Annotated in this window: 20 protein-coding genes (1 of these 20 running past the window's edge); 14 read left to right on the plus strand and 6 right to left on the minus strand. The window is 68.6% G+C overall.

The genetic code is table 11. The features are described 5' to 3' along the window. The 5 genes from ACFSXZ_RS29850 to ACFSXZ_RS29870 all read left to right on the plus strand — a co-directional run. Positions 1-18,748: the 3' portion of a non-ribosomal peptide synthase/polyketide synthase gene (locus ACFSXZ_RS29850; RefSeq protein ID WP_378268645.1), read on the plus strand. It extends 2,948 nt beyond the left edge of the window; 18,748 of the gene's 21,696 nt are visible here — the last part of the coding sequence; its start codon lies off the left edge, out of view; the stop codon is at positions 18,746-18,748. 52 nt (positions 18,749-18,800) lie between these two features. After that, positions 18,801-19,757: a TauD/TfdA family dioxygenase gene (locus tag ACFSXZ_RS29855; RefSeq protein WP_378268647.1), complete on the plus strand. Its 957-nt coding sequence runs from the start codon at positions 18,801-18,803 to the stop codon at positions 19,755-19,757. A gap of 51 nt (positions 19,758-19,808) precedes the next feature. Next, entirely contained in the window at positions 19,809-21,134 is a 1,326-nt protein-coding gene (locus ACFSXZ_RS29860) for a serine hydrolase domain-containing protein (RefSeq protein WP_378268649.1), read from the plus strand. Continuing rightward, positions 21,131-21,376: an MbtH family protein gene (locus ACFSXZ_RS29865; protein ID WP_378268651.1), complete on the plus strand. Its 246-nt coding sequence runs from the start codon at positions 21,131-21,133 to the stop codon at positions 21,374-21,376. The genes ACFSXZ_RS29860 and ACFSXZ_RS29865 overlap by 4 nt, the downstream gene beginning before the upstream one ends. Positions 21,377-21,652: 276 nt before the next feature. Then, complete coding sequence (locus tag ACFSXZ_RS29870) at positions 21,653-22,390, plus strand: AAA family ATPase (RefSeq protein WP_378268652.1); 738 nt, start codon at positions 21,653-21,655, stop codon at positions 22,388-22,390. Here ACFSXZ_RS29870 and ACFSXZ_RS29875 read toward each other — a convergent pair. Both ACFSXZ_RS29875 and ACFSXZ_RS29880 read right to left on the minus strand, forming a co-directional pair. Further along, positions 22,329-23,765 carry a sialidase family protein gene (locus ACFSXZ_RS29875; RefSeq protein ID WP_378268653.1) on the minus strand — a complete coding sequence of 479 codons (1,437 nt, stop codon included), beginning with the start codon at positions 23,763-23,765 and terminating at the stop codon, positions 22,329-22,331. The two genes, ACFSXZ_RS29870 and ACFSXZ_RS29875, sit on opposite strands and share 62 nt — an antisense overlap. A 136-nt stretch (positions 23,766-23,901) precedes the next feature. Beyond that, on the minus strand, positions 23,902-24,576 hold the full coding sequence (locus ACFSXZ_RS29880) for an IclR family transcriptional regulator (RefSeq protein ID WP_378268654.1): 675 nt from the start codon (positions 24,574-24,576) through the stop codon (positions 23,902-23,904). Positions 24,577-24,807: 231 nt separating this feature from the next. On the opposite strand from ACFSXZ_RS29880, the gene ACFSXZ_RS29885 reads away from it, so the two are divergent. The 4 genes from ACFSXZ_RS29885 (at position 24,808) to ACFSXZ_RS29900 (ending at position 28,907) form a co-directional block, all read left to right on the plus strand. Further along, complete coding sequence (locus ACFSXZ_RS29885; protein ID WP_378268656.1) at positions 24,808-25,071, plus strand: hypothetical protein; 264 nt, start codon at positions 24,808-24,810, stop codon at positions 25,069-25,071. 30 nt (positions 25,072-25,101) lie between these two features. Next, positions 25,102-26,061, plus strand: a complete 960-nt coding sequence (locus tag ACFSXZ_RS29890; protein WP_378268658.1) for an MBL fold metallo-hydrolase — start codon at positions 25,102-25,104, stop codon at positions 26,059-26,061. A 29-nt stretch (positions 26,062-26,090) separates the two neighbouring features. Then, positions 26,091-27,815: an FAD-dependent monooxygenase gene (locus ACFSXZ_RS29895; protein ID WP_378268660.1), complete on the plus strand. Its 1,725-nt coding sequence runs from the start codon at positions 26,091-26,093 to the stop codon at positions 27,813-27,815. Between the two features lie 69 nt (positions 27,816-27,884). Continuing rightward, positions 27,885-28,907: an LLM class flavin-dependent oxidoreductase gene (locus ACFSXZ_RS29900; protein ID WP_378268661.1), complete on the plus strand. Its 1,023-nt coding sequence runs from the start codon at positions 27,885-27,887 to the stop codon at positions 28,905-28,907. A gap of 3 nt (positions 28,908-28,910) precedes the next feature. Here the strand turns inward: ACFSXZ_RS29900 and ACFSXZ_RS29905 are convergent, their stop codons facing one another. Genes ACFSXZ_RS29905 through ACFSXZ_RS29915 form a run of 3 tightly spaced genes read right to left on the minus strand, consistent with a single transcriptional unit; the run spans position 28,911 to position 31,308 of the window. Further along, complete coding sequence (locus tag ACFSXZ_RS29905; protein ID WP_378268663.1) at positions 28,911-29,234, minus strand: DUF4387 domain-containing protein; 324 nt, start codon at positions 29,232-29,234, stop codon at positions 28,911-28,913. After that, positions 29,227-30,603 carry an acyclic terpene utilization AtuA family protein gene (locus tag ACFSXZ_RS29910; protein ID WP_378268664.1) on the minus strand — a complete coding sequence of 459 codons (1,377 nt, stop codon included), beginning with the start codon at positions 30,601-30,603 and terminating at the stop codon, positions 29,227-29,229. The genes ACFSXZ_RS29905 and ACFSXZ_RS29910 overlap by 8 nt, the downstream gene beginning before the upstream one ends. Positions 30,604-30,630: 27 nt before the next feature. Beyond that, entirely contained in the window at positions 30,631-31,308 is a 678-nt protein-coding gene (locus tag ACFSXZ_RS29915; protein WP_378268665.1) for a GntR family transcriptional regulator, read from the minus strand. Positions 31,309-31,396: 88 nt separating this feature from the next. On the opposite strand from ACFSXZ_RS29915, the gene ACFSXZ_RS29920 reads away from it, so the two are divergent. The 4 genes from ACFSXZ_RS29920 to ACFSXZ_RS29935 all read left to right on the plus strand — a co-directional run bounded on the left by ACFSXZ_RS29920 (position 31,397) and on the right by ACFSXZ_RS29935 (position 36,985). Beyond that, positions 31,397-32,758: an MFS transporter gene (locus ACFSXZ_RS29920; RefSeq protein ID WP_378268666.1), complete on the plus strand. Its 1,362-nt coding sequence runs from the start codon at positions 31,397-31,399 to the stop codon at positions 32,756-32,758. 161 nt (positions 32,759-32,919) lie between these two features. Then, positions 32,920-33,543 carry a helix-turn-helix transcriptional regulator gene (locus tag ACFSXZ_RS29925; protein ID WP_378268668.1) on the plus strand — a complete coding sequence of 208 codons (624 nt, stop codon included), beginning with the start codon at positions 32,920-32,922 and terminating at the stop codon, positions 33,541-33,543. A 162-nt stretch (positions 33,544-33,705) separates the two neighbouring features. After that, entirely contained in the window at positions 33,706-36,312 is a 2,607-nt protein-coding gene (locus tag ACFSXZ_RS29930; RefSeq protein WP_378268670.1) for a helix-turn-helix transcriptional regulator, read from the plus strand. Between the two features lie 103 nt (positions 36,313-36,415). Beyond that, positions 36,416-36,985: a hypothetical protein gene (locus ACFSXZ_RS29935; RefSeq protein WP_378268672.1), complete on the plus strand. Its 570-nt coding sequence runs from the start codon at positions 36,416-36,418 to the stop codon at positions 36,983-36,985. A gap of 66 nt (positions 36,986-37,051) precedes the next feature. Here ACFSXZ_RS29935 and ACFSXZ_RS29940 read toward each other — a convergent pair whose 3' ends face one another. Then, positions 37,052-40,288 (minus strand): TIM-barrel domain-containing protein, encoded by a 3,237-nt coding sequence (locus tag ACFSXZ_RS29940; protein WP_378268673.1) that lies wholly within the window; start codon positions 40,286-40,288, stop codon positions 37,052-37,054. Positions 40,289-40,745: 457 nt separating this feature from the next. On the opposite strand from ACFSXZ_RS29940, the gene ACFSXZ_RS29945 reads away from it, so the two are divergent. Then, positions 40,746-41,275: WXG100-like domain-containing protein (locus ACFSXZ_RS29945; protein ID WP_378268675.1), on the plus strand; the 530-nt coding region annotated here is incomplete at its 3' end.

Below are 41,275 nucleotides of genomic sequence, written 5' to 3' on the forward strand. Positions count from 1 at the left end.
CACCACCGTTCACCCGTTGCGCACCCGCTCGGTGATGTTCGACCTGGTGATCGAGTTCGCCGAGGACGAGGACGGGCTCCACGGCGTCCTCAGGTACAGCACGGATCTGTTCGGTTCCGCCACGGTCGAGCGGATGGCGGCCTTGCTGGGCCAGGTGCTGACGTCGGTGGCCGCCGAACCCACGACACCGATCACGCGGCTGGATCCGCTGCCCGAGAAGGAGGGAACTCGCCTGGAGACGCGGCCGGCGGTACCGACTCTCGCGCGATTGTTCGAGGCCCAGGCACGAACGCACGGAGACCGGATCGCGGTGGGGCGCGGCGTGGACGAGCTTTCCTATGCCGAACTCAACGCGGCGGCGAACCGGTTCGCGCGCGTGCTCGTGCGCGCCGGTGTCGGGCCGGAAGACCTCGTGGCCCTGCTGTTGCCGCGGACGCCGGAGATGGTCGTCGCGATCCTGGGGGTGCTCAAGGCAGGCGCCGCGTTCGTCCCCATCGATCCGGCCTATCCGGACGCCCGCATCGATCTGATCCTGCGGGATACTCAGCCTGCGACAGTGGTCCGGGAAGGTGACGCGACACGGGCAGCCGACGCGTTGCGGCGTGAGGGAAACGCGGCCTCCGCCGACCTGACGGACGCCGAGCGGGTGGCACCGCATTCCGAGGACAACGCGGCGTACGTCATCTACACATCGGGTTCGACCGGCGGCCCCAAGGGGGTTGTCGTCTCGCATCGGAACGTCGTTCGGCTGTTCGCAGAAACCCGGCAGCTCTTCGGTTTCGGTCCGGCCGACGTCTGGACGCTGTTCCACTCCTACGCGTTCGACTTTTCCGTCTGGGAGATGTGGGGCGCACTGCTGCACGGCGGCCGCCTCGTCATGGTGCCGACGGAGGTGGCACGGTCACCGGAGGACCTCCTCCGGCTGCTGTACCGGCAACGGGTGACCGTGCTCAACCAGACCCCGTCCGCCTTCAACCAGCTCGCCCGCGTCAGCGACGACCTCGAACCGGAAGGCGAGTTCGCTCTGCGCGTGGTGATTTTCGGCGGCGAGAAACTGGACTTTTCCCGGTTGACCGGATGGCTGAGCCGGCACCCGGCCGGAGCGCCACGGTTGGTGAACATGTACGGCATCACCGAGACCACCGTGCACGTCACCCACCAGGAACTGGACAGCGGCCTCGTAGGTTCGGCCACGGCCAGTGTGATCGGGACCGCGATTCCCGGTACACACGTTCACCTGCTGGACTCCCTGTTGCGCCCGGTTCCGGACGGCACCGAGGGCGAGATGTACGTGGCGGGCCCGGGAGTCGCCCGTGGGTATCTCGGCCGGACCGGGACCACGGCGAGCCGCTTCGTCGCGAACCCGTTCGGTCCGCCGGGTTCGCGGATGTACCGAACCGGCGATCTGGCCCGGCGGATCGACAGCAGGCTGGAATACCTCGGCCGTGCCGACGACCAGGTCAAGATTCGCGGGTACCGGGTCGAGCCCGGTGAGGTGGCGGCCGCCATGCTGGACCACCCGGCCGTGTCCGATGCCGTCGTGCTGCCGCGGGGCGAGGGCGAACACACCTCACTGGTGGCCTACGTCGTCGTCACCGGCGTGGGAGGGCTGCCTGCACACGAACTGCATGCCTTCGCTTCGGCGAGACTCCCGGGATACCTGGTGCCCTCCGCATTCGTCGTCGTGGACCAGATTCCGCTCACCCCGAACGGCAAGGTGGACCGGGCCGCGCTCCCGGCGCCCGACCGGTCTCGTGAGGCCCGTCCCGGCCACGTCGCACCAGGCACCGCGGTGGAGAAGGCCCTGGCACGCATCTGGGGCGAGGTGCTCGGTGTCGACGAGGTGGGCACCACCGACAACTTCTTCGAACTGGGCGGCGACTCGATCGTCTCGTTGCAGGTGGTTTCCCGTGCCAGGCAGGTGGGCCTTCCGCTCACCGCGCAGCACATGCTCCGGGCGCAGACCATCGCCGAGGTGGCGGCAGTCATGACCGAGGGCGCCGGGACCGCGGCGACCGCGCAGCAGGGCACGGTCAGCGGACCGGTCCTCCTGACGCCGATCCAGCACTGGTTCTTCGACCACCAGAGAACCGCCCCGGAACACCACAACCAGTTCGTCGTCATGGACGTGCCCGACCCGATCCACCGCGAGGAGTTCGGCGCGGCGCTGCGTGCGCTGGTGACCCATCACGACGCACTGCGGATGCGCTACGACCAGGTCGATGGGCAGTGGGAGCAGTACGACGCCGCCACCGAGCGGGGTGAACTGGTCGCCTACCACGATGTCCGGACCCGGGATGAGGCCGCCGAGGACAAGGTCGCCGAAGCCGCGCGGATGGCGTTCAACCTGTCCACCGGCCCATTGCTGCGGGCCCTGGTCATCGAACGCGGCCCCGGCAGGCCCACCCGGCTCGTGCTGGTCGCCCACCATCTCGTCGTCGACGCCGTGTCCTGGCGCGTCATCCTGGCGGATTTGGACACGGCCTACCGGAGCCTGCTGGACGGCGCGCCGGTCGACCTGGGTGTGAAGACCACCTCGTATCAGGAGTGGGCATCCCGGCTGGCGGTCCACACGCTCGCCGGCGGGTTCGACGGCGAGGTCGACTACTGGGCCGAGGTGTGTGGGGAAAGGGCGTTCACCCTCCCGCGGGACGGGACAGGACCCAACGACGCTGCCTCGGAGCGGGCCGTCACGGTCCGGTTGGGCCGGGCGGATACGGAACGCCTCCTGTCCGTGGCACCAAGTGCGTACCGGACCCGGATCAACGACCTGTTGCTCACGGCCCTGTCCCGGGTGCTGGCCGGTTGGTGCGGCTCGGAAAGCGTGCTGGTCGATCTGGAGGGGCACGGCAGGGAGGAAATCCTCGACTCGGTTCACCTGGATCGAACGGTGGGCTGGTTCACCACGATCTTCCCGGTCTGCCTGGACGTCGCGGTGGGCGGCGAATGGGAAGAGGCGATCACGTCGGTCCAGCGGCGACTGGGCGAGATACCCAGCCGTGGCGTCGGATACGGCGCCCTGCGCTACCTCGCGGGACACGACCGGCTGAGCGGGGCGGCAGCGCCGCCGGTCTCGTTCAACTATCTCGGGCGTTGGGACACCGATGCGGCGGGCACTTCCCGGTTGGGCGGCCGTGGCTTCCGGATCGGCCTGTCGGGACATCCCGGCCGGCTCCGAACCCACGAGGTGGAGGTCGTGGGGGGCGTCTATGCCGGGGAACTGGAACTGACCTGGACATACTCCGCGCATCTCCACCACGAGGCGACCATCAGCCGCCTCGCCGAGGACTTCAGGACCGCGTTGCTCGACGTGGTGGCGCACTGTGCCGAGGCTGTGGCCAGCGAGCGCGTCGTCCCCGACAGCCACGGTGAGACCGCCCCGGTGGTCGTCGACACCTGCCCGCTGGGCCCCACCCAGCAGGGAATGCTGTTCCACAGCCTCTTCCAGGAGGACGAGAACGTCTACCAGGCTCAGATCACCTTCGTTCTCGACGGCGTCACCGATCCTCACCTGCTGGCTCAGGCTTGGCAGCAGGTGGCCGACGCGGTGCCCGCACTCCGCACGGCACTGCGATGGAAGGACACGGCCGAGCCCGTCCAGGTCGTCTACGACGCCGTTCCGATACCGGTTCGCCACGATGACTGGACCGGCCTCTCCGCCACCGAGCAGGATGAGCGGCTGAAGGACCTGCTGGCCAGTGACCGGATCACGGGATTCGATCTGGCCGTACCGCCGCTGACGCGGCTCGTGCTGGCGCGGATCTCCCCGGCCGCGGTGCGTGTCGTGTGGACCTCCCACATGGCTCTGCTGGACGGCTGGAGCACGTGGCAGGTGCTGTCCGAGGTCTGCGCGGCCTATGCCCGGCTCACCGGGACACACCCGGTGGCCGCGCCGGTCAGGAGGCGTCCGTACGCCGACTACCTGCGCTGGCTGGACCGCCAGGATCTCGAGGCCGTGGCTCGCCACTGGCGGGAAACACTGACCGGTCTGAACACCACGGCGATGCTTCCCTACGACCGGTCGCCTGGGGACTCGCGGCACACACTCGCGACGGAGAAGATCCGCTTCGAACTGCCGCACGACTCGACCCGCCGGCTCGAGGCGGTGGCCAGAGCCAACAGGCTCACTCTCAACACCGTCGTCCAGGGCATGTGGGCGCTGATGCTGGCCAGGTACAGCGGCGGGGCGGAGGTCGTGTTCGGCGCCACGGTTTCCGGTCGCTCGGCCGATCTCGACGGGATCGAGTCCATGCTCGGTGTGTTCGTCAACACCTTGCCGGTGCGCGTGACGGTCGAGCCCGGCATGCCGGTTGCCGAATGGTTGCGGCGTCTCCAGGACGAGCAGGCGGAGGCACGCCGTTTCGAGCACCTGTCGCTGGCGCGGATCCAAGCGGAAAGCGGACTGCCCGCCGGGACCAGCCTGTTCGACAGCGCGGTGGTGTTCGAGAACTATCCGACCGACGAACGGACCGTGGCGCGTCATGGTCTCGCCATCCGTGACGTCTCGGCCGACGAAACCACGAACACCCCGGTCGACCTCACGGTGTACCACCAGTTGTGCTTGTCGTTCGTGTTGTCCTACGACCCCACCCTGTTCGACGAGAGCACGGTGCGCTCGATCGCCGGACATCTCACGGCGCTGCTCGAGCAGGTCGCCACCGACTTGGACCGGAAGGTGGGAGAACTGCCGATGCTGACCGTCGCCGAGCGGCAGCGGGTGCTCGTGGAATGGAACGACACCGACGTACCGCCTCCGGCGTGGCGATCGGTGGTCGAACTGTTCGCCGAGCAGGTCGCGGCTCATCCCCACGCGACCGCGGTGACCTTCGAGGACGAGCGGTTGTCCTACACGGAGCTGAACTCGCGCGCCAACCAGGTGGCGAACCTGTTGAGGGAGCGGGGGACCGGACCGGAGGACCCGATCGGTATCTGTGTGGATCGCGGGTTGGCGATGGTGACCGGGATTCTCGGCATCCTCAAGGCGGGGGCCACCTATGTCCCGCTGGACCCGGAGTACCCGCCGAACCGGCTGGCGTTCATGGCCTCCGACAGTGGCACGCGGATCGTTCTCACGCGATCCCACCTGGTCGACCGGCTGCCGGACGGTGTGGCGTTCGTGTGCCTCGACGACGACCCGGACCTGGCCAGGCAACCGGTTCGGGACGTGAGCGTGGAAATCCCTCCCGAGCGGCTGGCGTACATCATCTACACCTCCGGCTCCACCGGCGAACCCAAGGGCGTGGAAATCGAGCACGGCAATCTGTTCCACATCTGGCATTCCTGGGACGTGCGGTACGGACTGACCGAACTGCGGCCGAAGATCGTGTCGGTGGCCGGCATTTCGGTGGACATGTTCTTCACCGACATCGTCCGGTCACTGCTGTTCGGTGGTGAACTCTTCGTGTGCCCGACGAGGACCAGAAACGATCCCGCGGGACTGCTCGACCTCATCGACAGCACCGGTGCGACGGCGATCGAACTGGTGCCGACACTGGCCACCTTGGTGGCGCGCGAGGCGAGCCGCCGCGGCCACGGCCTGGAATCGTTGCGGCTGTTCACCCTCGGCTCGGAGGGCTGGCGGGTACCGGACTGCCGTGCGCTGCTCGCCGTGACGGGCCGGAATACCTTGGTGGCGAACGCCTACGGCGCCACTGAGTGCACAGTGGACGCAACGGTCTTCTGTCCCGCCGAGCACGAACTCGCGGACTTCACGTTCGTGCCCATCGGAGCACCGATGGCCAACACCCGGGTGTACGTGCTGGACCAGTGGGGTCAGCCGTTGCCGCCCGGTGTTCCTGGAGAGCTGTACATCGGCGGAAACGGGGTGGCCCGGGGCTATCACAACCGCGCCGAGTTGACCGCGCGGCGATTCGTGGTCGCGTCCTTCGGCACGGGCGAACGGCTTTACCGCACCGGTGACCGGGTCCGGTGGTTGCCCACCGGTGATCTGGAGTTCCTCGGCCGGGTCGATGACCAGGTGAAGGTCCGTGGCTTCCGGATCGAGCTGGGAGAGGTGGAGGCGGCCCTGCTGCGGCACCCCGGGGTCGCCGAGACGGTGGTGGTACGGAAGGACGACGGCAACGGCTCGGCCCGGCTGGTCGCCTATGTCACGGCGGCGGACCAAGCGGCACCGGACACGTCGGACCTCCGCGAGTTCCTGGGCAAGTCCCTGCCCGACTACATGGTTCCCTCGGCCTTCTTCGTACTGGCGGAGTTGCCCCGCACACCCAACGGGAAGGTCGACAAGCAAGCGCTACCGGTGCGGCCGGACCGGCCGGACCTACGCAACCAGTTCGTCCCCGCCCGCACGCGTACCGAGGCGGCACTGGCCGACGTGGTGGCCGAGGTCCTCGGCATCGACCGGGTCGGCGTCACCGACAACTTCTTCGACCTCGGTGGCGATTCGATCCTCAGCATCCGTGTCGTGTCCCGGATCCTGGCCGAGCACGGGGTCGAACTGACCCCGCGGGCGCTGTTCGACTGCCCGACCGTGGGCGAACTCGCCGCGCTGGTCGAAGGGAAGGACACGTCCACCGACGAGACCGGCATCCCGAAGGCGCCCCGTGACGGAAGTCCGCCGCCGATGTCGTTCGCCCAGCAGCGACTGTGGTTCTTCGACGAGTTCGAACCGAACCACATCGACCACAACAGCTACCTCGTCTTCCGGCTCCAGGGCGATCTGGATCTCGGCGCCCTCCGGGCCGCGCTGACCGGCGTGGTCGCCCGGCACGAGACCCTGCGCACGCGCTTCGACGCGGTCGACGGCCGGGGCGTCCAACTGGTGATGGCGGCGCAAGGGGTCGATGTCCCGGTCGCGGATCTGTCCGACGTGCCGGTGGACCAGCGCGACGACCGGCTGAGCGAGGTTCTCCTCGATGAGCTTCGCACGCCGTTCGACCTGCGAGAGGGTCCGCCGATGCGTGTCCTGCTGGTGCGGACGGCGCCTGGCGAACACGTGCTGGTGATTTCGGCGCACCACATCGTGACCGACGGCTGGTCGATGAGCCTGCTCGCCTCGGAAACAGGGACGTTGTACGATGCCGCGCTGTCCGAGGGGACCGGGTCCGCATCGGCTTCGCCCGCGTTGCCGCCGCTGCCGGTGCAGTACGTGGATTTCGCCGTGTGGCAAAGAAACCGGCTGTCCGACGCTGTGCTGGCGGGGCAGTTGTCGTTCTGGCGACGGCAACTCGACGGCATCTCGCCGCTGGAACTGCCGACCGACCGGCCGCGGCCCGCGGTACGGACCTCGGCGGGCGCCGTGCACCGGTTCACCATCGCGTCGCGGCTGGCCGGCCGGCTGGAGGAGCTTGGCCGCGGGCACGGGGCAAGCCTTTTCATGGTCCTCACCGCGGCGGTCGAGGTCCTGCTCGCCCGGTGGTCGCGGCAGCGCGACATCGCGGTCGGCACGGTCACCTCGGGCCGTGACCGAACGGACATCGAGCGGCTCATCGGCTGTTTCGTCAACACGGTGGTCCTCCGGTCCGATGTGGACATCGCGGCACCGTTCACGGACTTCCTCGCGTCCGTCCGTGACACCACCCTGGATGCCTTCGCCAACGCCGAGGTGCCGTTCGAGCGGGTGGTCGAAGCGCTCCAGCCGGCTCGTGACCCGAGCAGGCACCCGCTGGTCCAGGCGATGGTGGTCCTGCAGAACGCGCCGGCCACCGAGCTGAGCATGACCGGGATGCGCGTCGAGGAACTCGATGTCACGACCGGCGTCACCGACCACGAACTGATCGTCGAGTTCGAGCCGAGGCCGAGCGGACTCGTCACCTCGATCACCTACAACCGGGACCTGTTCGATCCGGACACCATCGAGCGGCTGGCCGCGCACCTGATCCGCCTCCTGGACGCCATCGTCGAGGATCCGTCCCGGCCGTCGGCCCTGCTGCCGTGGATGTCGGACGACGAGCGGGATCAGGTGCTGGTGCGGTGGAACGAAACCAGCCGGCCGGTCCCGTCCGGGTCGGTGCTCACGATCTTGGCCGGGCACGTCGGCCGGGCACCGGACGCGGTCGCCGTCGTGGCCGGTGACGAGGAGCTGACCTACGCCGGATTGGACGCGTGGGCCAACGCGCTGGCCCACCGGCTGGCCGATCTCGGCGTACGGCCGGACCAGCCGGTCGGCGTGTTGCTGGAACGTTCGGCCGAACTCGTGGTCGCCGTGGTGGCGATCGCCAAGGCAGGCGGCGCCTGCCTTCCGCTGGACGTGCGAGCACCGGCCGGGCGGATGCGGACGCAGCTGGCGGCGGCCGGTGTCACGATCCTGGTCACCGACCGCGCGTACCAGGGCATGGCCCGAGAAATCCACAGTGGACACACGCTGGAGGTGGTCCCCGGTACCGCCTCCGTGCCGCCCGGGCCGCCACCGCATCCGGAGAGCCTTCTCTCCGTGCTGTACACGTCCGGCTCGACGGGAACACCGAAGGGCGTCGCACTGCGGCATCGGGACGTGGTGGCACTGGCATCCGACCAGCGGCTCAGTGGCCACGACCGGATACTGCTGCATTCCCCGCCTGCCTTCGACGCGGTTACCTACGAGGTATGGGTGCCTTTGCTCATCGGGGGTACGACCGTCGTGGCGCCGCCCGGGGACACGGACGCCGACCTGTTGCGCAAGGTGATCGGCGAGCACCGGGTGAGTGCCATGTGGCTCACCGCCGGCTTGTTCCGGCTGATCGCCCAGGAGGCGCCGGGCAGTTTCACCGGACTGCGAGAGATATGGACCGGTGGCGACGTGGTGCCTTCCGCGGCGGTGCGGCGAGTGCTCGAGGCATGCCCGGGATTGTGTGTGGTCGACGGCTACGGCCCCACGGAGACCACCACCTTCGCGACCTCTTATCCGATGCGGGCGCCCGGCGAGGTTCCCGACGTGGTGCCGATCGGCACGCCGATCGACAACGTGCGGACCTACGTGCTGGACACCGCGCTGAGGCCGGTGCCGATCGGGGTCGCCGGTGAGCTGTTCATCGCCGGCGAAGGTGTGGCCAGGGGATATCTGAACCAGCCGGGACAGACCGCGGGCCGGTTCGTCGCGAACCCGTTCGGCGGGCCCGGCGACCGCATGTACCGGACCGGGGATGTGGTGCGGTGGAAGGCATCCGGTGTCCTCGAGTTCATCGGGCGGGACGACGGCCAGGTGAAGATCCGCGGGTTCCGCGTCGAACTCGGCGAGATCGAGGCGGCACTGGCCGCTCACCCGGCGGTCGCGTCCGTCGTCACGCTCGTCAAAGAGATCGGCGGGCAAAACCGTCTGGTCGGTTATGTCGTCCCGGGGGACGGCGCCCGGCCGGACCCGGCGGAGCTTCGCACCTTCCTGGCGGAACGGCTGGCGTCCTACATGATTCCGGCGGCGTTCGTGGTACTCGACGAACTGCCCGTCACCGCCAACGGAAAGGTCGATCGCCGGGCGTTGCCGGATCCTCGGACGGCCCCGCAACCGGCGGCGGACCGCGTCCAGCCTCGCAACGCGACGGAACACGCCCTTGCCACGGTGTGGTCGGAAGTGCTCCAGGTGAGTCCGGTCGGTGTCACGGACAACTTTTTCGAACTCGGTGGCGACTCGATCCTGAGCATTCAGGTGGCTTCCCGGGCTCGCGCGGCCGGACTGGGCATTACCACGAAGGACATCTTTCTCCGGCAGACGATCGCCGAACTCGCCGAGGTGGCCGGGTCCGGGGTGAGCGCGACGGCACCGGGCCTGCCGCCCGCGACCGGTCCGATGGCGCTGACTCCGATCCAGCGATGGTTCTTCGCGAACCATCCGACCGAGCCCCAGCACTTCACCATGTCATTGCTGTACGAACTGGATGAGGACGTCTCAACCGAGTCGCTGCGGCGTGCCGTGGACGCGGTGGTGCGGCACCACGACGGCCTCCGGGCCCGCTTCCACCAGGTGCACGGCGAATGGCGGCAGCGCGTCGCCGAGCACGAAGAGGGCACGGTGTTCGAGGTCGTGCACCTCTGGGACGTGGCAGGCCCGGCGATCGAGGATTTCGTGCGCGACAGGGTGCGGGCGACGCAGAGTGGCTTCGATCTGTCGAGCGGCCCGCTGATCCGGTGCACCCTGTTCGAGTCCGGCTCGGAAAACCGGCCGCTGCTGTCCCTCGTCGCGCACCATCTGGTGGTCGACGGGGTGTCGTGGCGGATCCTGCTCGCGGACCTGGATCGTGCCTACCGCCGGATCCACCGGGGGGAGACGGCCGATCTCGGCACCAAGACCACCTCGGTCCGGCAGTGGGCCTCCCGGCTGGTCGAGCATGCCGTCACCGGCGGGTTCGACGCTGACCTGGACTACTGGCGCGCGGCACGGCCGGAGGGCGTCGCCGCTGTGCCGGCCGACGCCGCCGGGGCCAACACCGTCGCCCTGGAACAGTCGGTGACCATGAGCCTGGACGCGGAAAGTACGGGGCTCCTGCTTCGTGCCGTGCCCCGCGCTTACCGGACGCAGATCAACGATGTGCTTCTCGCCGCGCTGGCGAGGGCGTTGTGCCGCTGGACCGGTGGGCACCGGGTGTGCGTTCGCATGGAGGGCCACGGCCGCGAAGACCTCTTCGACGACATCGACCTGTCCGGAACGGTCGGCTGGTTCACCACCAACTTCCCGATCACCGTGGACATTCCCGAGTCCGGGACCTGGGCGGCCACGATCAAGTCGGTGAAGGAGCGCCTGCGTTCGGTCCCCGGCAAGGGCCTCGGCTACGACGCCTTGCGCTACCTCGGCCCACCGGACTGGCTCGGTGAGGGGCCGCAACCCGAAATCTCCTTCAACTACCTCGGCAGATTCGACGCGCCCGCCCCTGCCGACGGGATCTTCCGGCGGCGGCGCGAAGTCGCCGCCCAGGACCAGCATCCCGGCCACGGCCGCATGTCGCTGATCGACGTGGTGGCCATGGTCGAGAACGACCGGCTCGGTCTCGAACTGTTCTACTCGTCCGGTCTGCACCGGGCGGAGACGATCCGCAAGCTGGGCGAGGACATCGTCGCCGGGCTCCGCGAGATCATCCGGCACTGCACCAGCCCGGACGCGGGTGGCCGGACCCCCGCCGACTTCCCGCTGGCCCGGCTGGATCAGGCCGCGGTGGACCGGCTGGCCGGCGATGGGAGCCTGGTCGAGGACATCTACCCGCTCTCGCCGATGCAGGCGGGCATGCTGTTCCACAGCGTGCTCGACACCGACGGCGGCGCGTACTTCGACCAGACCACGTCCGTGCTGTCCGGGGTGAGCGACCCGCGGCTGTTCGGACAGGCGTGGCAGCGGGTAGTGGATCGTCACCCGATCCTCCGCAGCGGGATAGTCCACGAAGGACTCGACGAGCCGATGCAGGTCGTCTGGCGCGCCGCGACCGTCCCGGTCACCTATCACGACTGGTCGACAATGGCGGACGGGGAGTATCCCGCCGCACTGGCCCGGCTGCTCGCCGCCGACTACGCGCTCGGACTCGACCTGGCCACCCCGCCACTCCTGCGGTTGACCGTCATGCGGCTGTCCGCCGACCGGGTCGGCATGGTGCTCACGACCAACCATCTGCTGCTGGACGGCTGGAGTTTCTATCAGGTGTTCGCCGACGTGTTCGCGTGCTACCGCGCGCTGGCGGACGGCGCCGAACCGGATATCCCCGGCCGGCCACCGTTCCGGAACTATCTGGAATGGTTGTCCCGCCAGGACATGACCGCGGCCGCGGCGTACTGGCGGCGCACCCTGGCCGGGATCACCGCACCCACGAGGCTGCCCCACGACCGGCCGGGGGCACGGGCGCATCAGGCCAGGGCAGAGTCCTGGCTGAACACTCGGCTCACCGCCGAGCTGACCGATGAGCTGCTCGCCGTGGCGAAGCACCACCGGCTGACTATGAACACCCTGGTGCAGGGAGCCTGGGCGCTGCTGCTTTCGCGTTACAGCAACGACGAAGAGGTGGTCTTCGGGGCGACGGTGTCCGGGCGGCCCGCTGACGTGTCCGATGTGGACTCCATGCTCGGCATGATGCTCAACACCCTGCCGGTCCGGGTACGGGTCGACGGCAGCCGCCGGGCGGTCGACTGGCTGCGGGAACTACAGGCGGCACAGGCCGAGGCGCGCCAGTTCGGCTATGTCCCCCTGAACCAGATCCAGTCCTATGCCGACCTGCCACCGGGGGTGCCGCTCTTCGAAAGTCTGGTGGTGTTCGAAAACTACCCGGTGGACGAGGCCGGCATGGCCGGACAGGGTGTGCTGTTCCATGACCTCGAACTGAGGAACAGCTCCAACTTCCCGCTCAACATCGTCGTCGAGACGCGAGAAACCCTGTCGCTGTCGGTGCTGCACGACAGCGACCTCATCGATGCGCGCACCGCCGCCCGTGTCGCCGACCAGTTGACCGCGTCGCTGGCCCAGTTCGCGTACGGAATCGAGCGGCCCTTGGCAGCGCTGCGGGCGACGAACGAGATGGCGCGGCAGAGCACAGTGGACCGCCGCCGTACGGCGGCCGAGTCCACGGCCACCCGGTACGTGCATGAGTGTTTGGCCGAGCACGCGGTTACCCGGGGCGATGCCGTGGCGCTGGTGTTCGGTGACGACCGGATGACCTACGCGGAACTCGACGCCCGGGCGAACCAACTCGCCAGGCACCTCGCTTCGCTCGGTGTCGGCCGGGGCACCCGAGTCGGTCTGTGCGTCGAACGCGGCTTTCCCCTCGTGGTGGGTGTGCTGGGCATCCTCAAGGCCGGCGGCGCCTACGTGCCGCTCGATCCGGACTATCCGGTGGAACGGCTGGCGGCGATCATCGCGGAAGTCGCGGCGCCGGTAGTGGTGACCCGAGGAGAGATTTGGCGGCCGGTGAGCGCCGGACTGACCGGCGCCGATCCCCGGCCGGTGTGCCTGGACGACGACTGGCCGGTGATAAGTTCGTTGCCGGCCACCGAATTCCGGGCGCCCGTGACGCCCGACGACGTGGCGTGCGTACTGTTCACCTCCGGATCGAGTGGCCGTCCGAAGGGCGCGGAATCCACCCATCGCGCCGTCAGCCGGGTCTTTTTCGGTGACAGTGACCTCCGCTTCGGACCGGACGAGGTCTGGCTGCAGAGCGCACCGGTGTCCTGGGACGGCTTCCTGCTGGAACTGTTCAGCGCGCTGGCGCACGGCGGCGTCTGCGTGCTGGCGCCCGGGCAGGTTCCGGATCCCGACGTGATCAGCGAACTCGTGCCCCGGCACGGGATCACCAGCGTGTGGTTGTCCTCCAGCCTCTTCAACTTCATGGTCGAGGACAATCCCGGGTTCTTCGCGTTCCCCCGTCAGGTGCTGACCGGAGGCGAGATCGTATCGGGCCCGCATGCGCTGAAGGTGCTCGAACAGTTTCCGGATCTCCGCCTGGTCAACGTGTACGGACCGGTGGAAAACACGGTGTTCGCCACCACGCACCGCATCACCGCGGCGAGTTGCGCCGACGGTTCGCATTCGCCGCCGGTCGGCCGGCCGGTCGGCGGCACCCGCGTGTTCCTTCTGGACCGGTGGCTGACCGAGGTACCCACCGGGGTGGCCGGCGAGGTCTACCTCGCCGGAGACGGACTGGCCAGGGGATACGCCAACAGTCCGGATCTGACCGCGCAACGGTTCGTGGCCAACCCGTTCGAGCCCGGCAAACGGTTGTACCGCACCGGTGATCTGGTGCGAAGGCGTCCCGACGGGGAACTGGAGTTCGTCGGCCGTACCGACGACCAGGTGAAGATCCGGGGATATCGCGTCGAACCCCGTGAAGTCGAGGCGGCGTTGGTCCGCCATCCGGGCGTCGCCCAGGCGGCCGTGGTGGCGCGGGCGGCCGGCGGACATCAACGGCTCGTCGCGTATGTGGTCCTCTCTCCGGCCGAGCCGGGACCGGACCCGGCCGCCCTTCGGGACTACCTGGGGACACGACTACCGGAGTATCTGATCCCTCCGGCGTTCGTGACGCTGGACCGGTTACCACTGACGGCGAACGGCAAGCTCGACAGCGACGCCTTGCCGGCATGGAACACTCAGTTGCCCGAGCGGGTGGATTCCGGCGCACCGCGCAACGCCACGGAGGAACGGCTCGTCCGCATCTGGGCCGACGTGCTCGGGACCGAACACGCCGGCGTGCGGGACAACTTCTTCGAACTCGGCGGCGATTCCATCCTGGCGATGCGGGTGACGTCGCGGATCCACGCGGAGTACGGGGTCAAGCTCTCACCCCGTGCGCTGTTCGACACGCCGACCATAGCCGGCATCGCCGGTCTGCTCCCTGACGGTGGGACGCCCAGGGGGCACGCTCTTCTCGAGGCGGCACCGCGAGACGAACCCGTGCCGTTGTCCTTCGCCCAGCAGCGTCTGTGGTTCCTGCACCAGGTCGACCCGGCGAGCACCGAGTACAACAGCTACGTCGCGCTGCGGATCGAAGGCGATCTCGAAGTCGCGGCACTGCGCACCGCCGTCGGCCGGCTGGTCACCCGGCACGAGTCCATGCGGACCAGCTTCATGACCGTCGGCGGGGAAGGGGTTCAGGTCGTCGGTCCTCCCCAGGAACTTCCCGTCCCCGTCACCGACCTCAGCGGGCTGACCGGTGCGGACCAGGAAGCGGAACTGGGGCGGCTGTTGCGGGCCGAAGCCGAGCGCCCGTTCGACCTGAGCGTGGCTCCACTGGTCCGCGCGTCGTTGGTACGGCTCGGGGCGGCAGAGCACATCTTCATGCTCTGCATGCATCACATCGTCACCGACGGCTGGTCCATGGAAATCCTCACGGCCGAGCTCGGCGCCTACTACCGGTCCGCCACGGAGGGAACACCGGTGGCGTTGCCGGAGCCGGCGGTGCGGTACGCGGATTACGCCGTGTGGCAGCGGGCCTCATCGGGCTCGGATTCGACCATCGAGCAGTCGGCTTACTGGCGGGAACAACTCGCGGGGCTGACGCCGCTCGAACTGCCGACCGACCGCCCGAGGCCGCCGGTGCGGACCACTGCCGGGGCGGTGTGCGAGTTCGAGGTACCGGCTCCGGTGCGCGACCGGCTCAGGGGACTGGGACTGGCCAACGACGCGACCCTGTTCATGGTCCTGATGGCCGCCGCCCAGGTTCTCTTCGCCCGCTACAGCCGGCAGCGTGACGTCGCGGTCGGCACGGTCACGTCGGGCCGCGAACGGGCCGAACTGGAGCGCGTCGTGGGGTTCTTCGTCAACACGTTGGTCATCCGATCCGATGTGGACCCCGACCGCACGTTCGCCGACTTTCTCGCTGACGTTCGCGACACTCTGCTGAACGCCTTCGCCAACGCAGAGTTGCCTTTCGACCGTCTGGTCGAGCAACTGCAGCCGGACCGCGACGCCAGTCGCACGCCGTTGATCCAGGCCATGGTCATGCTCAACCCCGCGCACGATCGGGCGACGCTGCCCGGACTACGGGTCGCACCCGCGCGGGTGCCCGTCACACCGGCGCTGTTCGATTTGGCACTGTCCTTCACCGATTTCGACGACCGTTTGGTCGGCGAGGCCATGTACAACACGGACCTGTTCGACGCGGACACGATCGAACGGCTGGTCGGACACCTCGGCGTGCTACTCGCGGCGGTCGCCGACGACCCGGAGCGGCCGGTCTCTCTGCTGCCGCTGCTCACCGAGCCGGAACTGCGGCTGTTCGATGAGTGGAACGACACCGCGGTCGAGCGGCCCGGGCGAGTCATCGTGCACGAACGCGTCGCGGCACACGCGGTGAGCGCCCCCGACCGGGTCGCCGTGACGTGCCAGGGTTCGGCGATCACGTACGCCGAACTCGACGCCCGGGCCAACCAGCTGGCGAACTACCTCATCGACCACGGGGTGGGATCGGACGCCGTGGTCGGTGTCTGCCTCGAGCGGAGTCCGGAGATGATCGTCGGCATGCTGGCCGTGGTCAAGACGGGCGCGGCCTACCTCCCGCTTGATCCCGACTATCCGCCGGACCGGATCGCGTTCATCCTCGGCGACGCCGCGGCACCGTTCGTCCTCATCCAGCACCGGTTGGCCGACCGGATCCGGGCACCCCATACGGCGACTCTGTGCCTGGACACCGAATGGCCGTCGATCGAGCGCTTCCCGGCCGCCCCGCCGGAGGTGGAGGTCGACCCCCGCGACGTGGCGTATGTGGTCTACACCTCTGGCTCCACGGGGCAGCCCAAGGGCGTGCTCATCGAGCACCGCTCGTTGACCGAACTGTGCTTGCGGCACAACGAGGTGTACCGGATAGGGCCGGACGACCGGGCCGGTCAGGTCGCCGCGCTCGGCTTCGACGCGACGGTGCTGGAACTGTGGCCATACCTGGTCGCCGGGGCGCGCATCGACCTGCCGGGTCCACGGGACCTGCTCGACGCCCGCGCGCTGGTCGACTGGTTCGTCACCGCCGGAACCACGGCCTGCGTGCTGCCCACTCCGCGGGTGGACACCGTGCTGGACGAACCGGCGTTGGCGCGGACGAGTCTGCGATTGATCCTGATCGGTGGTGACGTCCTGCGCAGACGGCCTTCCGCGGACATGAGGTTCCGGGTCATCAACAACTACGGACCGAGTGAGGCGACCGTGCTGGCCACCTCGGGGGAGGTGGAACCGGCGGGCGGGCCGGAGGACCAGCGGTTGCCGTCGATCGGCAGGCCCGTGGACAACATGCGCTGCCACGTCCTCGACGCGCACCGCAATCCGGTACCGATCGGTGTGCCGGGCGAGTTGTACCTCAGCGGAACCGGACTTGCCCGTGGTTACCTCGGCCGGCCGGATCTCACCGAAGAGCGGTTCGTCCGGTTGCCCTTCGGCGGTGGCGAACGCGCTTACCGCACCGGTGACCTCGGGCGCTGGCGGTCGGACGGCACGCTGGAATTCGTCGGCCGTGCCGACGACCAGGTGAAGATCCGGGGTTTCCGGATCGAACTCGGCGAAATCGAAGCCGCGTTGCTGCGCCACGAGTCGGTGGCGGAGGCGGTCGTCGTCGCGCCGGAACGGGTCGGCGGCGGTCGGCGGCTCGTCGGCTACGTCGTGTTCGCGGACGGCGTGACCGGGGACATCGCGGCGGTGCGCACGCACCTCGCCGCGTGCCTTCCCGCCTACATGGTCCCGCCGACGCTGGTGGCACTGCCCGAGTTGCCGCTCGATCCCAACGGCAAGATCGCACGCTCGGTGCTCGCCGCCCGCGAGCCGGACGCGCCGGATCGTGCGGCGTATGTGGCGCCACGAAGCCCGGTCGAGTCCACGCTGGTCCGGATTTGGACCGAGGTCCTCGGTGTGGACCGCGTCGGCGTCGAGGACAACTTCTTCGAACTCGGCGGTGACTCCATCCTGAGTATCCAGGTCGTGTCGCGCGCTCGGGAAAACGGCATCGCGCTGTCGGCGGGGGACATGCTCGCCTGCCAGACGATCGCCGAGCAGGCACAGCTGCCGGAGGTCCGCTCGATCGCCGAGGCCGAGCAAGGCCGGGTCACCGGTGCCGTACCGCTGACACCGATCCAACGCTGGTTCTTCGCCGCCCACGGCGAACGGCCGGACCACTTCACCATGTCCGTCCAGTACGAGATCGCCCGAGACGTCGACGAGCCGGTGTTGCGAAAGGCCCTGGCCGCGGTGACGGACCACCACGACGGGTTGCGGACCAGGTTCGCGTTCTCCGAAGGAGAGTGGCGCCAGTACGTGGCGCCTGCCGAGCCGCACGATGTCCTGACCGTCGAAGATCTTTCCGCCGCGTCACCCGGAGAGATCACGCACAGGATCGACCGCATCGCTCTTGCCGCGCAGTCGAGTCTCGACCTGCGTCACGGGCCGCTGATTCGTGCCGTGCTGGTCCGGATGCCGGACGGCCACCGGCCGCGTTTGTTCGTCACCATCCACCACCTGGTGGTCGACGTCGTGTCCTGGTCGATCCTCGTGGAGGACCTCGACACCGCGTACCGGCGGATCCGCGCCGGCGAGCCGATCGATCTCGGCCGGAAGACGACCTCCTTCCAACAGTGGGCCAGTAAGCTGCACGCGCACACCGAGGCAGGCGGACTCGACGACCACGTCGGCCACTGGCGCGAAGTGGCCGGCAGCCCGGCCACGCCGTTGCCGGTCGACCGTGCCGGCGCCAACACGGTCGCCTCCATCCGCACGGTGACCGTGGCGTTGGACAACGAGGCCACGGAAGCGTTCGTGCGCGGGGTGCCGGGTCGCTATCGCGCCCGGGTCAACCACGTGCTCCTCGCGGCACTGGGCCGAGTGTTGCAACAGTGGACCGGTGGCGAGCGCGTCCTCGTCAACCTCGAGGGTCACGGCAGGGAGGACCTGTTCGACGACGTGGACCTCTCGCGCACGGTGGGGTGGTTCACCACGATATTCCCCGTCGCCCTGAATGTGCCGGAAGGCGACTGGCGGGGCGCGGTCAGAACGGTGAGCACACAGTTGCGAGCCGTTCCGGCGCATGGGCTGAGCTACGGCGCACTACGGTATCTCCGTGGCTTGGACGGGCCCGCGAGCACCTTCGCCGAACATCCGGTACCGGGTATTTCGTTCAACTACCTCGGCCGGCGGGGGGCGGCCACGAAGAATGACGGATTGTTCGGCCGGCTTCTCGACGGCGCCGGCCGGGAAAGCGCCGGCGAACACCGGCGTGTGCACCTCATCGACGTGACCGGCGGGGTCGTCGACGGAAAGTTGGAATTCACCTGGATCTATTCCCAGAACACGTACGACGCGGAAACCGTCGAACGACTGGCCGGACAGTTCGCCGACACGTTGCGCGAAATTGCCCGGAACACCTTCACGTCGTGATGACAGCCGCGACGGCAGGTCAATCGGTACACAGCGGGAGAAGGGCTATCTCATGAGCAGGCTTTTGCTGGACGAAAGGGAATCCCAGCTGATCGAAACGTTGGTCAGCGACCTGATACGGGCCGACGAGCCGTGGGATCCGGTACGGTTCGCCGATCGGGCCGTGCTGCTTGCCCAGGAGCTGCCGGTCCGGCTCAGGCAGTTCCTCGCCGAGGTGCGCGCCAACGAAGAGGAAGTGGCCGTGGTGTCGGGCCTGCCGATGGATCCGGAACTGGTGCCGACACCGATCGGGTGGGAGCTTGCGGCGAAGACCGGTGCGGCGCAGCGTGAGGAACTGCTGCTGCTCCTGTGCGGCTCGGCGCTGGGCGAGCCGTTCGCCTGGAGCGACCAGCAGGACGGGCGACTCGTCCATGACGTGTGCCCGTCCCCGGGCATGGAACAATCCGCCACCAGCGCGAGCAGTACCGGCGCGCTTTCCCTGCACACCGAGGACGCCCATCACAGCTGCCGAGGCGACTATGTGGCGTTGCTGTGCCTGCGCAATCCCGACGCCGTGTCCACGACGTTCGTCCGGGCCCGATCACTGTCCATTCCGGACAAGGAACGGCTGGTCCTGAGCGCGGACAGATACCGCTTCGATCCCGACCATTCGCATGTCCGGCTCGACTCGTCCCCCGATTCGGCCGAGTCGGGCGCGATCCTTTTCGGACCGGAGGACCGGCCTTATCTCCGCATCGACCTCGACATGATCGCACCGGTCGCCGTGATGGACGAGGAGGCCGATGCCGCCGTGCACAAGCTCACCGAACTCCTGCACGGCCAGTGCGAAAGGTTCGTCCTCGCACCGGGTGAGCTGGTCTTCGTCGACAACTACCGGGTCGTGCACGGGCGAGACAGTTACGTGCCCCGTTACGATGGCCTCGACCGGTGGCTCAAGCGGACGAATCTTTCCCGCGATCTGCGCCGGGCTTTCATCCGGACCGGTGCACGTTCTCGCATCGTGACCTGACGGCCGTACGTCATCGCATCGCCGCAGCACCGAGCCGACCGAGGTGTGGCCATGGATTTCAGTGATCTTCGTGAAGAAGTCGAACAGCGTGCCCGGAAATATCTGGTCCCGGGCGCCCAGCTCGTTATCGACCGGCCCGGTGAGACGGTGTCGATCGCGGTGGGGACGGCCGAGTACGGCACGGGCCGGGAGGTGACCGGTGAGTCGAGGTTTCCGGTCGGGTCGGTGACCAAGGCGTTCACCGCGACACTGGCCATGCAGCTGGTCGCGGACGGCGAACTCGCACTCGACCTTCCCCTGACCGAGTACTTACCTGAGTTGACGGGTTCCGGGCACGACAATTTCGCCGGTGTGACGTTGCGCCGGTTGCTGAGCCATACCGCGGGAATCGTCTGCGACCACGAACAGTCCGTTCGCGGTTCACGATCGCTGCGCGGTTTGGCGGCCGCCTGCCGAGAACTCGAACCCCTGCACCCGCCGGGCCGGTTCTTCTCCTACTCCAACATCGGTTACGGACTGATCGGCTGCCTGATCGAGAAGACATCGCGGGAAAACTGGTGGGACCTGATCGAGGAATTCACCCTCGGTCCGCTCGGTGTCGATCCGGCTTGGGTGGTGGATCCTCGCGCGGGCCGGCCGGCGCCAGGCATCGTCAGCGGGCACACCGTCGGCTCCGGCCGGGACGAGGTGCGGCCGGTCGACGTTCGAATACCGGCCGTGTGGGCGCCGGCCGGTGCCTTGGCGCTCAGCGCGGAGGACGTGGTCGAACTGGCGAGAGGACATTACCGTACATCACGTCATGGGTTGCTCGGTCCGTCCGAAACAGCCGAGATGCACAACGCGGTCGATGGCGCGGAACCCTTCGGTTTCGCCGACGGCTGGGGTCTGGGCTTCGCCCTGTTCGATTCCGGTTCCTCGCGCTGGATCGGCCACGAAGGCACCACCGGAGGATCGACCTGTAATCTTCGCGTCGAGCCGGCGAGCGACATGGCCGTGGTACTGACGACCAACGCCACCTCGGGACAGATGCTCTGGGACGACATCGTGCCCGTCCTGCGCGAGCGTGGCCTGGATGTCGGATCGTATTCCCCGCGAAGGCCGTCCTCGTCGATCCCTGCCGGGTCAGTGGACTGCCTGGGGGAATACCGCAACGGTGAACTCTTCTGGACACTGACCCGGCAGGGTGCCGGCCTGATTTTGACCGACGAAACGGGCGCGCGGGATGAGGTCGCCCTGTGCGACGGCCTCCTGCTCCGCGCGGATAAGGGCGGCGTGGTCGGCCGGCTTCTTCGTGACGGGAAAACCGGCGAAATAACTTATGGACAGGTCGAAGGACGTCTGTTCCGTCGGCGACACATTGTGGGAAAGGACCGATGATGAATACGAACCCGTTCGACGATCCCGATGGCACTTTCCTGGTGCTGGTCAACGAGGAGGGGCAGCATTCTCTCTGGCCGGCGTTTTGCGCCGTGCCCGAGGGATGGCAGGTCGCGCGTGGCGAGTGCGGCCGGGCCGCCGCTCTGGAATATGTCGAAGAGAACTGGACGGACATGCGTCCGAAGAGCCTGGTCCGCGCGACGACGGCAGTAAACGAGATCCATCAGGACGATGGATCGTGATCACGGGAGCGTGACGAGGATACGGTGCCGATCGTGACCAGTTGACCAAGGTCGACGACGGCACGGAGGGCGGTCGCGGACCAGGGAATCGCGCCCGGCGGTTTCGCCGGGCGCGACCCGGATCCGGTCGTCGTGGCCGTTACCGGCTCTGGCGGGTCGCCGAGATCGGCGGCGGCGACCTCACCGATCCGCCTGATCGTCCATGGCGTGCGGCCTGCCTGCCGGTCCGCGGGCGGCCGCATACCCTGGTACCGAACAGGTTGAGGAGGGAGAGCCATGCTCGTTCGCCGCGCCCACGTTCCCGATGGCCTGCGGCCGGAGTCGATGGACTCGTGGCCGTACACGGTGCCGTGCGTGCGGGAATTGATCGAGCATGGGCTGGAGTTCACCGCGCCGGTGACCTTTCTGGTCGGGGAGAACGGTTCCGGCAAATCGACCGTGATCGAGGCGATCGCGGAGGCCTTCAAACTCGACGCCTACGGCGGGCGGGCCGGTCGTAAGTACGCCGGCGGCCGGCCCAAAACGCCCCTCGGCGAGACCCTGAGGTTGGAAACCACCGCCGCGGGAGCGCGAATGCGCGCCGGTCCGCGCGGCAAACGCAAGGGATTCTTCCTGCGGGCCGAAACCGCGTTCGGACTCATGAACGCCGTCTCCGGGATGCACGGCTATTGGGAGGCCGACACGAAGGCGATGAGCCACGGCGAAGGCTTCCTGACCGTGTTCACCGAGATGTTCCGCGAACCCGGCCTCTACCTGATGGACGAACCCGAAGCCGCGCTCTCGTTCACCTCCAGCCTGCGACTGGTCGCCCTTATGCAGGATCTGGGCAAGTCCGGCGCCCAGATCATCTGCGCCACCCATTCACCGGTGCTCACCTCGACACCCGGGGCCGACATCATCGAGATCGGCGAACACGGCACCCACCGCACCAAATGGGACCAGTTGGCGCTGGTCACCCTGTGGCGTCGCTACCTGGCCGACCCCGCCGCTTTCCTCCGTCACCTCGACCCATGACGACGGCGTCGCCGGTGCCGTCCGTGCCGGCGAAGACGGCGAGGAAATCCCGCCCGGCGGCCGCCAGACCCTGTGTGCTGCCCAGGAAGAATCCCGGTGGTCCGACGCCGATGTCGGTGGCCGCCCGGGTGTCGAACGAGGTGCCGGTCAGCCGCTCTTCGGCGCACTCGGCGAGGTCCGGCCGGCAGCGCACCAGCCAGCGGTCGGTCCACAGTGGAGTGTTGTCGTCGTCGTGCCGGAAGTCGTAGCTGGCAACCCCCACCGTGCCGTCCCTGGCGACGGCGACCGTGGGCGCGAACGCCTGCCGGCCGGCGACCGGGATGGTGGCCGGCGTCGCGTTGACCCGGACCGGGGGCGACCAGGTGTGCCCACCGTCGGCCGAGACGGACGCCGCGATCGCGTCGGCGATGCCGTTGGTGAAGCGCGCGTCCTGCCAGGCCACGTAGACGCGGCCGGTTTCCGGGTCGACCGCCGCGGCGGCGACCAGGCTGCTGCCGGTGTTCACCGGATGGTGGTCCCGCGGATCGTAGGTTCCCCGAGAGGACAGGCCGGCGACCGTCGCCGGCGCGGACCAGTGGGCTCCATGGTCGGTCGACCGCATCACCGCGATTTCTTTGCTCTGCCCGGCCGAACCGGGCTGCCGGACCAGGGTGAACACGTCCAGCAATGTCCGGTCCGGCAACGCCAGGAGTTGATGCCCGGTGGCCAGTGCGCCATCGCCGGTGTCGTAGGCGAGCACGGGCGGATCCCAGTCACGGCCCGCGTCCCGGCTGCGACTGACGTAGACGCGTCCGCGATACGGCACGCCGTCGAGGAATGGCTCGGAGAACTTCGGGGCGACGCTGTAGACGGATCGAGGGTCGGCCGGCTCAGCGGTGATCGCGCCACCGGAGAATCGCCCGTTTCCCGGCCGGTCCTCCGACACGACCAGCACCGGCACACTCCAGGTGCGACCGCCGTCCACCGACCGCGACGCGACGCGGCCGGATGCCGGGCCGTCGCCGAAGACATGCGCGGACAGGTGGAAGACACCGTCCGAGCCCGCGGACAACCACACGTTGTCCACGTAATCGAAGGCGCCGCCCGTGCACCGGGTCAGGCCAGGCACCGGCGCCCGTTGCCAGCTCCGCCCGCCGTCAGCGCTCGCGCCGACGATCACGCCGCGAAAGCGGTCCTGAGTCCAGGCGGCGACCACCGCGCGGGAGTCGCGTGGGTTCACCGCCACCGACGGCTCCACCGCGCCCGTGGGCAACTTCCCGTCCAATGCCCGTGGCGGGCAGCCGGCGAACGGGCTTGGTCCCGACACGCTCACCGTCCGCGCGGCCGCGTCCGCCGCCGGTGCGCAACTCGCCAGCGCGATCACCAACAGGCTCAACCACAACGTTTCACCGATTCTTCTTCGTTTCGCCCTCACCCGGACCATGGTCGGCTCACGAGGGCGTCACGGCGTCCGCACCGGGGCGGCAATCCGGGTACGACCAGCGCCGTAGCGGCAGAACCGAGGCCGCTGGTCAACTCGCCGTCAGGCGCTCGGCTACGGCCGTCAGGAGGGAAATCGCTTCCTGCTCGTTGGTCCACCCCGGTGCGTAGAGCACGCACGCCGCGGCGACCCGGCCGTCGCGGAGGTGCACGGGGACCGCCACCGAACTGACCCCGGGAAGGACTTCGCCGGTCGTGCGGACGTGACCGAGTTCGCGTGCGAGGGTCACTTCCGCGCGTTCGCCCGGGCGCGGCGGCCCCGCGGCGAGGATCGCCAAGCCGGGCGCGCCGCGGGTCAGGGGATGGCGGGCGCCTGGCCGGTAGGCGAACGGGGTGGAGGTCGCCGGGGGTTCGGCGGTCACCAGGGTGACCGCGTCATCGCCCTGCGGTATCGCGAGAAACGCCGTGGCGCCGGTGGCTTCGGCGACCTGGGCCAGCGCCGCACGGGCCGCGGTCTGGAGTTCGGTTCGCACGGCGGCGGCCACCGGCAGCACCGACGCCCCGATTTCGTAACGCCCGTTGCCGCCACGCCGGAGGTAGCCCCGTGCTTCGAGAGTGGACAGCAGCCGGTAGGCGATCGAGCGATGGAGACCCGTGCGCGCCATGACATCGGCGGCGGTGCACGCGCCGGCTGCGGCGACGACCTCCAGCACCGTGAGCCCGCGTTCCAAGGTCTGGAGGCCGGCGGGAGGTTTGCTCGCGGTCATGTCTCCCCTTGAGGCTGTGTCAGGTCTGGCACGTGTTTCCGCATGAGGTGAGTAGGTGCGCGCGGGGGCCGAAGGCTTCGGATTTTCGGAGGCGGGCTGCCCGCCTGCTCAGGGCAGGCCGACCGCGGAGAGTCACGGCCCGTCTCCGCAAATCCGATCGCGCGCCTTGGCAACACAGCCTAGACTGCATCTCGGAAATCGAACGACTGTTCCGATAATAGAGACGGGCCGGTGATGGTGTCGATCGGTGTCGTGGGTGCCGGGATCCGGCCCACTTCCGCGAGTACTACGAATCCACCATCTGCCCCTCGCGGGGAAACTCCCGGGACTGCGGGCGATGCGTTACAGCTTCGAATTCTCCGGCGGGGCGACCACGTCCTGTTCATCGGTGAGGTCGAGCATGTCGAATATCGCGACGGGACGCCGTTGTTGTTCTCCACGGGCGCCTACCGCGCGTTGCGTGCCGGTCTCACCGAAGACGTCTTCTTCTCCTGACCTCTTCTCCTGACACCGAAAGGAATCCGCATGGCCAAGCCGTTCGCTTCCTCCGCCGACACAGCCGCCAAGGAACAGAAGCTGGAGGTGCTCGCCGACGGCGTCTACGCCCTCACCGCCGAGGGCGACCCGAACATCGGCGCCATCGAGGGCGAAGACTTCCTCGTCTGCTTCGAAGCGCTGGCCACTCCGGTCGCCGCGAGGAAATGGCTGGCGAAACTGCGTGAGCACACCGACAAGCCCGTGCGGTATCTGGTATTGAGCCACTATCACGCCGTCCGTGTGCTCGGGGCCAGCGCGTTCGACGCCGAGACCATCGTCGCGCACGAGAACACCAAGGCGCTGGTGGCCGAGCGAGGGAAAGAGGACTGGGAAAGCGAGTTCGCCCGCATGCCACGGCTGGCCGAGGGTGCGGGCTCCGTGCCGGGACTGACCTGGCCGACGCTGACCTTCGCCGACCGGCTCACCATCGACCTCGGCGGGGATCGCGGGGAACTGGTGTTGCGGTGGCATGGGCGCGGGCACACCGAAGGGGACATCACCGCGTGGCTGCCCCGCGAGAAGATCCTGTTCGCCGGTGACCTGGTGGAGGCCGAAGCCGCGCTCTACACCGGCGACGCCTTCCACCGCGAGTGGGCGGAATCCACTTTGGACAGTTTGAAGGCACTCGGCGCGGAGCAGCTCGTCGGCGGCCGTGGCGGGGTGAGCCGGGGGCGGGAGGCTGCCGACGCCGCGATCGAGCAGACCAGGAACTTCCTGCGGGTGATGATCCGGGAGGTGGGCGCCGTGCGGGAGCGCGGAGGCACGCTCAAGGAGGCCTTCGAAGCCACCCACACCGCGCTGGCGCCGCGGTACGGGCACTGGCCGATTTTCGAGCACTGCCTGCCGTTCGACGTTTCCCGGTTGTGGGACGAACTGTCCGGTGTGGAGCGTCCGGTGATCTGGACCGCCGAACGCGACCGTGAGGTCTGGGCGCAGCTGCAGGGCTGAGGTCATTCGCGACGACAGGAGCATCTCCGATGTCCATCGAACCCTGGCCGGGTGAGCCGGTCCTCGTCCTGGGCGCGGGCCCGGTCGGGCAGACCACGGCGCTGTTGCTGGCGCACTGGGGGGTGCCCACGATCGTGCTCGACCGGCGCCCCCGGCGCGATCTCGTCGGCTCCAAGGCGATCTGCCAGCAGCGGGACGTGCTCGACGTCTGGGAGACGGTCGGAGCGGGCAGGCGGATCGCGGACGAGGGCGTCACCTGGACCACCGCGCGGACCTTCCATCGGGACGCCGAGTTGTTCAGCTATACCTTCGCCGAGCCCGGCCGGCCCGCGTTTCCGCCCTTCGTCAACATTTCCCAGGCCCGCACCGAGCAAATCCTCGACGAGCGGATCGCCGCAGAGCCACTGGTGGACCTGCGCTGGGACCACGAGGCGGTCGCGATCGACCAGGACGCCGAAGGGGTGAGGATGCGGCTGGCCGACGGTCGCGAGGTCCGTGGCTCCTACGTCGTGGTGTGCGCGGGAGCGCGCTGCGACGAACTGCGCCGTCTGCTCGGGGTGCGTTTCGAAGGCCACTCCTTCGACGACCGGTTCCTGATCTGTGACATCCGGACCGACCTGCCGGGCTGGGCGACCGAGCGGCGCTTCTACTTCGACCCGTCGTGGAACCCCGGCCGCCAGGTGCTGATCCACCCCTGCCCGGACTCGACCTTCCGGATCGACTGGCAGGTCCCGGCGGATTACGACCTCGACGCGGAAGCCGCCTCCGGGGCGCTGGACGCACGGATCCGCGCGATCATCGGCGAGCGGGACTACGAGATCGTGTGGAAGTCGGTCTACCGCTTCCACTCCCGGGTGGCCGATCGCCTGCGCCTTGGCCGGGTCCTGCTGGCGGGCGACGCCGCGCACCTCGTCTCACCGTTCGGCGCCCGTGGCCTGAACTCCGGTGTCGCGGACGCGGAGAACGCCGCGTGGAAGATCGCCTACGTGGGGCGTGGCTGGGCGCCGGAGGCCCTGCTCGGCACCTACCATGTCGAGCGGCATGCCGCGGCCCGCGAGAACCTCGCGGTCACCACGTCCACAATGGACTTTCTCGTTCCCCCCGACGAGGAACGCGCACGCCGGCGTGCCGACATCCTCGCCAGGGCCGCCACCGACTGCGCCGCGCGCGGGATGGTGGACTCGGGCCGGCTCGCCGAACCGTTCTGGTATGCCGACTCGCCGTTGACCACGCCCGATCCCCGGCGCCCCTTCGCGGGGCGCCCTCCGCGCGGTCAGGTGCCGCCCGCGGGCCCGGGCGTGCTGCTGCCCGACGCGCCCGTGGCCGGAGGGAGGAGCAGGGGACTGGCCCGCGACGGTTTTCTGGTGTTGTGCCACGGGGAAAGCAACACGGCCGCCGCGGCGACCTTACCCGGGCCGGTGCGGGTGCGTACGCTCGGCGAGATCGATCCCGATGGCGCGCTGACCGCGGCCCTCGGCTCCCGGCCCGGCGAAGTGTGGCTCGTCCGCCCCGACGCTCATGTCGCGGCGGTCCTCGACCATCCCGCGCCCGGCGACATCACAGCGGCACTGGAGCGTGCCACCGCCCGAAACATCGAACACCTGGAGCGGATCGACTCCTACGTCGGCATCGGCCGGGCGGAAGGGGCGCGGTTGCTCACCGGTGGGGCTTCGGCCCGAGGCCTTCACCGAGGTGAAGAGCATTTGGACGCGCCTGGCGTGATCCCCCCGTCGGGGCGCCGAAACCCTCCGTGACCGGGTCGACCTGGTCACATCAGACCTTGTGAGGGAATCAATCGTGGCCGCTGGACGCTGATACGGACCGTGAAGAAGATTGGCTTCCTGTCGTTCGGTCACTGGTCGTCGACCGCCTATTCGCAGACCCGGTCGGCGTCGGATTTCCTGCGTCAGTCCATCGACTTGGCGGTGGCCGCCGAGGAGCTCGGGGTGGACGGCGCGTACTTCCGCGTGCACCACTTCGCCCGGCAGGCGGCCAGTCCGTTCCCGCTGCTTTCGGCGATCGGCGCGCGCACGTCGAAGATCGAGATCGGCACCGGCGTGATCGACATGCGCTACGAGAACCCGATGTACATGGCCGAGACCGCCGGTGCGGCCGATCTGATCTCCGAGGGCAGGCTCCAGCTCGGCATCAGCCGTGGCTCCCCGGAACAGGTGATCGACGGCTGGCGCTACTTCGGTTTCGCCCCCGAGGACGGCGAGACCGACGCGGACATGGCGCGCCGGCACACCGAAGTCTTCCTCAAGGTGATCGAAGGCGAGGGCTTCGCCCGGCCGAACCCGCGGCCGATGTTCGCCAACCCGCCGGGCCTGCTGCGGCTCGAACCGTACTCCGAGGGGCTGCGCGACCGCATCTGGTGGGGCTCCGGCTCGAACGCGACCGGCGTCTGGGCCGCCAAGCTGGGCATGAACCTGCAGAGCTCGACGCTGAAGAACGACGAAACGGGCGAGCCCCTGCACGTCCAGCAGCGTAAGCAAATCGAGGCATACCGTGAGGCCTGGCGAGAGGCGGGCCACGCGCGGGAGCCGCGAGTGTCGGTCAGCCGCAGCATCTTCGCTCTCACCGACGACCGGGACCGTGCGTACTTCGGTAATGACAGCGATTCACGGGACCAGGTCGGCATGCTCGACGAGCAGACCAGGGCGATCTTCGGCCGCTCGTACGCGGCCGAGCCGGACGTGCTGGTCCGGCAGCTCAAGGAGGACGAGGCGATCGAGGCCGCGGACACCCTGCTGCTGACCATCCCGAACCAGCTCGGCGTCGACTACAACGCACACCTGCTGGAAAGCATCCTCACCCACGTGGCGCCGGGACTCGGCTGGCGCTGAGGGTCACGGAAGGGAGAGGTTCGCCAGCGGGACGTGCTGTTGCCCGGAGTGCATGTCGCGGTCGGCGAAGCTGCCCTGCACGACGCGTCGTGGGAAGGAGATCTTGACGACGCGGATGTGCGGTAACCGGAAGACGGTGACGTCGGACGGCGAGACCCCGTACAGCGCGGCGACGATGTCCTCGGAGATCACGCCGGGCGCGGCGGCCCGCTGGTAGTCGGCGTCGGTGGCGAAGAAGACATCGATGGTCATCCAGAACGGTCCGGCGTTTTTGGTCCGGACCAATTGCGCCAGATCTCCCACGGTCCGGGCGGTCGTCTCAGTCATGGCTGACCTCACTGTGCTTGGTACGGAACAGTTCGTCGGGCGTGGTGACGTCCACGGAGTGGTGCAGTACGAACTCGTAGACGGCGCCGCGCTCGATTTCGGCGGGTGAGGTCACGAACGCGAAGCTGGGCAGGTGGTCCATACCAGGCAGCGGCAGGTGCAGCAGCAGCGGATTGGCCACCTTCGCGATGCCGGTCGCCACTTCCTGGGTGCTCGCCCGCACCTTGAACAGCACGCCGATCTCACGAGGCGTGCCGCGCTCGGGTTCCAGGTCGCCGAGAATCCCGTTGTCGCCGTAGCGGATCACGGCGATGTCGTAGTCGCCCGGCTCAAGGTCGAGCAGACTCTTCACGCGGTCGGCCAGAACCGACTCGAGCCGGGCGACCCAAGTGTCCATATCGGACAGGATGTGCGGGTCACGGATGCCCACCAGGGAGATGGTCTCGTAGCCGGTGCGTGCGCTGCCTTCGAGCTTGATCGTGTACTGCGCGGCGGGTTCGAAGGCCGAGCCCTCCACCCGAACTCGCCGATCGTCGAGCGCACGGTAGGTGGCGCCGCTGGTGTCGAGGGTGCCGGAGGGCTCGCGCATCCGGAACGGGTCGGCGTTTTCGTAGATCATGTGTGCCGCCACCGAGGTGGGGGTGGCGCTGGACCCGGGATCGAGCGACTCGACGGTGAAACCCTTGTCGTCGACCTCGATCAGGACCCCGGCCAGGGGATCGGTGGTGCAGTGACCGCCGCACTCGGCGGTCTTCGCGGCATGCCAGGCAGGGCCGGGCTCAATGTCGCGTAAGGCGGCCAGCGCGGCCAGGGGAGCGGTGTCGGTGGCGCGGCCGGTGAGCACGACCTGCGCCCCGGCGCGGATCGCGTCCGCGATCGGCTCACTGCCCAGCACGCCGACGACGTGTTCGCACGAGCCAAGGATATCGGCGGACAGCGGCCCCAGGGGGGCGAGCGGGTTGACGCGTCCGGCGTTCAACGCCGAGACCAGTGCGTCGATGGTCTGCTCGCTGTAGATCCGCGCCAGGCGGAAGGACAATCGGCGCTCCCGCGCGATGGAGGTCACCAGGTCGGCGACCCAGTCGACCCCGGCGTCGGTGCCGCTGGTGCCGCAGGACGACACGATCAGCGGGATGTCCGCCGCGCGGGCGGCGGTGAGCAGGATTTCGAGGTCCCGCCGGACCGCGGCGGCGCTGGTCTTGGCCGTCGCGGTGCCCAGGTAGTAGGGACCGGAGTCGGTCGACCCCCCGTCGACCACGATGGCCTCGGCGCCATTGTCGATGCCGTAGGCGACCGTCTCCGGCGGGAAGCCGCCGCCGAGCATGCCGGCCGGGACGAGGACCCGGATCCGTTTGTGTGGGGTGGTCATAGTGCCTCTTCTTGTGGCCGCGCCCGGTCAGCGGGCGTGTTCGAGGATGTAGTCGGCGGCAATGAGCAGTTGCCGCCGTAGCGTGGTTTCCACCAGATCGGCGTCGCGGCCGCGCAGCGCGGCAAGGAGTTCACGGTGGGCGCGGATCCGGTCCAGTCCGACGTCATGGTCCTTCTCGTGCATCGCCTCGACCGCTTTCTTCCGCGCGGTCCAGCCGAACACGGACAGGGTGCCGACCAACCCGATGAGCACGTCGTTGCCGGTCGCGGTCAGGAGTAGTTCGTCGAACCGGCGAGCCAGGCCGAGCTGGTGTTCCGGGTCGCCGCCGGCGGGGTCCCGCTCCAACTCGTCGACCAGCCGGGTCATCTCGTCGAGCGTTTCTCCAGTGAGCTTCGGGACCGCGAAGCGGGCCGCGGCGGCGCGTACCACGGCTTCGGTGTAGAGCACCTCGCGCAGGGTCTCCTCGGAGTGCGCGGCGACGCGCAGGTGGCGCGGCCCGACCCGTTCGATTAGGCGTTCCTGCTCCAAGCGGGAAAGCGCTTCCCGGACGATGGTGTGACTCACCCCCAGCCGGAGTGCCAGGCCGCGCTCGGTCACTCGCTCGCCCGGCGCCAGTCCACCGACCGCGATCTGCTCGCGTAATGCCCGGTAGGCGCGTTGCCCGAGCGACTCGGGCCGGTCGAGTGCCGAGAGTTCCGCTGTCATTTCGCTCGCCTCCCTTCCTTGGTTCGCCAGCTTAGTCTAGCGTACGTGCTCTATGCTAGAGCATCTAGCAATCGAGGGGAGTGATCACATGGGTGACGACACCGCTTCGGCCACGGTGAGCCGGGTCAGCGCTGGTGAGCGGCTGGACCGGCTACCGCTGTCGCGCTGGCATCGCCGGATGGTCCTGCTGATCGGGCTCGGATCGTTCTTCAACTTCTACGAAGTCGCGCTGGGCAGCTTTTTCGGTGTGCTGCTCACTCCGCAATGGCACCTGTCGCCCACCCAGCAGGCGCTGGTGGTCGGTGTGGCGTTCATCGGCGAGATGATCGGCTCGCTGACCCTCGCGCCGTTGGCGGACCGCTTCGGCCGGCGTCTGCTCTTCCAGGTCAACCTGATCAGTTACGCCGTGCTGTCCCTGGCCGGCGCGTTTTCGCCCGGCCTCGGGGTTTTCCTCGTCCTGCGGGTGCTCACCGGGATAGGGCTGGGCGCCGAACTGACCCTGGTCGACACCTACCTGTCCGAAATGCTGCCCGCCGCGAAACGTGGGCGTTGCACGGCGTGGAGCTACACGTTGGGGCTCCTGGCGGTGCCGGTGGCCGGGGGCCTGGCCAAGTCGGCGACCGGCACCGTCTTCGGCATCGCGGGATGGCGCTGGCTGCTGGGATTGGCGGCGCTCGGCGGCGTCGCCGTCTGGCTGTCGCGCCGCCGGTTGCCGGAGTCGCCTCGTTGGCTGGCGGCCACCGGACGGGAGGCCGAAGCGGAAGCGGTGGTGCGGCAGATCGAGCGCGCGGCCGGTGCCGACCCCGAGCGTGTGATCGCGACCCCGGAGAGGAAAGCGCCCGAAACGACCGCCGCGACGGGAAAGCCTGGCGCCGACTCGACCCGGCGGCGCTCGCTGCTGCTGTGGGCGATGTGGATCCTCGGGCCGATCGGGTTCTACGGGTTCGCTTCGATCGCGCCGATCGTGTTGCTGGCCAAGGGATTCGATCTCCAGCACTCGCTGATGTTCTCGGCTCTGACCGCGATCGGTTATCCGCTGGGTTCCTTGGTGTCGGTCCACCTGTGCGAGCGTGTCGAGCGCCGTAACCTGCTGATCGGGAGCACGCTCGCGATAGGCGTGTTCGGCACGGTGTTCGGCAGCGCGACCTCCATCGGCCTCATTCTCGTCGCCGGTACCGCGAGCACGCTCAGCTCGGTGGTGCAGTCCAATGTCAGCCACATCTACCAGGCCGAACTGTTCCACAGCGGCAAACGCAGCACGTCGATCGCACTGCCCTACTCGGCATCGCGACTGGTCAGCGCCCTGCTTCCGTTGGTCGCGGTCGGCCTGCTGGCCAGGATCGGCGCCGGTGGGATGTACGCCGGCTGCGCCGCGCTGCTCGTGGCGCTGGCCGTCCTGGTCCGCTTCCTCGGACCACGTACCAACAACCGGCGGCTCGACACCATCTGAGCGGGTCAGCCGGGTCGCGAAGCGTAATAGAGGGTTTATGAAGTAGCGCGCAGCAGGCTTGTCCCCAGACCCCGGAGGTTGTTGCCGTGGGGAAGGCCGCCCGCTTTTCCGGCACGGAATCGGACTGCGGGGATTGTGTGCCGATGCAGCGGAGGATCGAGATGGACCGGGTCAGAGTGGGTGTGTTCGCGGCGGATTCGTTGATGCAGGAGGGGCTGACGAGTTTTCTGCGGACGCGCCCCGAACTCAGGGTGGCCGACCGGACCGAACTGGGTGAGCGTGACGTGATGGTGGTTCAGGCGGATCGGTTGACCCGTGAGGTGGTGGCCGAACTGCAGAGCGGCGACGGCCGGGCCGTGGTGCCGAAGGTGCTGCTGGCGGGTGAGCTGCGGGACAACGAGATCGTTCACGTGGCCGAGTCCCGGGTGGTCGCGGTGCTGCCGCGGAGCCGGACCTCGGGGGACCGGCTGGTGGAGGCGATCGTCGCCGCGGCCTCCGGCCGGGGACTCATGCCCTCCGACGTGCTGGGCCGGCTGGTCGACAGCGTGCGCCGCCTGCACGAAGAGGTGCTGTTGCCGCGGGGGATCGGCTCCGCGGGGCTGACCGCGCGGGAGGTCGACGTGCTACGGCTGGTGGCCGAGGGCTGGGACACCGCCAAGATCGCGGACAAGTTGTGCTACTCCGAGCGCACGGTGAAGAACGTGATCTATTCGATGACGACCCGGTTGAAGTTGCGGAACCGTCCGCACGCCGTGGCCTATGCCGTGCGCGCGGGTGTCATCTGACGGCTCACCAGCGGATTTCCCGGGTTCCGGCGCGATAGAGGTTTCCTTGAGTCCCCCTTGGTCTGATATGTCAGGCCGGTGGGAGAGCGGCCGGCCCGGGGCGGGGGAGCCTCGATGCGAGCTAGGAGGACTGAAGTAATGGCGCGCCAGCGTGGAGGACTCGTGGGACGGCGAGCGGTGCTGGACGTCCTGCTGCACGACCGGCAGCGAGCGGGCTTGACCGTGGTGTGCGGTCTTCCGGGAAGTGGCAAGTCCGCCTTGCTCGAAGAAGTACGCCGGGAGCTGTTCGAACTGGGCGCCACCGTGCTGGAGGTTTCGTTCCGCGGAGACCGGCCCGAATGGGATTCGTTCGGTGTCTCGGCCGTCCTCACGGCGGTGCGGGACCAGTTCGAACTACTCGCCACCGACGCCCGCCTGCTGGAGGCTCTCGAAGCCGTGAGCAGGCTGTGGAGCGAGGAAACCTATGGCTCCTCCTGGGCCAGGTTCCGGCTGCTTCGCGCGGTCAGCAACCTGTTCGCCCGGCTCAGCGCGACCGGGCCCATGACGATCCTGCTGGACGACGCCGACAGCCTGGCTGATCCCGTCCTGGCGCTGGCGTCGATCCATCGCGCCGGCCATCCGATCGTCGCCACCTGCCGGCTCGGGCCGGACGGTGAGCCGGGCCTGTCCGCCGGGCTGGCCGACCGGATGCTCGAACTGGAGCCGTTGTCCGAGGACGAAACGGCGACCCTGCTGCGGCGCACCATGAACGCCCCCGTGGACGCCGCCGCCGAGAAAGCCGTCCGGAAAGCCCTCGGGCCGTTGTGGGGAAACCCGGGCACCCTGCTGTCGACGATGGCCGAACTCCGCCACCGCGGCAGGCTTGCCCTCGTCAACGGCCTGATTTGCTTGCGGGAGCCGGAAAAACCCGTTTCTCTGCCAGCCGGACATCACCTCTTCGAGGTGCTCGCTCCCTTCGGCGAGGCCGCTGATCAGGTCGTGCTGCTCGCCGCGAGTCCGGAGGGCCTGCGGGTCGAGGAAGTCCCGCTCCTCTCCGCCGCGGCCGGCCCGGCACTCGACCATGGCCGCGCCGTCGATCAGCTCGTGCTGGCGGGGGTACTCGACTGCACCGCGTCGGGGCTGCTTCGGTGCCGCTTCCCCGGACTCGGCGCCGCGATCGCCGAGCGGGCCGGGAGCCGGCAACGGCTGCACCGGGAAATGGCCGAGCGGATGCTGGTGGACGGCCCGCCGGAAAGCCACCAGACGCCTGTGCTGGCATCCCATGTCGCCGGCGCCGGGCAGACCCTGCCCCGACGCCCGGAACTGGTCGAGATCCTGCGCGAGGCCGAAGAAATGCTGGGGGACACCGACCACCGGGTGCGCACCGACTACCGCTACGCGGCTTGGTGGCACGCCGGAGGATCGGCCGCGCGGGCCGGTCTGCAGACCAGCCTCATCCGGCACCTCGTTCGCGCGGCCGACTACCCGGCGCTCGCCCGGTTTGTCCCCCAGGCGCTCGAAGGCGACCCGGGCTCCGCCGAACGAGCCGAACTCGCGGTCGTCGCGGCGCTCGCGGCCCTGCACCTCGGCCGTCCCGTTGCCGCGTCCGTGCGGGAAGGGCTGACCGGACGGACAGCGGTGCCCGCCCCGGTGGAGTTCGCCGACCGCTGGTTCGCCGGGGAGCCGGTCTGGCCGGACCAGATCGCCGCGTGTTTCAACCCCGCTTGGCGGCAGGCGGACCCGGGCGGCCGCTTTCCCCGGCCCAGGCGGCTCGACGGCCGGATCGCGGACGCGTGCGCCACCCGGGACCTCGTGCCCGTGTTCGGCTCGGTGCTGGGCCCGGACTACCGGACCCCTTCGGGCGGGCCCCTGGCGGCCTATCACCGGGTGTGCGCAGGTCACGCCGACGGGCGCTGGGACGACGCGCTGTCCGCCGCGCGCGAGCTGGAAATCCGGGACGACGTGGACGAGGCGGCCCGTGAGCACGCCCGGCTGCTGGCGGCCGAAATGTGCGGCTGGCGTGGTGAGGACCGCCGTGCCGCGGAATGGCTGGCCGCGGTGGGCGAGGCCGGTCGTTTTCCCCTGCTCAAGACCTGGGTGGAGGCGGGATCGCGGTATCACGGCGGCGACCCCGTCGAGGCTTTCAAGGTCGGCTGGCGTGCTTGTCACGCCGACGCGGGGGAAGCCGACGAGTTCGGTGCTTCGCGCCTGCTCCCGCGACTTGCCTGGCTCGCCGCGCGGGCCGCGCGACCGGACTGGAGCGCCTCCGTGCTCGGGATGGCCCAACTGTGGCATTCTCGATCGGGTTCCCAGCGTTCGTCGGAAACGGTGGTCCTGGTTCGCGGTCTGCTGGAAGCGGACGAAACCGGGATCCGCGCGGCCGAAAAGCTGGTCCGCCGCCGTGGCGAGGCGCTCGATCTCGTGCTGGTCTGCCAGGCTTCGGCCCAGGTCGCCGGCGCACCGCAGCGCCGTCTGCGCGAGGCTTACGAAATCGCTCAGTCCGTCGGAGCGACCCGGTTGATCGGTCAGGCGAAACGGGCGATGGAGGGTCACGGGATCGCCGTTCCCGTTACTCGCGCGCGGCGCCAGCACCTGTCCGACACCGAACTGGCCATCATCGAGGAGATCCGGCAGGGACGGACGAACCGCCAGATCGCGCGTGCCGTTCGGATCAGTGAGAAGACCGTGGAAAAATACCTCACCCGGCTCTACGCCAAGGCGGGTTGCCGCACGAGGCACGCGCTGGCGATTTCCGATCTCGGGCGCCGGCGTGACGCGATCGGCGCGTGATCCGATTCCGGCTTGGAAACGTGTAACTGACAAGATCGTCTGCACGGACGAATCCCGGTCCACCGTGGATCGCGGATGCGAAGGAAAGGTTCTTGAAGTTTTCATGGAAATCAAGGGGATCAAGGCCACGGGTGGGCTCGCCGCGATGGCGACCATGCTGACGCTGGGGCTTTCCGCCTGTCAGCAGCACACGGAAGGAGCGGCCAATCCGGTCGCGGCGTCATCGAGTGCGAATACTTCTGCCGCCGCACCGAGCAGCAAGGCGTCGTCCCAGGCCGCCACGCCGGGTGATGCGGTGTCCGCGTGGGTCACGCAGGTCCTGCAGGAGAAATACGTCGACGCGTGCAAGACGAGCGTCGCGATCGTGGCTCCCTCGACCTCGTGTACGGACGACGGCAACAACGACGTGATCTCCGCGTTCAAGCACTTGCACGAGGCGTGGGCGAAGCCGGGTGTCACTCTTCCGCCCAAGGGGAAGGTCGAGGTCGCGAAGATCGACGCGAAGGGCGACAGCGCGACGGTGCCGGACACGGCGGTCAAGGTGGACGGCAAAACCCTGCGCGACCTGGAACTGATCGGTTCGTCGGGCAACACGTCGTCGTTCAAGCTGGATCTGAAGACGCAGAAGAAGGACGGCGTCTGGTACGTCAGCGACATGCACATCAGCGCCTGAGCTTCTTCGTTGGTAAGGGGCGGTGTGCGGCTGAGAGCCCGCACACCGCCCCTGGTTCTTTATGTCCTAAAAGGACACCCGGATCGGTTTGGCGGTGTGTCGCGCGGGAACGCGCACCGTGAGGGTGTGCGTGGCGCTGTCCCAGGTCCAGCGGTCCGCGGTGACGGGGGCGTGGTCCGCGGTCACCATCCTCGGCGCGGCCTGCACACCGAGGAATTTCACGGTCCATTCCCGATCGGTGACCTGACCCGGGAAATGCCCCTGCGCCGGGTCGATCGCCACCGAGTGATGGCCGTCCTGTTCGGTATAGGTGATCCTGGTCGTCGCGGCCAGGGCGGGATTGGTGGTCGTGCCGTCGTCCTCGTAGAGCGAGAACGTTCCCGACGCGCCGGGGGCGACGGTGACCGTCAGTTTGGTCATCGGGTTCTGGACGTCGTTGGTCACGTTGTCGCTCCGGGTGGTGACGATTCCCCCGGCCCGCAGGAACACCGGCATCGTGCCGAGGTCCGTGGTGACCTGCTGCGTGGTGCCGCCGGCGTAGGTCTTGCCGGTGAAATAGTCGGTCCACTGTCCTGGCGGGAACCAGACCGTCGTGGTGGCCTGGGTGCCCGGGGTCGTCACCGGGGCGACGAGGACATCGGGGCCGTACAGGTACTCACTCGCCGCGGCGGAGTAGGCGGCCGGTTCGTCCGGGTATTCCAGGTAGGTCGGGCGCACCACGGGAATTCCGGTTGTCGCGGCTTCGTGGGCCAGGGTGTAGGTGTAGGGCACGAGATTTTCCCGGAGGTTCAAAAATCGCGTGGCCGAGTCCTTGGCATCCGCGCCGTACTGCCAGGGCAGACGGTCACTGTGGTTGCTGTGCAGCCGCTCGATCGGCTGGAAGGCGGCGAACTGCACCCAGCGGGCATACAGGTCGTCGGGCAGTTTGTGAGTCTGGTGGAGTTGTCCGTCGGAAACATAGGTTTCGCTGCCGGGAAGGCCGGTGGTGTCGTTGTGGCCGCCGATGTCGTGGCTGATCGCCGACATGCCGGTGGCGGCCGACTCGCCCGGGGTCGCGCCGACCTCCATCCGGAGGGTCCCCCACGTCGAGGACGTGTCACCGGTGAAGTGGATCGTGCTGCGCTTGTCCGCCCAGGGGCCGGTCGGCAGGCCGGTCGGGTTGCTGTAACCGCCGGACTGCAGCGAACCGTACGCGCGGGAGATCACGAAACCGCGCCCCCCGGACGACTTCGCCATGGCGGCCGCGTACTGCTGGTTGATCCAGGCATCCGGCGTCACACCGGCCAAAGTGGACAGTGAACCGTCGCAGCACCAGTCGAGCCACCAGAAGTCGTTGCCCTGGCTGGTCATTTCGGCGTGCAGATCGAGGTAGGCGGCGAGCTGGTCCGGGTCCGCCCAGTCGAACACGTAACAGTCCGTGCCGCAGGACTGGGCGAGCTTGCCCTTCGCGATCGCGTTGGCCCGGGGGAACTTGGGGTCGGAGCCGAGGATGCTCGGATGGATGTTGAGGGTTTCGTGCAGGCCCTGCGCGTGGACCCAGTCGAAGAAGGCCTTGGGGTCCGGGAACTTGGACCGGTCGATTTCCCACCCGTTCCAGGTGGAGGGGGACTTGAAGTCGGTGTCGGTGACGAGCACGTCCAACGGCACGCCTTCGGAGCGGAACCGCGGCAGAATCGTGTTCTGGTAGTCGGCCGCGGTGCGGTCGATGTACTCCGAGTACCACACTCCGTAGGCCCAGCGCGGAAGAAGCTCGGGCGGCCCGGTCAGGGTCGCGAGGTCGCGGAGCCCGGCCTTGTAGTCGTGGCCGTAGCCGAAGACGTAACCGTCCTGATAGGAGCCTCCCGGACGGGAGGGTCGCTGTGTCACCTGACCGGCGCGGGCGTCGTAGAACGCCGAAGGCGTGTCGTCGAGGAGGTACCAGCCGTCTTGATGCAGCAGGCCTTCGGTGGTCGGCGGGTTGCCGTTGTCGCCATTGACGCCGTCGAGTGCCCGGCGATAGCCGCCGAGTGCCAGATGCGGCGCCGGCGCGGGCGCTCCCGTGGGGGTCACCGCGATCGTGTCGGCATTGATGTGGCAACTCACCACGTCGGGGCAGCCGAGCACCACGTCGTTGGCCCCGGCCTTGAGGCCGACCGGCGTCGAGGCGGTGCTCCAGGTGTCCCAGTCGTTGGTGGCTGGGAAGGTCATCGGGTTGGACACACCGCCGACGGTGACGGTCGCTGTCCGGGTCTGGTGGAGGCCGTCACCCCCGACTCCGTTGGCGTAGCGGATGTTCAGGTTGTAGGTACCGTCGGCTGGAACGTCCACGACCCGGTGGGTGAGAGAAGAACCCTGGTTGAGTTCGGCGACGAAACCGGGACCGGAGTAGCCGGTGTGGTCCGTCGCCCGGCGCGCGGAACCCGTGGCCAGGCCGGATTCCGCCTCACAACTCGTGCCGTACTCGCAGTCCTCGAAGGCTCGCGCCGACGTCGGGGGGTAGGACGCGCCTGGGTTGACGACCGCGAGACTGTCGATGTTGACGTCCCCGGTGTCGGCCTTGGCACGGCCGATGCCGACGGTGTGGTGTCCCGTGCCGAGAGTGACGGGCACGGACGCCAGAGCCCAGGTGTTCCAGTCGGCCGTCGTGGGCAGCGCGAGCGTGCTGCTTCCTCCACCGTCGACGGAGAGGCTCAGCGAGCGCGGGATGTGCTGACCGTCTCCCGCGACACCGTTGGCGTAGCGGACGGTCAGCGTGTACGTCCCGGCGGCGGGAGCCAGGACGTCCGCGGAGACGCCGGAGCCGTTGGCCTCGAACCCGGCCGCGAAGCCTTCACCGGTGTAGCCGGAATGGTCCGAGGCCGTGCCCAGGCCGGTGAGCGTGAGGTCTTCGGCCTCGCACAAGGAACCGACGGGACAGGTCAGGTGGTGCCAGGGCGAAGCCTGCACGGGTGTCTGTCCCGAAGTGAGCCGCACGGCAAGGTTTCCGGCGTTGAACGGGCCGGATCCGAGCCGGTAGCTCAAGGTCGTGGCGCTGGTCCGGATCGTGAGGACGCCGCCGGAGGTCGTGGACGTGAACGGAGTGGCCTGGAAAGAGCCGCGGCCGATGGCGTTGAAGGTCGGGCTGTCATCGAAGGTTCCGTCGCCGGAATACTCCGTGCGGATCAGCGTCGGGGACAGCACCTGGAACCGCGCGTTTCCCGCGGTGACCGTCTGCGCCCTCGGCCGGGCGACGGCCGGAGCCGGCACCAGGCCCGCGGTGACCACGCAACCCGCGAGGGCCAAGGCGCAGGCCCGCCGGAAGGTTCTCTTCGTACGCGTCCTCAAGGCGGTCTCCGTCCTTGGAGGGGCCTGGGCGGCCCGAGCCTGGATATCACGAAAGTTTCACAGAACCTCCTGTGATCAGAGCACATCACTCCCCGAAATGTCTAGACCACCTTCCGAAATGCCCGAACTTCCGGGAGGGCGGGACTTTGGGGCAGATCTTCCGGACAAGGCTCGGGGAGACCCCCCGGTCGATCCCTGTACGGCGTCGTCCGGACTCCCCTCGGTGAGTGGACCTCCCCCTTTTGGTGTTCGGGCGCCCGCGTAACGCCGTGGCCGGGTCGCGCGCCGGTAGCTTCGGCCCGGTCACGGGTCTCGCCTGGGGGAGAGGCGCCTGGCACCCGACGGACATGAGCACAGACGAGGGCATGGAACGGCAGACACGGTATCGCGCGGCGGCTCGCGACGGCCGTGGTCCGCGCATGGCCGAAACGCAGGGCTTCGCAGGGGGTGTGGGTAGATGAGTGGTGGGGGTGAGGGTGAGTCGACTCATTTGCCTGCGCATTTGCAGAAGTTTTTCAAGGTTACGTTGGGGATGGAGTGGCCGGAGGCTTCTGAGGGTGGGTTGCGGGCGATTGGTGGTGCGTGGGCTGGTTTTGCGCAGGCGTTGAAGGGTTTTGAGGGGGATGTGGGGGTGGGTGCGTCGGGGGTGGAGCGGGCGTTGGAGGGGGCTTTTGGGTCGGCGGTGGTGTCGGTGTTGCGGGGTGATTTCGCGTCGGGTTTGGCTGAGTTGGTGGGTCAGGCTGAGGATTTTGCGAAGTCGGCGAAGAATACTGCGGCTGATGTGCAGAAGTCGAAGATCATGATGATTGCGATGGCGGCTTTTGCGTTGGCGACGGTGGTGGAGTTGTTGGCGTCGTTGTTCGGGTCGTTTTTGGTGCCGGCGGTGGAGGCGGCGGCGCAGGTGGGGTTGCGGGTGTTGTTGCGGGAGTTGTTGCAGAAGATCGCGTCGTTGTCGGTGCGTGAGGTGGCGGGGTCGGTGGCGGAGAA

Source organism: Amycolatopsis pigmentata, from assembly GCF_042684065.1.
GTDB lineage: Bacteria > Actinomycetota > Actinomycetes > Mycobacteriales > Pseudonocardiaceae > Amycolatopsis_E > Amycolatopsis_E pigmentata.

Bases quoted from the DNA above. Each gene is read 5' to 3' on its own strand.
- ACFSXZ_RS29895 (WP_378268660.1), top strand. From the start codon at position 26,091: ATGTCCATCGAACCCTGGCCGGGTGAGCCGGTCCTCGTCCTGGGCGCG.
- ACFSXZ_RS29915 (WP_378268665.1), bottom strand. From the start codon at position 31,308: ATGACAGCGGAACTCTCGGCACTCGACCGGCCCGAGTCGCTCGGGCAA.
- ACFSXZ_RS29925 (WP_378268668.1), top strand. From the start codon at position 32,920: ATGGACCGGGTCAGAGTGGGTGTGTTCGCGGCGGATTCGTTGATGCAG.
- ACFSXZ_RS29935 (WP_378268672.1), top strand. From the start codon at position 36,416: ATGGAAATCAAGGGGATCAAGGCCACGGGTGGGCTCGCCGCGATGGCG.
- ACFSXZ_RS29905 (WP_378268663.1), bottom strand. From the start codon at position 29,234: ATGACTGAGACGACCGCCCGGACCGTGGGAGATCTGGCGCAATTGGTC.
- ACFSXZ_RS29880 (WP_378268654.1), bottom strand. From the start codon at position 24,576: ATGACCGCGAGCAAACCTCCCGCCGGCCTCCAGACCTTGGAACGCGGG.
- ACFSXZ_RS29855 (WP_378268647.1), top strand. From the start codon at position 18,801: ATGAGCAGGCTTTTGCTGGACGAAAGGGAATCCCAGCTGATCGAAACG.
- ACFSXZ_RS29865 (WP_378268651.1), top strand. From the start codon at position 21,131: ATGATGAATACGAACCCGTTCGACGATCCCGATGGCACTTTCCTGGTG.
- ACFSXZ_RS29910 (WP_378268664.1), bottom strand. From the start codon at position 30,603: ATGACCACCCCACACAAACGGATCCGGGTCCTCGTCCCGGCCGGCATG.
- ACFSXZ_RS29870 (WP_378268652.1), top strand. From the start codon at position 21,653: ATGCTCGTTCGCCGCGCCCACGTTCCCGATGGCCTGCGGCCGGAGTCG.
- ACFSXZ_RS29920 (WP_378268666.1), top strand. From the start codon at position 31,397: ATGGGTGACGACACCGCTTCGGCCACGGTGAGCCGGGTCAGCGCTGGT.
- ACFSXZ_RS29890 (WP_378268658.1), top strand. From the start codon at position 25,102: ATGGCCAAGCCGTTCGCTTCCTCCGCCGACACAGCCGCCAAGGAACAG.
- ACFSXZ_RS29860 (WP_378268649.1), top strand. From the start codon at position 19,809: ATGGATTTCAGTGATCTTCGTGAAGAAGTCGAACAGCGTGCCCGGAAA.